The following is a 57,671-nucleotide window of genomic DNA, read 5'->3' as shown; positions in this document are numbered from 1 at the left end:
CTCAGCAGCACGTTGTCGTTGAGTTCGTTCAGGCGCAGCCACCCGGAGGGGCAGCGGGAGAGCGTAAACAGGACGTCGTACTCATTGAGCGCCAGGGCTTTGAATGCCGGCGCCGCCTGCAGTTTGCGCATCACCGCCACCTGGGCCCGGAACAGGGACTCCCAGGTTTCCGCGGCCAGGCGTACCGGCGATTCGGTAGTCTTGGCGGGCATCATGAGCCCTGAACGGTGGTCTCTGCCGCGGCGGCGTCGGCGGTGCCCGCTGCCAGTGCGGCCGCCACCCGGCCGGCGTGCGTCGGCGGTTCGGGAACGTGTGCCGGCTTGAGCGCGGCATATTCCTTGCGCAGCACCGGCAGCACTTCCTCGCCGAACAGGTCCAGCTGTTCCAGGACGGTCTTCAGCGGCAGGCCGGCGTGGTCGATCAGGAAGAGCTGGCGCTGGTAGTCGCCGAAGTACTCCCTGAACGTCAGGGTCTTTTCGATCACTTCCTGCGGGCTGCCGACGGTCAACGGGGTCTGGGACGTGAAGTCCTCCAGCGAGGGGCCGTGGCCGTAGACCGGGGCGTTGTCGAAGTAGGGGCGGAACTCCTTGACGGCGTCCTGGGAGTTCTTCCGCATGAAGAACTGGCCGCCGAGGCCCACAATCGCCTGGTCCGCCTTGCCGTGGCCGTAGTGCTCATAGCGTTCGCGGTAGAGGCCGATCAGCTGCTGGTAGTGCTCCTTGGGCCAGAAGATGTTGTTGGCGAAGAAGCCGTCACCGTAGTACGCCGCCACTTCGGCGATCTGCGGCGTGCGGATCGAGCCGTGCCACACGAAGGGGGCGACGCCGTCGAGCGGGCGGGGGGTGGAGGTGAAGTTCTGCAACGGGGTGCGGTGCTTGCCGGACCAGTTGACGGTGTCCTCGTCCCAGAGGCGGCGCAGCAGGGAGTAGTTCTCGATCGCGAGTTCGATCCCGTCCTGGATGTTCTTGCCGAACCAGGGGTAGACGGGGGCGGTGTTGCCGCGGCCCAGGACCAGGTCCACGCGTCCGTCCGCGAGGTGCTGGAGCATCGCGAAGTCCTCTGCGATCTTCACGGGGTCGTTCGTGGTGATCAGGGTCGTGGCCGTGGACAGGATGATGCGCTCGGTCTGGGCCGCGATGTACGCCAGCGTGGTGGTGGGGGAGGACGAGAAGAACGGCCGGTTATGGTGCTCGCCGATGGCATAGACATCCATGCCGATCTCTTCGACCTTCTTGGCGATCGCCACGGACGCCTTGATGCGCTCGTGCTCAGTCGGGGTGCGGCCCGTGGTGGGGTCGGTAGTGATGTCGCTGACGCTGAATACGCCGATCTGCATGGTGTGCCTTTCCGTGGCCGGGGTGGATCCGGGATCTGCTTCTACTATAGCCGATTTAGATGCGTTTGCATCTATCGACCGGTATAACGCCCGGCGTGGACGAATATTCCCGCGCCGTTCCGGCCGGGTTTCCCGCCCCGTCTTCCCGGCCGCGTTGCCGGCCGCGTTCCCGCCTTCGGCGACGGCGCGGGCCTAGGATGCAATCAATCGGCTGGCCGCGAGGTGCCCGCCCTCCCGGAAGGCCGCCATGCGCCGTGTTGTAGCTTTTCTGTGTCTGGTGGAGCTCACCAGTGGAATCCTGCAGGGCTATTACACGCCCATCCTCACCGATATCGCCCGGCACCTGGGGATCCACGACGCCGACGTCAACTGGTTCGAGGCCGCGCAACTCATGGTCAGCGCCCTCGCCGTGCCGGTGCTGGCCAAGCTGGGGGACATGTACGGGCACAAGAGGATCCTGCTGGTTTCCACGCTGGTCACCGCCACGGCATCCTGGGGCGTCGCGCTTGCCCCGGACTTCTGGACCTTCCTGGCCGCGTGGTCGTTCCAGGGTTTCTACGTGGTCTGGCTGCCCCTGGAAATTGCCCTGATCTTCAGCCGCGTCCATCAGCTGCCCGACGGCGCCGCCCGCACGCGGCGCGCGGCCGGCGTCCTCGTCGGGGCGCTGGAAGCCGGTGTCCTCGTCGGGGCGCTCGCCGCCGGTGCGCTCGTGGAAGTGTTCGCGGGCCAGCTGCAGCTGGTGCTCCTGGTCCCCGCGGTGGCCGTCTCCGCATGCTGGTTCGCCGTCAGGTTTGGCGTGCCGGAGTCGCGGGAGCGCAGCGGCGGACGCGTGGACACCCGCGGCTTCACGCTCCTCGCCCTCGGGCTGCTGCTTATCACGTCCGGGCTGACCTTCATGCGCCTCAACGGGGCCGGCGCGTGGTGGCCGTGGGCGCTGGTGGGAGCCGGAATTCTGGTGTTCGTTCCGTTTGCGCGGTTCGAGCTGCGCGCGGCCGATCCGCTCGTCGACATCCGAATGCTGCGGGGTAAGTCCATGTGGCCCGTCCAGCTGACCGCCGGGCTCTTTGGCGTCTCGGTGCTCGGCGCGCAGGCCCCGCTGTCCACCTTCGCCCGGACGGATCCCGCGCTGCACGGCTACGGCCTCGGGCTGCGCGCCGGGCAGGTCTCCATCATCATCGGGGTCTACGTGCTGGCGCTGCTGGTGGGCGCGCTGCTGTACCCGGTGGTGACCCGCCGGCTCACCCCGCGCTGGACCCTCGTGGGCGCCGCCACGCTCGTGGGCCTGGGCTACCTGCTGTTCCTGCCGTTCCACGGCAGTCTCGCCCAAGCGCTGGCCAACATGGCGATCGCCGGTGTCGGCTCCGGGGCCCTCGTGGCGGCTCTGCCTTCGGCGGCCGCCGCGGCCGCGCTCCTCAACCGGACCGCGATGGCCACGGGTTTGACCAACACCACCAAGACCATCGGCGGAGCCTTCGCGTCCGCGGTGTTCGGCATCGCCCTGGTCAGCCACGTCCTGGCCGAGGCCGGGGCCGGCGCGGGGGACGCCGGTCAGACCGCGGCGCCGCTCGCCGGCTACCTCACGGTATGGACCATCTGCGGACTCACCGGGCTTGCCGCCGCTGCCGCGCTGGTGGTGGTGCCCCGTCTGGCCTTCTCCGACCCGGCGGCCGTGGCCGCCGCACCGCTTAGGGCCGGCTCGCACTAGGGGTGGCCTTCCTCCCCGGCGACTGAGGCAGTATGTTCTTAGCGTGACGGGTACGCGGAGGTACGAGCGGGGGCGCGCGGCGGCCGCGGCTGTCCTGGTGGCAATCAGCCTTTTGGTTTCGGGATGTTCGGCACCCACCGTGCTGGCCCCGGCGAGCACGGTGGACGCGCGCGCGGTGCTGGCGGCGTTCGAGTCCCGGGACGTGGTGGGGCACCTGCAGGCGCTGCAGCGGGTTGCCGATGCCAACGGCGGGAACCGGGCCTCGGGCACCTCGGGGTATGAGGAGTCGGCCCGATACGTCGAGGAACAGCTGCGCGCGGCCGGGTACTCGCCGGTGCGGCAGAGCTTCACGTTCAAAGAGGACGGCCGGCGCGGCAAGACGGTGGAGTCCTTCAACATCCTCGCCGACACGGGTGGCGATGCCGGGCACACCGTGGTGGTGGGTGCGCATCTGGACTCCGTGCAGGAGGGCCCGGGCATCAACGACAACGCCAGCGGGGTCGCGGCCGTCCTGGAGACCGCGCGGTGGATGAAGGAGGCCGGGATCACCCCGGCCAACCGGGTCCGGTTCGCGTTCTGGGGCGGCGAGGAGGACGGGCTGTACGGGTCCCAGCACTACGTCGACGAACTCAGTGCGGCCGAGATCGGCCAGACCGCGGCGAACCTGAACGTGGACATGGCGGCCTCGCCCAACGGTGTGCGGTCCGTGCATGACGGGGACGGATCGGATTTCGGCGACGGCGGCCCGGCCGGGTCCAAGGCGATCGAGGACATCCTGTTCCGGTACTTCCAGGAGAACGCGCTGCCGGCAGAGACCACGCCCTTTGACGGCGGCTCGGACTACGACGCCTTCCTCTCGGCCGGCATTCCCGGCGGCGGGCTGTTCACCGGCGATGTCGAGAAGAAGACCCAGGCCCAGGCGCAGGCCTATGGCGGGGTGGCCGGCAAGGACCTGGATCCCTGCTACCACGAGGCCTGCGACACCATCGCCAACACCAACCCGCAACTGCTCACCGAAATGTCCGGCGCCCTGGCCTACGGCACCGTGGCCTACGCGATGGCCAAGACCGGCTAAACACCAGCTTCGCCTTTCAAACGACTCTCAAAACGGTGTCCCATCCCTCGCCGCGTTCGCCGTCCCCGTTGGCAGAGGAAGTCGAATGTCCATGGCGCCGGCGCCCATGTCCGCCGGATGCCCGGCGGCCGGCATTTTTCCGAGTAGCCCGGGGCCGCAAGAGGTGAGAAACCCCGCCGAATCGGGTAGTTAATCAGCCGTTTGAGGGGAAAAGACAGGTACCCGCTACTCAGGTGCTGTGAGTTTCCTGAGATTACGATAAGAAACGGAAAAGCATTTGGGCAGGCGTCTAGGGTCTGCCCAGTTCCCGCCTAGAGCACCTCTCTGCGGGAGTAAATACGGGCCCCGTGAAAGCAACGGTCAGTGCGCCGCAGGCGCTGCGCTGTCCCCTTCCCGCGCCCGTCATCCGGAAAACCCGGGTTGTGTTTGCGCTCGGGCAACGTCGCTAGTCGGAAGTACGGGGGACATCGACAGATGGATATCTTCGAAAGCTTGGAGTCTGAGGTCCGCAGCTACTGCCGCAGTTGGGACACCGTGTTTGAACGTGCGTCCGGCAGCAGCCTCTACAGTGAAGACGGCAGAGAATATTTGGACTTCTTTTCCGGTGCCGGAGCACTGAACTACGGGCACAACAACCCGGTGCTGCTGCAGCCGCTGGTGGACTATCTTCTCTCCGGCGCAATCGTTCATTCACTCGACATGAAAACACCGGCCAAGCGGCGCTTCCTGGAAACCTTCCGGGAGTTGATCCTTGAGCCCAGGAATTTGGACTACAAAGTCATGTTCCCCGGACCGACGGGAACAAACTCAGTGGAGGCAGCCCTGAAGCTTGCCCGGAAGGTTACCGGCAGGCAGCATGTCCTGAGCTTCACCAACGCGTTTCACGGGATGACCCTGGGATCGTTGTCGGTCACGGGAAATTCAATGAAACGGCAGGGAGCCGGCGTCCCGCTGACGAACACATCGAGCATGCCCTATGACGGGTTCTTCAATGGTCAGATGCCGGACTTTCTGTGGCTCCGGCAAGCCCTGGAGGACAGGGGATCGGGCATCGATAAGCCCGCAGCGGTGATCGTGGAAACCGTCCAGGGCGAGGGTGGGCTCAGGGCCGCCCGGGTGTCCTGGCTGCGAGGCCTTGCCGAGCTGTGCCGGCAACACGACATCCTGCTCATCGTGGATGATGTCCAGGCCGGCTGCGGACGGACCGGGACCTTCTTCAGCTTCGAGGAGGCGGGGATCACTCCGGATATCGTCTGCCTGTCGAAGTCCATCTCGGGCTTTGGGCTGCCTTTGGCGCTGACGCTGTTCAAACCCGGACTGGATATTTGGAAGCCTGGCGAGCACAACGGAACGTTCCGGGGGCACAACCCGGCATTCGTCACCGGCGCCGCCGCCCTGGAGCACTACTGGCGGGACGGCAGCTTCCAGTCAAGCGTCGCGGGGCTCATTTCCCAGCTCCACGAGGGGCTTACCCAGATCGCAGCGGGCGTCGAAGGCGCCACGGTCCGTGGCCGGGGACTGCTCGCGGGTGTTTACTACCCCAACCCCGAGACTGCGGAGAAGATTGCGGCCGAATCCTTTGCCCGGGGTCTGCTCGTGGAAACGTCCGGACCCGAAGGTGAAGTGGTCAAGACGATGCCCGCGCTGACTATCAGCCCCGAGGATCTTCAGAAGGGACTCGATATTCTCGCTGCAGCCGCAGTGACTGTGACCGGGGAGCCGGTGGCCTTGGGATCAACCATTTGAGCATCCGATCAGGGCGAAACGGCTCGAAGGGGCCAGTGCCCCTTGCAAGAATCGAAGTAGATTTCGGGGAGCAAAATGGGTACCCGCAAGGCAACAGCTTTCAACGACAGTGATCTAGCGGAAACCGACCGGGCGATTCCCCCGGGTAGTGTCATTGTTCAAAAGTTTGGCGGTTCGTCCCTGGCGGATGCCGCGGGTATTCTCCGGGCAGCCGAGCGGATCGCCAAAACACGGACCAACGGCTATCGGGTCGTTGCGGTGGTGTCCGCCATGGGGGACACCACCGATGAACTCTGCGATCTTGCCGCGGAAGTTTCCGCCCGGCCCCTGCCTGTGGACCTTGACGCCCTGCTGAGCATCGGCGAGCTTGTGTCCTCGGCCCTTTTGGCGATTGCCCTGGCGGATCTCGGCCAGCTGCCCCGCACATTTACCGGCAGTGCGGCCGGCCTCATTACCGACAACATCCACGGCAAGGCACACATCACTGATGTCAGGCCGGACCGCGTCCGCAGTAGTCTGGCCCGTGGCGAGGTCCCCATCGTCGCAGGATTCCAGGGCAGGACGCAGAAACGGAACAGGGTGACCACGCTCGGCCGTGGCGGCTCGGATCTCACCGCGGTCGCCCTGGCCGCTGCGCTCGAAGCCGATATTTGCGAGATATACACGGACGTCGACGGCGTCTACACCGCGGACCCCCGGGTTGTCCCGACGGCGCGGAAGATCGAGATCCTCTCGAGCGAGGAAATGCTTGAGTTCGCCGCCTCCGGCTGCAAGGTACTGCACCTGCGGTGTGTCGAATACGCCCGCCGGTTCGGTATTCCGATCCATGTGAGGTCCTCCTTCGTGCCGGAGTCCGGGACGTTGATCCTGCCTGGCCTTGACCGTCATCCACTGCTCCAGCCCGCCAGGGAACAACCCGAGGTGACCGCAGTTGCCGGGGTCAACTCGGCGTCGAAAATCACTGTGCTGGGAATTCCGGACCAGCCGGAGAGCATGGCGCGCATCTTGCATGTCCTCTCCCGGTCCGGGGCGCATGTCCAGGCAATTGTCCAAAATACGGCCGGCCCCGGCCCGAGGCGTTCCGACGTTGCCCTGATCGTGCCTGCTGCCCATGCAGGTAACGCCCTTGCTGTGCTGGATGCCGAAAAGGGAAGCATTGGATTTGAAGGTTTGCAGCACGACGACCGGGTGGGCCGGGTGTCCATTACTGGACTGGGCATGCGGTCGTCCCCGGAAATCTTCTGCACCTTCCTCAAGGCTCTGTCCGACGCCGACGTGGAGCTCGATCTCGTCGACATCTCCGAGACCTCCGTGGGGGCTGTCACGCACGCCGACCGGCTCGCGGATGCCGAGCGCGCTGTCCGGCGGGCCTTCGGCATGACCCCGGCGGACGAGGCAACGGCGGCGGGTCATGAAGGCCGTCTCACACCCGCTGTTGGCCCCCCGCTCCAGACGTGGGTCCCGATTTCCGACCAGGATATGACCCCTGTTCCGGCGGGCGACAGAACTGTGGCACGTCACTTCTAGCGAAGGAGCTAAAGGATGGGCAAGACCGCGAGGACCGGAAACGGCCTCACCAGACCTCCCGAGTTGCGGGGAATCATGTCGATGATCGGCGGCTCGGAAGGCGGAACTGTCCTGACGTCGGCTGCGCCCGATCAGGCCGCCCGCTGGCGGCGGGGCGAGCGGTTGGACCGGCTGTTTGAGGATAGTTGCGACCGCTTGCGGGAACAGGGGCGCGGCGACCAGGTTGCCGTCGATGCGGGGGACGTTGTCCTGACGTACACGGAGCTGGATGAACGGGCGAACCAGCTGGCGCGGCATCTCTTGGTGTGCGGTGCCCGGCCGGGTGACCGCATCGCCCTGCTGTTTGACCAGCCATGGCGGGCCTACGTGGCGATGCTGGCCGTTCTGAAGATCCACGCGGCCTATGTTCCCCTGGACCCGGGTTTCCCCCCTGACCGTCTTCAGTACATTGTCGAGGACGCCAACGTGGCCATGGTCCTGTCTCTGTCCCATCTGAGGGATCTGCTGCCTGAGGTGGCCGCTGTCACGGTGTGCGTCGATGATGTGCAGGCCCAGATCGACGCCAAGGATTCCTCCCGTTTGGGAAGCGCGGACCATGGCGGAACCAAGGATGAGCTGGCCTACATTATCTACACCTCCGGCTCGACCGGCCGGCCCAAGGGCGTGGCAGTGGAGCAGGCCAGCATCTGCAATTTTGTCCGGGTGGCCTCTGACATCTACGGGATTGAGTCCACGGACCGCGTGTACCAAGGTATGACGATCGCCTTCGATTTCTCGGTGGAGGAAATCTGGGTTGCCTGGATGGTCGGAGCCACGCTGGTGCCCAAGCCGGGCCGGTCCAGCATGCTGGGTGCCGAACTCGCGGAGTACCTGCAGGAAAAACGGATCACCGCCCTTTGCTGCGTTCCAACGCTGCTGGCGACGCTTGACGAGGACCTGCCCGATTTGCGGTTCCTGCTGGTCTCCGGAGAGGCGTGCCCGAAGGATCTCGTGATGCGCTGGCACCGCCCCGGCCGGCGCTTCCTGAACGTCTACGGCCCCACCGAAGCGACCGTGACTGCCACCTGGTCGGTCCTGGACCCGGACCTGCCCGTGTCCCTCGGAGTGCCCTTGCCCACCTACACCGCGGTCATTGTGGATCCCGCCGAGCTTCGGGCCCTGCCGCGCGGTGAAATGGGAGAAATCGGCCTCGCAGGGGTGGGGCTGGCGCGCGGGTACGTGAACCGTCAGGACCTGACGGAGCGGGCCTTTGTCCCGGATTTCCTCGGAATCGAGAACAACCCGTCCGGCCGGATTTATCGCACAGGGGACCTCGGACGGGTGAACGACGACGGGCAGCTCGAATATTTCGGCCGGATCGATACCCAAGTCAAAATACGTGGCTACCGCATCGAACTGAGCGAAATAGAATCCGTCCTCCTGCAGCTCCCCGGCATTGCACAGGCAGTCGTACAGACGTATGAGCCGGAACAAGGAACCGTGGAGCTGGCCGCCTACTACACCCTGCGCCAGGACGTGGAGGGCGTGGATGCTCATGACCTCCACCGGATGCTGCGCACCAGGCTCCCCGGATACATGGTTCCTGCCTATTTTGAACAGCTGGACTCCATTCCCATGATGGCCAGTGACAAAGTGGACAGGAAGCGGCTACCCCGTCCCGAGCACAGGATCAGCCGGGCGGCCGCGGGGTCCTTTACCGCCCCCACAACTGCCGCCGAAGAGGCCCTGGCCGCGCAGCTTGGCACCGTCCTGAGCCTTGAGAAGGTTTCCACCGATGCCCACTTCTTCAACGACCTTGGCGCCGACTCGCTGTTGATGGCCCGCTATTGCGCCCGCATCAGGAAAGAAACCGCCCTGCCCGCAGCCGCGATGCAGGATATCTATGAGAACCCGACGGTCCGGCAGCTCGCCGCCTGCCTCGAAGCCCGGCACAGTGAATCCGTCCTCAGCGCGGCCGTAGCAGAGACCGACGCTGTACCCCCGGTTCCGATGCCACCACCCAGCACCTTCCAGTTCGTCATGTGCGGGGCAATTCAGTTGCTGATTTTCCTGGGTTACACTTCGTACGCTGCTTCCCTGCTGATTATCGGCTTCCAGTGGACATCCGGGGGCAGCAATCCATTTGACATGTGGCTGCGGTCCATTGGTTTCGGCGCCGCCATGTTCCTGATCCTTTCCGCGACCCCGATCCTCGCCAAGTGGATTCTGGTTGGGCGGTGGAAGCCGGGCAACATCCGAATATGGAGTCTGGCTTATCTCCGTTTTTGGGCAGTCAAGACACTTACCAGGGCAAATCCACTGGTCTTGTTCGCCGGCTCTCCGCTGTATGTGGTGTACCTGCGGCTCCTGGGCGCAAAGATCGGCAAGGGGGTGGTGATCTTCTCCCGGAAGGTGCCCGCGTGCCCGGACCTGCTCACCGTCGGTGACAACACAGTCATCCACAAGAACTCCTCGTTCCAATGCTATCGGGCACGCTCGGGCATGATTGAAACCGGTCCCGTGATGCTGGGCAGAAATGTCCTTGTGTCGGAGAAAACCACGTTGGACATCGCTACGTCGATGGGAGACGACACTCAGCTGGGACATGCTTCATCGTTGCAGACCGGGCAGGTTGTACCTGGTGGACAAATCTGGCACGGTTCGCCTGCTGCGCGCACCAACACCAATTACCTGCGTGTCCCGCCCACTAATTGCGGCACGCGACGCAGGGTCATTTTCAGCCTTCTCCAGTTGTTCAACCGTTTGGTCCTGGTGGTTCCGGCGGGCCTTCTCGGGCTGGCCGTGCTCCTGCCCCCCTACCTGAGCACGGGACACCTGCAGCCGGGCTCCCCAAACTTTTTCATAGACGTACTCGCCGTAACACTGGTTCTGTTCGTTGTCGGGCTGATCACCGGCCTGATCATCATCTTCAGCATCCCGCGTTTGCTCAATCGCTTCATCAAGCCGGAAAAGGTCTATCCGCTGTACGGCGTGCACTTCACCATCCAGCGCATGATCGCCCGCGTGTCCAACGTCAAACTGTACAAAGACGTCTTCGGCGACAGTTCGTACATAGTGCACTATCTGAAGGCCTTGGGTTATAACCTCGGCAGGGTGGAGCAAACCGGGTCAAACTTCGGCCCCACACTGGCCCACGAGTCGCCGTTCCTGAGCTCAGTGGGAACAGGAACTATGGTCGCGGACGGCCTCAACATGATGAACGCCGACTTCTCAAGCACGTCGTTCCGTCTCTCGCGGGTCCACCTGGCTGGCCACAACTTTCTCGGTAATGCCATCAGTGTTCCGATCGGATCCAGGGTCGGGGAGAACTGTCTCTTGGCCACGAAGGTGATGATTCCGATCGACGGTCCGATCCGTGCGGATGTGGGCCTGCTGGGGTCACCGCCGTTCGAGATTCCCCGGTCTGTTCAGCGTGACGCCCAGTTTGACGAACAGACGATTGCAGAGGCGCGGAACAGCGCTCTCCCGGCAAAGAACCGGCACAACATCCTGAGCATGGTGCTGTTCCTGGCCGTGCGCTGGTTCCTGTTGTTTGTTGCCACGTTTAGCGCCGCCGTTGCCGTGTCGGCATTCAGCTTCCTCGGTGTGCTGGCGATCGCAGCCATGATGCTCACCTTGCTGCTGTTCCGCGTACTGATTGCCGTGCTTGTTGAGCGCTCGGTCATGGGCTTCCGCCACCTGAAGCCGCAATACTGCTCCATCTACGACCCCTACTTCTGGCGGCACGAACGTCTATGGAAGCTGCTGGCCATGCCGGGCTTCAACGGAACCCCGTTCAAGCCCGTGATCTGGCGAATGCTGGGCGTCAAGGTCGGCAAGCGGCTCTACGATGCCGGCGCCAACATACCGGAGAAAACTCTTGTGGCTATCGGTGATGATTGTGCGTTCAATGAAGGAGCCACCATTCAGGGCCACTCCATGGAAGACGGGGCCTTCAAGTCCGACTACATCGTTCTCGGCAACCGCTGCTCCCTTGGCGTGGATTCGTGGGTCAACTACGGGGTGACGATGCAGGATGGTTCGTCACTCGGTGCCGACGCCCTCTTGATGAAGGGCGAAGACGTCCCGGAAGATGCAACCTATACCGGCAACCCGGCGCGGGAGGTGACAAGCCCCGTCGCCCCTAAACCGCTCGCGGCCGTGGTTTCTGGGAGCCCTCGCTACGGCGTTCCGCGCCACGGTGGCCCCCGCCACCGGGAAGCCGTCGCAGTACCCGCTGGACTCGTCAGACTCTCGAAGGGAACCTACGCAACTCACGGAACGCACAGGGCGCCCAAGGCAGCGCGGACCCTCGTCAAGCCTAACGTCGAGGCCGAGGACAAGGCAGGGACGCCGGGTTCTGGTTCCTAGTGCGAACTGGTTGGCAGGGGAGCGTCTTCGGGGAAGTCGTCGGGGAAGTCCTCGGTCACGGCCGGCCCGGAATGGCGTCCGCGGCGCAGCGACTTCTGTAGTGCCCTGCGCTCGCGCCGCCCTTCCACGAGCCGGTACAGCACCGGGACCAGGATGAGTGTGAGGGCGGTGGAGGAGATCAGGCCGCCGATCACCACGATCGCCAGGGGCTGGGAGATGAATCCGCCGCCGCCGGTCAGTCCCAGCGCCATCGGTGTCAGGGCGAACACCGTGGCGAGCGCCGTCATGAGGATGGGGCGGAGGCGCTGGCGGGCGCCGTGCATGATCGCGTCCGCCACGTTCATCCCGGGTTCGCCATTGCGGGGCTGGCGGTACTGGTTGATGAGGTCGATCAGCACAATCGCGTTGGTCACCACGATGCCCACGAGCATCAACATGCCGATCAGCGACGGCAGGCCCAACGGCACACCGGTCACCACGAGCAGGGCGATTGCGCCTGTCGCGGCGAACGGGACGGAGACCAGCAGGATCAGCGGCTGCACGAGCGATTTGAACGCAGCCACCATGATCACGTAGACGATCGCGATGGCAGCGAGCAGGGCGAGCCCGAGCTGGCGGAACGAATCGGCCTGCTGCGTCGTGGCACCGCCGATCGTGGCGGTCACCCCGGGCGGCAGCTGGACTGACTTGAGCCGGTTCTGCACCTCGGTGCTGACCGCGCCGAGGTTGGAGCCCGACGGCGTCACCGAGACCCGCGCGGTGTGCTGGCCGTTGCTGGCGGTGATGGAGACGGGGACGTCCACCTGCTCTACCGAGGCGATGCTGCCCAGCGCAACGGCGCCGGCCGCCGTCGGGAGCGGCATGTCCCGGACGGCCTCGATGCTCGTGAAGCGGGTGCCCTCGCCAATCCGGACCGGGAAGTCGTTGGTGTCGATGCGGATCGTCCCGGCCGGAATCGGGCTGATCGTGGCGGCCAGGACCCCGGCCACGCGCTCCTCGTTCAGGCCGGCCGCGACGGCCTTGGCGCGGTCCACCTTGACCTGGACCACCGGCTGGCTGGCGGCCAGGTTGGTGGCCACTTCGCTGCTGCCCGGGACACCGTCCATGGCCTTGACCATCGCGTCACTGGCCGTCTGGAGATCGGCGGTGGTGGCGGCCTTGAGGGTGATGTCCACGGTTGACGAAGTGCCGAAGCCGCCCTGCTGGGAACCAACCGTGATCTTTCCGGCGTCGCCGAGCTTGGAGAGTTCGCTGCGGACAGTCTCCTGGAGCTTGCCCTGGTTGGCTTTCTCGTCCGTCACCACGGTGAACGTCGAATTGGACGCGCCGGAGGAGAGCAGGGCCGAGAAGCCGGTCTGGGCGTTGCCGGTGGTGGCCTGGACGTCCTTGATTCCGTCGATGCCCCGCAGGGTGTCCTCGACGCGGATCGCCGAAGCGCTGGCCTCGTCAAGGCTGGTCCCTGCCGGCAGGGCCTGCTTGACGGTCATGCTGTTCTCGCCGGAGCGGCCCAGGAGGTCGGTGGCGAGCAGCGGGGACATCGCCACGGTGCCGGCAAGCACCAGGGCCGCGGCGACCAGGGTGAGGACCGGGTGCCGCTGCGTGCCGGACAGGACAGGCAGGTAGCCGCGCTGCAGGAGCGTGCTCTGCTCGGCCTCGTGCGCCTTGGCGGCAATGCCAGCCGCAGAAGCCGGAGAGCCGGTGACGGCGGGCGTGCGCAGGAACCAGTAGGCCAGCACCGGCACGATGGTCAGCGAGACCAGCAGCGAGGAGAGCAGGGCGATGGTCACTGTCAGGGCGAACGGACGGAACAGCGCACCGGCCAGGTCGCCGACGAAGGCGATGGGCAAGAAGACGGCCACGGTGGTCAGGGTGGACGCCGTGATGGCGCCGGCAACTTCGCGGATGGCGGTTCCGATCGCGGTGATCTTGTCCTCGCCGTAGCTCAGGTGCCGTTTGATGTTTTCGATGACCACGATCGAGTCGTCCACGACGCGGCCGATCGCGATGGTGAGCGCGCCAAGGGTGAGGATGTTGAGTGAGTAGCCGGTGCCAGCGAGGCCGATGAACGTGATCAGCAGGGACAGCGGGATGGACACGGCCGTCACCAGGGTGGCGCGCACTGACATCAGGAACACCAGGATCACCAGGACGGCGAAGCCCAGTCCCAGCAGGCCCTCGGTGGTGAGGTCCTTGATGGACTTCTCGATGAACGGCGCCTGGTCGAAGACCGGGGTGAATTTGGCGTTGGAGCCAAGCTCGGCCTCAAGTTGCGGGATGGCGTCCTTGACCGCGTGGGAGATCGCGACGGTGTCGCCCTCGGGCTTCTTGGTCACGGACAGGGCGAGGGTTTCCTTGCCGTTGGTCCGCGTGATTGACGTGCGGGCGTCCTCGACCAGGCTGACATCCGCCACGCTGCCGATCGTCGCCGCATCACGGGCCGCGCCCAGCGGGAGGGCCTTGATGGCGTCGAGGGAGTCGACCGGGCTGCCGATCTGCAGCGAGAGGGTTTTGCCCTGTTCCTCGATGGTGCCGGCCGGGACCAATGCACCGTTGTTCTTCAGCGCGTCGCTGATGGCCTGGAGGCTCGTGCCCGATGCCGCCAGGTCCCGGGGCCGCGGCAGGATCTGGATGTGCTGCGTGGCGCCGCCGGTCACGTCGGCGCCGCGCACGCCGTCGAGCTTCTGCAGCACAGGGACGCTGAGCCGGGCGAGATCGGCGTTGAGTTCACTGAGCGGTTTGTCGGAGGACACGGCCAGGAAGACGATCGGGAAGTCGCTGATGCTCCCGGCGATCGCCTGCGGCTGGACGTCCTTCGGCAGGGCCTGCTTGGCGTTGGAGATGGCGCGGTCGATCTGGTTCCGGGCCCGGTCCAGGTTGGAGCCGTAGGTGAACGCCAGGGAAATCTGCGAGACGCCGTTCCGGGACGTTGACGACGTCGATTCCAGCCCCTCGACGCTGTTCAGCGCCTTTTCCAACGGGGCACTGATCTGCTTGTCCACGACTTCCGGCGACGCACCGGGCATCGAGGAGATCACGGTGATCTGCGGGAACTCGATGGAGGGGATGAGCTCCTGTTTCAGCGAGGACATCGTGATCACGCCGAAAACGCAAGCGAACACCGTGATCAGCGCGATCAGGGCCCGGTTGGCGAGAGACAGCTTTGCGAGCCGGAACATCTCATGGTCTCCTGGTGGGTCGGGGGCGTCCTGCACAACGGGACATCAAAAAACGGGGACGTCACGGGTTGCAGCGGTCCCAAACCAGCAGTGTAAACCAGCCGCGGCCGGGCACCGGCTTAGTTGCTGGCGGTGACCTGTTCGAGTTGCAGCGCCTTGGCCGTCTCGGCCTCCAGCGTGGCGGCGAGCTCAGGGTTGTCGTTGAGCTTGACGCCGTAGCCGGGCATCATGTCCTTGAGCTTGGACTGCCAGCCCTTGAAGTTCTTCGGGAAGGACTTCTGGAGCAGCTCGATCATGATCGGCACGGCGGTGGACGCGCCCGGGGATGCGCCAAGCAGGGCGCCGATGGTGCCGTCGCGTCCGGCGATGACCTCGGTGCCGAACTGCAGCACGCCGCCCTTCTTCGGGTCCTTCTTGATGATCTGGACCCGCTGGCCGGCGGTGATGAGCTCCCAGTCGCCGTCCTTGGCCTCGGGGTAGTACTCCCGCAGGGCCTCGACCTTGTCGCCGTGACGCTTGGCGACTTCCTTGATCAGGTAGGCGGTGAGGTCCATGTTGTCCTTGGCCACGGCCAGCATCGGGATGATGTTGGAGGGGCGGATGGACAGCGGCAGGTCCAGGTAAGAGCCGCTCTTGAGGAAGTTCGTGGAGAAGCCGGCGTACGGGCCGAACAGCAGGGAGCGCTTGCCGTTGACGTAGCGGGTGTCCAGGTGCGGCACGGACATGGGCGGGGCGCCGACAGACGCCTGGCCGTAGACCTTCGCGCTGTGCCGGGCGGCGATGCCCTCGTCGGTGCAGCGGAAGAACTGGCCGGAGACCGGGAAACCGCCAAACCCCTTGCCTTCCGGGATACCGGAGGCCTGCAGCAGGTGCAGGGCCCCGCCGCCGGCTCCGACAAACACGAACTTCGCGTGGATGGAGCCGTGCTCGCCGCTCCTGGCGTGCTTCAGCGACAGGTCCCAGCCGCCGCCGGACGCGCGCTTGATGTCGCTGACGTTGTGGCCGTAGTTGATCTCCACGCCGTTGTTGCCCAGGTAGGTGGTCAGCTCGCGGGTCAGGGCGCCGAAGTCGACGTCGGTGCCCTCGGCGGCGCGGGTTGCCGCGACGCGCTGCTTGGGGTCGCGGCCCTTGACGATCAGCGGGGCCCACTTGGCGATCTGCGCGTGGTCCTCGGAATACTCCATCGAACGGAACAGCGGGTTCGGCTTGAGTGCCTCGTAGCGGGTGCGGAGGAACTTGGTGTGGTCCTCGCCGATCACGAAGCTCATGTGCGGAACGGTGTTGATGAAGCCCTTGGGGGAGCCGATCAGCGAGTTCGAGACGAGGTGGGACCAGAACTGGCGGGACAACTGGAACTGCTCGTTGATGTTCAGGGCCTTGCCGGGGTCCACCGAGCCGTCTTTGGCTGCGGGGGAGTAATTAAGCTCACACAGGGCAGCGTGTCCGGTGCCGGCGTTGTTCCACGGGTCGGAGCTTTCCAGTCCGGGCTCGTCCAGACGCTCAAAGAGCGAGATGGTCCAGTTCGGCTCAAGCTGCTTGATGAAGGCGCCGAGCGTGGCGCTCATGATGCCGCCGCCAATCAGGACGACGTCGGCGTGTTGGGTCTTGGAAATGAAAGTCACAATCAGTCTCCGATAGCAGCGGCTCTGGCTGTCACAGAATATCCCGCACCGCCCACTAACTGAAATTGGCCCCGGGCGTCAAGGCCTTAGCTCGACCTTTGTGAAAACTTCGTTCAGCACCGGCGACGCCGGGTACTTCAGCACCCGGTCCGAGAGCGCCAGGGCCGAGATCGGGAAGGCAATGGGAACCGCAGGCACCGTGGCCGCGATCTGCCCGTTGATGGTCTGGTACTCCTCGGTGCGGTCCTTGCCGTCCGGCAGGCCCCGGGCCCGGGCGATCTTGGAGAAGACCTGGGGATCCTGGTAACCGAATTCGCCGGTGTTCTCGCCGAAGAGCGGGCCCACGAAATTGTCGGGGTCCGAATACGAGCCGTTCCAGCCCAGCAGGTGCAGGGCGTGGTCGCCCGGGGACGTGACCTTCTGCAGGTAGCCGTCAGCCCAGTCCACCGGTACGGGCTTGACGTTGAGCCCGACGGCGGTCAGTTGCCGGCTGATCTCGGCGTACACCTTTTCCGGCGTCGGCAGGTAGGGCCGGGTGACGTTGAGCGGATAGTAGAACTTCAGCTCCTCGCCCTTGTAGCCGGCCTCGGCCAGGAGTTCCTTGGCCTTGCCCGGGTTGTAGCCGAGCGCCGCGGCATTGTTGTTGAAGCCGCTGAGCTTGGGCGGAACAAACTGGGATGCCTGGGCCGTGTTGTCGATGAAGAACCGGCGGATCAGAGTGTCCTTGTCCAGCGCCATTTCGATCGCCTGGCGGACCTTGAGGTTCTGCAGGATGGGGACCTGCTGGTTCATGCCCAGGTACATCACGGAGAACGGGTCCCGCTGGATGATCTGCTTTCCGCTCTTGACCAGTTGGTCAAAGTTTCCCACGGTGACGGCGTCGTAGGCGTCGATCTTGCCGTCCAGGAGCGCCTGCATCCGGGTCTGCGGGTGATCGTAGGTCACGAACTTGATGGTGCCGATCTGCCCTTTGTCACCCCAGTAGTCCTTGTTGCTGGCCAGGGAGACGCTGCCCGAGTCCCAGGAGCCGAAAACGTACGGCCCTGTGCCTACCGGGTGGAGGCCGTAGGCGGATACCGGCTGCCCGCCCCGGCGCTGGTTCAGGACGTCAGCGTTCTCCGCGGCGAGGGCCTTGGGCGAAGAGATCGCGAAGGCCGGCAGGGTGAGGGCCTGGAGAAAACCCGTGAAGGGCTGGGTGAGGCCGATCCGCACATTGTCCGGCGCGACGGCGGTGCAGTTCTTGTATATGGACAGCGACGCCTGGTCCGCATGGGCCTTGAAGACGCCCTTGAAGGTGGTACCGGTGGCCTGTTCGCGGAGGGCCGGTGAGAAGTTGAACCAGCGGTTGAAGTTGGTGCATACCGCGGCGGCGTCGAACGGTGTCCCGTCCTGGAATTTAACGTTCCCGCGCAGCTTGAACTCGTAAGTCCGGCCTTCATCGCTCTGGGACCATTCGGTGGCCAGCAGCGGCGTGGGCTGGCCGGTGGTCTGGTCTACGCCCACGAGGCCTTCCAGTACCTGCCGGGAGACGCGGTATGACTCGACGTCGGAGACCAGGGCAGGATCGAGCCCGAGCGGCTCCGAGCCGGTGCCGAAGGTGAAAAGCGCGGTAGGTGCCGCGCTGGCGGTGGCAGAGGCGGTGGGGGAGCTGGGTGCCGGGCCGAGGCTGCCCGTGCAGGACGCGAGCGGCAGGACAAGGAGGGCGGCCCCGATGCTTGCGGCAATCCGCCGCACTGTCCTGCTGGGCACTGTACTGCTGGGCACTCGAGAATCACCTCTGGGAACTGGATGGTCCGCCGGCTGCGGACCAGCCCCAGTCTAGTTGACGGCCGGGTCCGCCAGCTCTTGTGGCACACCGCCGCAAGGCGCACGGCAACGCAAAAAGCGGAGGCCCGCACCTGGTGGTGCGGGCCTCCGCTTCTCCTAGTGGTCCAGGGAGTCAGGCTGGAGCCGGGCAGGAGTGCAAAGGGCTGACTACTTGGGCATCAGGACTGAGTCGACCATGTAGACAGTGGCGTTGGCGGTCTGGACGCCGCCGCAGACAACGTTGGCGCCGTCAACCTTGAGGGCATCCTTGGTGCCGGTGACCGTCACCGAACCGCCTTCAACCGTCTTGTGGGTGCCGACGATCTGGTCCGGGGTGATCTTGCCGGGGACAACGTGGTAGGTCAGGATCTTGCTCAGCGTGGCGTCGTCCGTCTTTAGGGCCTCGATCGTGGCCGGATCGATCTTCTTGAAGGCGTCATCCGTCGGGGCGAAGACGGTGAATTCGCTGCCGTTGAGCGTGTCCACCAGGTTGACCTTGGGGTTGAGCTTGCCGGACACGGCGGCGGTCAGGGTGGTGAGGATCGGGTTGTTGGACGCCGCGGTGGCTACCGGGTCAAGCGCCATGCCGGAGACGGAGCCGGCACCGCTGGGAACCTGGGCGGCGTAGGCGGCGCAGCCGGACCCGACGAGGTTGGCGGCCGGATCCATGGCCGCGGCGGAGGCGCTCGTGGAGGGGGAGGCCATGCTGGATTCCGCCGGTGCGGAGGACGGGGCCGAGGAGGCGGGGGCCGACGAGGCGCTGGATCCGCCACAGGCAGTGAGGCTGAGCATGGCGGCAGCTGCGATACCTGCAACGGCGAACGTGGTGCGCTTGATGTTCTGCATTTCGGTTTCTCCTTTGTTGTGCCGATGTTTGCCGGCGGCGAATTTTTGCCGCTGCGGCCCTTTCCCGACTGTTGGGCACCGACCCTTGGTTGGTGTCTCAATGGGTATTCGGCTGCTCGGAGGAAACGGATGGGTGCGGATGTGAAATTCTTTTTGGCGGGGTCAAAACTCCTGAAAAATCCCGGAACAGCGCCGGAAACCACAAGAACCCCGGTCCGAAGACCGGGGTTCTCTCTGTGCGCAAGGGGGGACTTGAACCCCCACGCCCGAAGGCACAGGAACCTAAATCCTGCGTGTCTGCCAATTTCACCACTCGCGCGCGGCGCCGTCGTCGTCCCGGGAAAGAACCCCGGCGGCGGACGCCAGGCTCCATTGTACCTATTGCCGGTTTGCTGGTTGCAACGGCTGCCGCGGGCGGACGGACCGGAGACCGGGGACTAGGCGTCGAGTTTCAGGTCCCGGCGAAGTTTGGCGACATGCCCGGTGGCCCGGACGTTGTACTGTGCGACGGCAACCCGGCCGTCGGCGTCGACGACGATGGTCGAGCGGATCAGGCCCTGGTAGGTCTTGCCGTAGTTTTTCTTTTCGCCCCAGGCCGCGTAGGCCTCGGCGACGGAGTGGTCCTCGTCGGAGAGCAGCGGGAAGTTCAGCCCTTCGGCGGCCGCGAACGCGGCAAGCTTCCCGACGGGGTCGGGGGAGATGCCCACGACGTCATAACCTGCGGCCTGAAGCGCGCCGAGGGAATCCCGGAAATCGCAGGCCTCCTTGGTGCATCCCGGCGTGGCGGCTGCCGGGTAGAAGTAGAGCACGGTCTTCCGGCCCCGGAAATCACGCAGGCTGACGTCCTGTCCTTCGGCGTTCTTGAGGGTGAAATCCGGTGCTGTGGCACCGGCGGTGAGTCGCTCGGACACGGGTGTCTCCTTGGTGAGGTTGGTCATGAAGCGGGGTGATAATCCAGCGTAGTGACGCGATCGGCGCCGGACGAATCCGCTGCTCGCTATACTCTTGGGTATGCCTGATATGGATCGCTGGCCCACGGGCCGCCTATTGTCCACGGCAGCACGTCTTGTAGAACACTCCTGGAACGAAAAATTGGGGGCCATTGGCCTGACCCATGCCGGGGTGATCGCCATGGAGGTGCTCTCGGCGAATGGGCCGATGACGCAAGCCCAATTGGCCCAGCTCGTCCGGGTCCAGGCCCAGACGATGGGCAAGACACTGAGCCGGCTGGAAGCGCACGGCCACATTTCGCGGCACCGCAGCACCTCCGACCGGCGCAGCCATGTGGTGTCGCTGACTGACCAGGGGCGCGAGGCGGTTGCCGCGGCCGCCGACATGGAACGTTCCGTGCTCGCCGCCACGCCCATTGACCCCGACGTGCTGCGGCAGGAGCTCCAGGCCGTGGTCAGGGTGCTGGCAACCAAGTCTTCCTCGCCGGAGGCCAATGCCATCGTCACGGCTGCCGAGCCGGGCGCCATTGCCGGGGCCACCCCGCTGAATTAGCCACGCTGCTGAGGGGGAACGGGAACGGGACGGCAGGGTTTCCCGCCGTCCCAATCAGTTCCGTTCTCGAGGCCTTCAGTGGTGACCGGTCACCAGGTGTTCCTGTGGTGGTTGTGTTTCTTATTGTCGTGCCGGTTTCCGTGATGGTCCCAGAACCCGTCCTTGTCATGCCGGCAGCCGTCCCGGCCCGTCCATGAGCCGCGGTGGTCGTTGTCGTCACGCCAGTTGCCATGATCGTCGCGCCAACCCCATCCGTCGTCCTTGTCATGCCACCGGTTCTCCCCGTCCCACCAGCCATTGCGCGTGTCGTGCCGGTTGTTGTCCCGCATGTGGTGCCGGTTCACAAATGAGGACTGACTCCAGGAGCTGGCGGAGGCGGTCGAAGTGGTAACGGCGGCGCTGGCAGGCACGGCGCTGGCGCCCAGGCCCAGTGCGGCGGTCACCGCGGTTGTTCCAATGATGCGAATAGCCTTGTTCATGAAACTTGGTCCTTACGGAGATCGATTTCCCTGGCCCCGGGGGCGGGCCGTGCAGGCATGCTGCCGGGGGCCCATGATTTCCGTGTCTGCTGACGCGATCCTCAGTGTGGGCACCGGGAGATCTGAATATCATTTTTGGTGGTCGCGTCGGGCCCTCTGGCCGGCGTTGTTGTCGGTCCGGGTCTGCAGGACCGGTCGCTCCAGAACTGTTGCCCGGAGCACCTTTCCAGTCAACGCCCCAGCATTGACTCTCAAAAGGGACTAAAGACCCTGTTTCTGCCGCAATCGGACGGATCGTTTCAGGAGCCAGGAAGCTGGCGGTCGGAGCAGCCCCGGCACGTTGGCCGCTGCCTGGGCTGACGCTGCCTACACCGTTACAGCCTGGTTCGCCAGGGTGGCGACGATGGCTGACATTTTGAGGCCGGTGAGCACCGCCGTGAGCAAGACGACGCTGATCGTGACCCACACCGGGGCGAGCCCACGCCGCGGGGCGACCTCGTGGACGATCACGGAGCGGCCAATCACGTAGACCTCCCTGCTGAGGAACACCCACGCCCAGTGGAACGGCCGGACAACGCCGTCCTTGCGCAGCCGGTCCCAGTCCAGGTACGCCAGGAGGGCGGACACACCGTAGGCCACGAAACTGATTGCTATGAAGAGGAAGTAAGGCGCCGTGAAAATCGACGCCGGATCAATTGTCTGGATCTGCCGCGGGCCCACGGTGCGCAGCCGGAGCACAGGGTTCCAGAACATCAGCAGGATGAGCGGCACGAGCGGCAGGGCCACAATTGTCCAGATGTACGCGTTGTAGACCGGTGTCCGGTCGCTGATGCGCCTGCGCTGCGCCACCGGGTGGCGGGGCGGCGTCGCCTGGAACTGGGGTGCGTTGAACTGGCCGGTCCAGGCCGAACCGTTCCACCACTGAAGCCGGCCCGAGCCCGCCGGGTCCGGATACCAGCCAGGGCCAGGGGCGGAGGCGTTGGGCGGGACGGTCATGGCTGTTCATCCTTTGCGGGGCGTGGCGCGCGTTGGTTTCTTCTGTTCCGTGACAGAGCGTACAGGGGGATGGGCAACTCCATGATTCCCCCATTGGTCGCAGTGGTGCACTGGATGGAGTCTAACCGCGGCCCGTGCCGGCGGGAAGGCCGGCCGACGGCGCAGACCCGTCCGCTGGAACCCTTGGGCCAGCCTGCCGCCCAGGCGCAAAAGGGCAGTCCGGAAGTATCGACGCGCCAGCCGATCGGGAGGACGATTAATAGGCAACCACCACGAAGGAGGTCAGTGATGTGCTATTCGTACAACAGGGATTCCTGGCGGGAAACCAGGAAGGATGCCGCAAAGGAATCTGAGGATCGCCCGGAGACGCGGTCGCAGGCGCCGGAATTCAGGTTCTGGGCCTTCCCCCGCCGCAGCAAGGAGTTCACGGTCGAAGAACCGGAGAAGGTGCGCGACCGTTCCCGCGAGAAGGTCTGATAAATCGATGTGCATGAGGCGGCCGCTGAACCACACAGATCACTGTGACGGTTCGGCGGCCGTTTCATGGCCGGGCGGGCCGGCGGAGGCCAATGGCCGCGGAGACGCCTATGAGCAGGCCGCTGAGCGCCAGCAGGAATCCGCCGGCGAGACTGCCTTGCCCGTCCGGTCCGGGACCGACCCTGCCGGCCGCCGCTGCGGAAGGATTCGCCGTTGCGGACTCCGGGCCCTGGCCAGCGTCCGGCGACTGAGGGGCGGACGTTCCCGCCGTGGCCGGGACCGGAACGGAACCCGCCGCCGGTGGGGTGGGGGCTCCCTGGCTGACGGAGGGGGCGGGGCCCGGCGTCGGCGGAGCCGCGTCCTGTCCGGGGACCTGGCTTTGAGACGGCGACTGTGACGGTGGTTGGGGCGGCGCGGGGTCCGACGGCGGCGCTGTGCTGCCCGGGGGAGTCACACTGGGCGCCGGGGAAGCGGACGGTGGGCCCGGCGTCGGCGAGGCGGGGCAGATCTTTACGGGAAGAAGGCCGGCCGGCTTGCAGGGCCCGGCCGTGGCTGGCAGCGCAAGGACCAACGGCGAGACCGCGAGCAGCAGGGCCACGGCGGATGCGGACGAGACCTTCCGGGTGGAGTTCATCCTCACCATCGTAGGGTTCCACCGCCGGCAGCCACGGAATCCCGGCCTTTGCGTGTCTCCATTGCCCGGGCAAGGTCTTCGCTCAGCAAGCCATCGTCACTGTGGACCAAGAATCGGTAGGGTGAGCCATCAGCACTGGGCAGCGACAGCGAACCCCGCTTCAGCAAAAGGCCCCAAGCATCCGGAGATCTGACTCATGCCGACCACTGAGGGCCGCAAGCGAATGGAACCCCGGATGACTCGCGGCTCCTGGAAGTTCAGCGCCTGGTCGGCCGCCGGGCTGGCCTTGATCGGTGCTCTGCTCGCCTTCAACAAGCTCTGGCCGGAAAGAGGCTTCGACGCCGTCTCCTTCTGGATCTACACGGCCATGTTTGCGATGGGCGTGATCCAACTCTTGCATCTGCTCCGGGTCCGGAGAAACGATGCACCATTCTGGGACGCGGAAGAGGCCCGCCGAGCCGACTGGGACCAACGGGGCCGGCAGCTGTAGGACCGGCTCCGGCCGCACAGCAGACCTGGCACTCAACGCGGCAAGGATCTCCAGCTGCGGCCCTGGAAGGCCAGCACAATGGTCCAGACGATCGGCACCAGCGGGGAGGCGGACTCACCCAGGAGACCAGCCGGCGGCGCTTCGGCGGCATTCCCTCCAGTGAGTCGGACGGCCACGATTGCCACTCGTACGTTCTACCGCCATCACCGCTTCCCGAGGTCATGGCGACAGACTACGCGCACCCGTCCCGGCCGTAGTCGATGTCCTGGAACAGCCACGCCTCGCAACGCGAAAGGGATCGAGAGCAGCATTTACGGTCGGCATCAGTAGTCCCTCCACCGCGCGAGTCCCTCCACCACATGTTGGGCTGGGTCCGATGCGCTGAGTTGAGTCCATACAGGCTCGTTAGCCTCACTGGCCCGTGACTTTGATTCCGGCGACCGCCCCGGTCCAGGCGCCGGTCGGGTCCGGGCGGGTCAACTGGGCACTGACGTAGCCCTTCTGCAGTTGGACGACCTGCGATTGGGTTCGCGAGCAATCGACCTCGAACACCGTGTGCTCTGTTCCGGCCAGCGAGTTCTGGGAGAGGAAGATCTGGGCATGGGGGATGCCCACGCACGCCGCGGTGACTGTGTGCGGACCGGCGGTCGTCACCGTTGCGGCTTTGGTGAAGCCAACCCCTGGCCCGTCCGCCGGACCGGCGTCAGAGAGGAGGACGGACCCTGGCGCCTCGGCCAGACGCTTGTGCAGCTCGGCGTAGTTGCTCGCTTCCACGCCCAGCACCCCCGGATCTTTGGTCGGGGCGGCGGGCGCCGGCCGGTGGCTTTGCCCGGCCGCCGTCGGCCGGGGATCGCCCTCGTCCTCGTAGGCGCAGGAGGCCAAACTACCGGCGAGCAGCAGGCCAACAACGTATGCCGCAGCGCAGCGGACTGTTTTCGTTCCCCCAGGACCAGACATGGGCCGAGTCTACGGTCAGTGCCCTAAATGGCGAGTCATCCCGGGCCGGCCGGTCGGGAGGACTTAGCCAACCTCATTACGAGTCTGGTCTGCGGCACCAGCCCGGATCCGGCTTGTCGCGGCGTCGCGCCGGCCTTTCGCCAACAAAAAAGAAACCCCGCCTCGCAGGCCGCTAAGCCTGTAAGACGGGGTTTCTCGCTTGTGCACCCCCCGGGACTCGAACCCGGAACCCATTGATTAAGAGTCAATTGCTCTGCCAGTTGAGCTAGAGGTGCATCTGTTGTTTTCGTTCACCGGGGCTTTTTATTTCCCGCGTTGTTCTCCGCAACGACATGAAACTCTACACGAGATTGGCTGTCGTGTGAAATCGAGGGGCGCGGGATGGTCCGGGTCAGCCGGGGAGGTTCAAAATCAGCGCGAAATCAGGGTTTTGCCCGTTGCTGAGGAGCCACAGGCGCCCGTCAGGAGCGAGTGAAACGTTGCGCACCCGGCCGTACTTTCCTGTGAAATAGCTCACAGGATCTCCGGCGAATTCGCCGTTGAGGGGAACGACCCAGAGCCTTTGGCCGCGCAGGGCGCCCAGGTAGGCGGTGCCGCCGACAATTTCGAGTCCGCTGGGGGAAGACTCCGCCGTCGACGGCCACACCACCTTGGCGTCCAGGAAGCCGGGGCGGTGCGGGGCGCCCGTCACCTCGGGCCAGCCGTAGTTGCCGCCCGGCACGATCAGGTTGAGCTCGTCGTTGACGTCCGGGCCGAATTCGCTGGCCCAGAGCCGGCCCGCGCTGTCCCAGGCCAGTCCCTGGACGTTCCTGTGGCCAAAGCTGTAGACCGGGTTATCACCAAACGGGTTTCCTGGTGCCGGCCTGCCATCCGGAGTGAGGCGGAGGATCTTCCCGCCCAGCGCCGCGCGGTCCTGCGGCTGCTCCCGGCGCTGGGAGTCGCCCGTCCCCACATACAGGAAACCGTCGGGCCCAAAGCGGATCCGGCCGCCGTTGTGCGTGCCGGCCTTGGAAATGCCGGTGAAAACCGGTTCCAAGGCGCCGAGCTCCAGCCTGCCGCCACGTTCCTCCAGCCGCATGCGGGCGATTCTGTTGTCCGCCGCCGCGGTGAAGTAGGCGTAGAGGTAACGGTCCGACGCGAAGTTGGGGGAAAGGGCAAGGCCCAGGAGGCCGCCTTCGCCGCCGGGCACGACGCCGGGCACTTTGCCGACCGTACCGAGCTGTCCGTCTTTGATGGTCCTGAGCAGTGCTGTGTCGCGCTCGGAGATGACCGCGGTGCCGCCGGGTAGATGGACCGTGGACCACGGCAGCTGCAGCCCATTAACCCGGCCCGCAACCGTGGGCTCACCCGCTGCCCCGGCCGTACCCGCTGCTCCGGTGGCAGTGCGGTCTCCCGGCTGAACCACGGGCGAGGTTGAGCCGCCGGTGCAGGCGCTCAAGAAAAACAGGACAACGGCAAGCGCCACGGCCCGGGCCGCTGCCCTGCCAGCGAAGCGCCTGCCGGTAAAACGCGGGAGTATCAAGGGACGCGTTGAGGGGGGGATGGGTCGGCCGCCCGGACCGCCGGCTACTGCCGTGTCCGGCGCGGCGGCCGAAACCCGGCTGCTTCGGCGTGGGCCGGGGAGGCAAACCACACCTCAGCCCGGGTTTCTTCATACGCCGGGCTGGTCTCGTCGTGGTAGATCATTGACGAGGCATTGCCCTTGACTGTGAAACCCTCAGGGCCGCTTCCGTCAGCCGCCGGAGCCGCTGAGCCCTCGCCGTAGGGCTGCTCGGTGGCCAAGTGGCCGGTGGGCTCGGCCGTTTGGCTGGCGGAGGCCTCGGCCCCTGCCGGCGAGGCCGCCATCTGCGTCGTTTCCGTGTCAGGGGGACCTGCGGGCTGTGTCCCGGCGTCGGGCACTCCGGGCATCGCCGTGCCGATGCCGGTACCAGCGCCAGTGCTGGTTGAAGTGGCCGTGCCGGTAACGGTGTCCTCGTCGTCGGCCGGTTCCGCGGCTGCCGATTCCGCCCCGGGCAGAGTCGGCGCGTGGGGCTCAGTGTATTCGGGGTGGTGGACGGGCAGGCCCGCCGCCCCAGTCTCCGCAGCAGCGCCAAGCTCGGCGGCCGTCACAGCGTGCGCACCGCGGGCCGGCTCAGCGTGGGCCGCGGCGGTGTGTGTCTCCGCCGGCGGGGCGGTCTCGGACCACTGGGTCTCCCACTCGGCATTGCCCGGGGCGCCCGTTGCTTCCGGGGCGGCCTCGGCGCCCGGCTCGATGGTCGGGGCCACTGCGGGCTCGGTCGCCTCGGGGGCAGCCGTGGCCTCCCCGGCCGCTGCGTCCGGCTCAGGCGCAGGCGCTGCCTCGGGCGCGGCCATCGCGGCACCGGCGGCACCCGCCGTCGGACCCGCGGCCCCGGCCGCTGCCGGGCCAACCGGACTGGCCGCCGCCGTCGAACTGGCCGCCGAACCGCTCGCCGCGCCAGACACCGGCGTCGAACCGGCGGGGCTGCCAGAAGAAATGCCGGCAGAAGTGCCGGTGCTGGTGCCTGCGGCGGATGAGGAATCTGCGCCCGGGCGGCTCTTGTTGCGGTTCAGCAGCCGCCAGACCACAGCGACCACCACGATGATGACAACGAGCCAGACGATCCAGTCCATAGCAGAGCCTTTCAGTCCGTATTCAGCCCATGAGGCATGGTTGCCGATGCTTGACGTTACGTCCGGGCAAAGCCGGCTGTCCACCCTCCCGGCGGCCAAATGCCGGGCATTCCTGGAGCGGATCCCCGGCCCGGTGAGCCACCCGGAACCGGAATCAAACCCGGCCCGGCGTGTAGCCTCGCCTCATGGATTTCAAGCGACTGCAGATACTGCGTGAACTCGCCGGCCGCGGAACCGTAGGCGCCACGGCCGAGGCCATGAAGGTCACGCCATCTGCAGTGTCGCAGCAACTGAAGACCCTGCAGGAGGAACTGGGCGTCGTCCTGGTGGAGAAGTCCGGCAGGGGAGTGCGCCTTACCGAGGCAGGGCTGGCCATGGCCGGCGCCGCCGCGGACGTGTCGACGGCCATGGCGCGGGCGGAAGCAACCATCGACACGTACCGGCGCGGCTGGCAGACGCGGGTGGTGGCAGCCTTCTTTCCCAGCGCCGCGGAGATGTTCCTGCCGGGCATGCTGCACCGGGTCAAGGCCGTCGAGGGGCTGCGGTTCGAGGCGCATTTCGAGGACCCGGGCGTTGCAGGGTTCGCCGGGCTGACCGCGGACTACGACATCGTCCTGGCGCACAGTGTCGACGGTCCGGAAGTCTTCGGCGGCCAGGGCCTGACGGTCGTGCCGCTGCTGGACGAACCCCTGGACGTGGCCTTGCCGGCCGGGCACGCTCTGGCCGGCAAAGCCACACTGTGCGCCGAGGACGTCGTCGGCTTTCCGTGGATGGGAGTCCCGGAGGGTTTTCCCTTCGACTCCGTGCTGCGCCAGATCGAGGTGCGGGCCGACTCGACGGCGGTCCGGGCCCAGCAGTTCCCGGACCTGCGGGTCCTGGAAGCACTGGTCAGCGCCGGGCACGGGCTGAGCCTGCTGCCGCGGTACACGGCGGTCAGCAACCAGGGCCGGGGGTTCGTCCTGCGCCCGCTCGAGGGTGTGCAGGCCAGCCGGAGCATCGTGGCGCTGGCCCGTCCGGACGTCGCGGCCCGGACCACCATCCAGCAGGTCCTGGCGATGCACAAGGCCGAGGCCCAAGGTGTCGCCGAGGCCCCGGAACTGCGTGACGCGGCTCACCGGGCCTAGGTCAAATCGGGTCCCGGTTTCATGATGTGAGACGAGAGTCCACTATTTGATCGAAATATTCCCAGTTTTCCGCTTAACGCTCCGTTCTTGGGTCGTTGGCGCCTGTAGCAGAGCCCTAGACTTTGAGCCATGAGTCAGGACACCCACACAGCAGCAGACACCAAGCCGGACATCAAGCCCCGCAGCCGGGTCGTTACCGATGGAATCCACGCCGCCCCCGCGCGCGGCATGTTCCGGGCGGTCGGCATGGGCGACGACGACTTCGCCAAGCCGCAGATCGGCGTGGCGAGCTCGTGGAACGAGATCACCCCCTGCAACCTTTCGTTGAACCGGCTCGCCCAGGGCGCCAAGGAAGGCGTCCACGCCGGCGGCGGGTTCCCCATGCAGTTCGGCACCATCTCCGTCTCGGACGGCATCTCCATGGGCCACGAGGGCATGCACTTCTCCCTGGTGTCCCGCGAAGTCATCGCCGACTCCGTCGAGACGGTCATGCAGGCCGAACGGATCGACGGCTCTGTGCTCCTGGCCGGCTGCGACAAGTCGCTGCCCGGCATGCTCATGGCCGCGGCCCGCCTGGACCTGGCCGCCGTGTTCCTCTACGCCGGCTCCATCATGCCCGGCTGGGTCAAGCTCGAGGACGGCTCCGAAAAGGAAGTCACCCTCATCGACGCGTTCGAGGCCGTCGGCGCGTGCGCCGCCGGCAAGATGAGCCGCGAAGACCTGGACCGCATCGAAAAGGCCATCTGCCCGGGCGAGGGCGCCTGCGGCGGCATGTACACCGCCAACACCATGGCCTGCATCGGCGAGGCCCTGGGCATGTCCCTGCCCGGCTCCGCCGCACCGCCCTCCGCGGACCGCCGCCGCGACGCCTTTGCGCACAAGTCCGGCGAAGCCGTGGTCAACCTCCTGCGCCTGGGCATCACCGCCCGCGACATCATGACGCGCAAGGCGTTCGAGAACGCCATCGCCGTCACGATGGCCTTTGGCGGTTCCACCAACGCCGTGCTGCACCTGCTCGCGATCGCCCGCGAAGCCGAGGTGGAGCTGACGCTGGAGGACTTCAACCGGATTGGCGACAAGATCCCGCACCTGGGCGACCTCAAGCCGTTCGGCCGCTACGTCATGACCGACGTCGACAAGATCGGCGGCGTGCCGGTGATCATGAAGGCACTGCTCGACGCCGGCCTGCTGCACGGTGACTGCCTCACCGTCACCGGCAAGACCGTGGCCGAGAACCTCGCCGCGATCAACCCGCCGGACCTGGACGGTAAGATCCTGCGCGCACTGGACAACCCGATCCACAAGACCGGCGGCATCACCATCCTGCACGGCTCGATGGCCCCGGAAGGCGCCGTCGTCAAGAGCGCCGGCTTCGACGCCGACGTCTTCGAGGGCACGGCTCGCGTGTTCGAACGCGAACAGGGCGCGCTCGATGCCCTGGACAAGGGTGAGATCCACAAGGGCGACGTCGTTGTGATCCGCTACGAAGGCCCCAAGGGCGGCCCCGGCATGCGCGAGATGCTCGCCATCACCGGCGCCATCAAGGGCGCGGGCCTGGGCAAGGACGTCCTGCTGCTGACCGACGGACGGTTCTCCGGCGGAACCACCGGCCTGTGCATCGGCCACGTCGCGCCGGAAGCCGTCGACGGCGGCCCCATCGCGTTCGTCAAGGACGGTGACCGGATCCGCGTGGACATCGCGGCCCGCACCTTCGACCTCCTGGTCGACGGCGCCGAGCTCGAGGCCCGCAAGGTCGGCTGGGAGCCGCTCCCGGCCAAGTTCACGAAGGGTGTGCTCGCCAAGTACGCCAAGCTCGTCCACAGCGCCTCCACGGGCGCGTATTGCGGCTGATCCTCCGGGCCTGGGTGACCAGGCTTAATAAGGGAAGCTCCGAGGGGCCCCGAACGCACGGCGTCCGCGCCGGGTGTTCGGGGTAGGAGATTCCCGCCCGCCGCCAAAGTGGGCGGCTCGCCGTTCGGTGTCGGGGGCAAGGGGAGACCAGGAGGACCAGCTAGTGGACACCGTTGTCCAAATAGTGAGACACAGGCCGGGCTCGTTGACACCCGTCTCACTCAGAGGGAAAACTGAACGCATGATCGAGATCGTTACAGCCGGAGTCACTGAATTTGAGTGCACTGCAGTCGAGAGCGCTGCCGGTGTTTCCGTCGTACTTACCAAGCGCGTGGCTCATTAGCCTTCACTGGTAACGAACCGACACGCGCAACCCCTCGAAGAGCCCGCCGGCTGAGGGGTTTTTTTATTTCCCGCAGCACCAGAACAATCCAGTAGTTCCACGATCACCGAAGATCCACAAAGGAAGAGTCCGATGAGCAAAGGATCGCCGATCAGCCCCTCGCTGATGGCCACCAAGTCCACTGGAGCCCACAAGGCTCCGGAACGCGTCGAACGTCCGGCTGACGCCGGCGTCGACTCTGCTGCCGTCTCTCCTGTCCTCGGACCGAACAACGTCGTACCCCCGACGGTCATGACCGGTTCGCAAGCAATTGTCCGTTCGCTCGAAGAACTCGGCGTCCAGGACATTTTCGGTTTGCCCGGTGGCGCGATCCTGCCCACCTACGACCCCTTGATGGCTTCCAAAATGAACCACGTTCTGGTCCGTCACGAACAGGGAGCCGGCCACGCCGCGCAAGGCTACGCCATGGTTACCGGACGGGTTGGCGTCTGCATCGCCACCTCGGGCCCGGGTGCCACCAACCTCGTTACCGCCATCATGGACGCCCACATGGACTCCGTGCCGATAGTGGCCATTACCGGCCAGGTCTCCAGCGGGGTGATCGGCACCGACGCCTTCCAGGAAGCGGACATCGTCGGGATCACCATGCCGATCACGAAGCACTCCTTCCTGGTCACGGACCCCAACGACATTCCGCATGTGATGGCCGAGGCGTTCCACCTGGCGTCCACCGGACGCCCGGGCCCGGTCCTCGTGGACGTCGCCAAGGACGCCCAGCAGGGCCAGATGACGTTCTCCTGGCCGCCCAAGATCGATCTCCCGGGATACCGGCCGGTGGTGCGCGGCCACAGCAAGCAGGTCCGCGAGGCCGCCCGGCTCATTTCCGGTGCCAGCAAGCCCGTGCTCTACGTCGGCGGCGGAGTGGTCAAGGCCCACGCCTCGGCCGAGCTGCGTGAACTGACCGAGCTGACCGGCGCCCCCGTGGTCACCACCCTGATGGCCCGGGGCGTGTTCCCGGACTCGCACCCGCAGCACGTGGGCATGCCGGGCATGCACGGCACGGTTTCCGCCGTGACAGCCCTGCAGCAGTCGGACCTGCTGATCACCCTGGGCGCGCGGTTCGATGACCGCGTGACCGGCATCCTGAAGTCCTTCGCCCCGAACGCCAAGGTCATCCACGCCGACATCGATCCGGCGGAAATCTCCAAGAACCGCACGGCCGACGTCCCGATTGTCGGCTCGGTCAAGGAGATCATCCCGGAGCTGACCGAGGCCCTGCGCCTGCAGTTCGAAGCCTTCGGCACCCCGGACCTGACCACCTGGTGGGCCTTCCTTAACAACCTCAAGGAAACCTACCCGCTCGGCTGGACCGAACCCGAGGACGGCCTCAGCGCCCCGCAGCGCGTCATCGAACGCATCGGCGCCCTGACCGGTCCCGAGGGCGTCTATGTCGCCGGCGTCGGACAGCACCAGATGTGGGCCTCACAGTTCATCAAGTACGAACGCCCGCACGCCTGGCTCAACTCCGGCGGCGCCGGCACCATGGGCTACGCCGTGCCGGCGGCCATGGGCGCCAAGGTGGGCGAACCGGACCGCGTGGTCTGGGCGATCGACGGCGACGGCTGCTTCCAGATGACCAACCAGGAACTGGCCACCTGCGCGATCAACAAGATCCCCATCAAGGTCGCCATCATCAACAACTCCTCCCTGGGCATGGTCCGGCAGTGGCAGACCCTCTTCTACGAGGGCCGCTACTCCAACACCGACCTCAACACCGGACATGACACGGTCCGCATCCCGGACTTCGTCAAGCTGGCGGACGCCTACGGCTGCGCTGCCTTCCGGTGCGAACGCGACGAGGACATCGACGCGACCATCCAGAAGGCACTGGAGATCAATGACCGCCCGGTGGTCATCGACTTCGTCGTGAGCCCCAACTCGATGGTGTGGCCGATGGTCCCCGCGGGGGTCAGCAACGACCAGATCCAGGTTGCCCGCAACATGACCCCGGAATGGGAAGAGGAGGACTGAACATGACCCGCCACACATTGTCCGTTCTGGTCGAAGACAAGCCCGGTGTGCTGACCCGCGTCGCCAGCCTCTTCGCCCGCCGGGCCTTCAACATCAATTCCCTGGCCGTCGGCCCCACCGAGGTCCCGGGCATGTCCCGGATGACCGTGGTGGTCGACGCCGATGGCGAGCTGATCGAACAGGTCACGAAGCAGCTGAACAAGCTGGTCAACGTGATCAAGATCGTCGAGCTCACCTCCGAATCTTCCGTACAGCGTGACCACATCCTGGTCAAGGTACGTGCGGATGCCGCAACACGCCTGCAGGTCACCCAGGCTGCAGACCTGTTCCGCGCTTCAGTGGTCGACGTCTCCACAGAGTCGGTGGTCATTGAGGCAACGGGCCACCCCGAGAAGCTCACGGCACTCTTGTCAGTGCTGGAGCCTTTCGGCATCCGCGAAATCGTGCAGTCCGGCACCCTGGCCGTTGGGCGGGGATCCCGCTCCATGAGTGACAGGGCCCTCCGCAGCGCGTAACACCGCCGGAGCCGCCCCGTTGTACCGCAGCACCACAGACAATATCTACGAAGAATCCACTCAAAAGGAGACACCCCAGTGACTGAAATGTTTTACGACGACGACGCCGACCTGTCGATCATCCAGGGCCGCACCGTCGCCGTCATCGGTTACGGCTCCCAGGGCCACGCCCACGCCCTCAGCCTCCGCGATTCCGGCGTTGACGTCCGCGTCGGCCTGAAGGAAGGCTCGAAGTCCCGCGCCAAGGCCGAGGCCGAGGGCCTGCGGGTCCTGAACGTTGCCGACGCCGTCGCCGAGGCCGACCTCATCATGGTCCTGACCCCGGACCAGGTCCAGCGCCACGTGTACGCCGAGGACATCGCCCCGAACCTGCAGCCGGGCGACGCCCTGTTCTTCGGCCACGGCTTCAACATCCGCTACGGCTACATCCAGCCCCCGGCCGACGTCGACGTCGCCCTCGTCGCCCCCAAGGGCCCGGGCCACATCGTGCGCCGCGAGTTCGAAGCCGGCCGCGGCGTGCCGGACCTGATCGCCGTCGAACAGAACCCGTCCGGCAAGGCTAAGGAACTGGCCCTGTCCTACGCCAAGGCGATCGGCGGCACCCGTGCGGGCGTCATCGAGACCACCTTCACCGAAGAGACCGAAACCGACCTCTTCGGCGAGCAGGCTGTCCTCTGCGGCGGCGCCTCGCAGCTGATCCAGTACGGCTTCGAAACCCTCACCGAGGCTGGCTACAAGCCCGAGGTCGCCTACTTCGAGGTGCTGCACGAGCTCAAGCTGATCGTCGATCTCATGGTCGAGGGCGGCATCGCCAAGCAGCGCTGGAGCGTCTCGGACACCGCGGAATACGGCGACTACGTCTCCGGCCCCCGCGTCATCACCCCGCAGGTGAAGGAAAACATGAAGGCTGTCCTCGCGGACATCCAGGACGGCACCTTCGCCAAGCGCTTCATCGACGACCAGGACGCCGGCGCGCCGGAGTTCAAGGCGCTGCGCAAGAAGGGTGAGGACCACCCGATCGAGGCCACCGGCCGCGAACTGCGCAAGCTGTTCTCCTGGATCAAGAACGAAGACGACTACACCGAAGGAACAGTGGCCCGCTAGGCATTGCCCGGCAGGGGAGCCGGACACCACATCCTGGGGTCCGGCTTCCCTGCTGTCCAGCACCACCCGCACCACCCGATTCACCAAAATCCCCACCAGATACACAAGAGAGCTAAAGAGGTCACCGGTGACAAGCACCAAACCTGTCGTACTCCTCGCTGAGGAACTTTCGCCCGCCACAGTCGAGGCCCTCGGCCCGGACTTTGAAATCCGCCAGACTGACGGCTCCGACCGTTCCCAGCTGCTCTCCGCGATCGCCGACGTCGACGCGATCCTGGTCCGCTCCGCCACCCAGCTGGACGCCGAGGCCATCGCCGCCGCCAAGAACCTCAAGGTCATCGCCCGCGCCGGCGTCGGCCTGGACAACGTGGACATCAAGGCGGCCACCCAGGCCGGGGTCATGGTGGTCAACGCGCCGACCTCCAACATCGTCTCCGCCGCCGAACTGACCGTCGGGCACATCCTGAGCCTCGCCCGCCACATCCCTCAGGCCAGCTCCGCCCTCAAGGACGGGGAGTGGAAGCGCTCCAAGTACACCGGCATCGAGCTCTTCGAGAAGAAGATCGGCATCATCGGCCTGGGCCGGATCGGCGCCCTGGTCGCGGCCCGCCTGAAGGGCTTCGACACCAAGATCCTCGCGTACGACCCCTACATCACCTCCGCCCGGGCCGCCCAGCTCGGCGTGCAGCTGGTGACGCTCGACGAGCTCCTGGCCCAGTCGGACTTCATCACCATCCACATGCCCAAGACCCCGGAAACCGTCGGCATGCTCGGCGCCGAGGCGTTCAAGAAGATGAAGAGCACGGCGTACGTCGTCAACGTCGCCCGCGGCGGCCTGGTGGACGAGGAAGCCCTCTACACCGCGCTGCAGGCCGGTGACATCGCCGGCGCCGGCGTCGACGTCTTCTCCAAGGAACCCAGCACCGACCTGCCGTTCTTCAAACTCGACAACGTCGTGGTGACCCCGCACCTGGGCGCCTCCACCGACGAGGCCCAGGAGAAGGCCGGCGTCTCCGTCGCCAAGTCCGTCCGCCTGGCCCTGGCCGGCGAACTGGTCCCCGACGCCGTCAACGTCGCCGGCGGTGTCATCGCACCGGACGTCCGCCCCGGCATCCCGCTGATGGAAAAGCTGGGCCGCATCTTCACCGCGCTGACCCATGCCTCCCTCACCCAGTTCGACGTCGAGGTGGCCGGCGAGATCTCCTCGCTCGATGTCAAGGTCCTGGAACTCGCGGCGCTCAAGGGCATCTTCGCCGACGTCGTGACCGAGCAGGTCTCCTACGTCAACGCACCCGTCATCGCCGAGCAGCGCGGCATCAACGTCCGCCTCATCACGACGCCGGACACCGAGTCGTACCGCAACGTTCTGACCCTGCGCGGCGCCCTCAGCGACGGCAGCCAGATCTCTGTCGCCGGAACCCTGACGGGCCCGAAGCAGATCCAGAAACTGGTCGGCGTCAACGGCTACGAGGTGGAAATCCCGATCAGCGAACACCTCGTGGTGGTTGCCTACTCGGACCGCCCCGGCGTGATCGGCACGATCGGCCACATCCTGGGCATGAACAACATCAACATCGCCGGCATGCAGGTGGCACGCCAGACGGAAGGCGGCCAGGTGCTGGCCCTGCTGACCATCGACAGCTCCGTTCCCCAGCAGGTCCTTGACGCGATCAAGGCCGGGATCGGCGCTGACATGGTCCGCGAGGTTGACCTCGAGGACTGAAATCCTCCCCGCGTGGCCCCGGCGGCGGCATGACCGCCGCCGGCGGCCACGAGAGGCCGGCCGGTCTGCGTACAATGGCTAGGACCGAATTTCGGGTCTTGGCCGGCAGACCGGCCTTTACTTTTGCACGCCCGGCACGGGACGCCTTCACTTCCTCAGGAAATGAACTGCGGCGTGCGCACGCAATCCAGCTTTCAGGAGCCCAATGAACGCCGTCCAGAGGTTCATCAGAAGCAGAGTGCTTTTGCTGACCGCGTCCATTTTGATCGTGGCCATGTGCCTGTCCGTGCTCGTCCAGGGTCAGTCCCAGGCGGCGCTGAGCAGGACCGTGGACCAAAACTCCCGGGGGCTCTATGACGTCCTGGTGCAGGCCAAGGCGAAGGATAACGGCGGCCTGATGCAGCCGGACATCGCCACCGGGCAGGGCGGCATCAGCTTCGAGCAGCTGGATTCGATCCGCAAGCTCTCCGGCACCTCTGTGGCCGCCCCCATCAGCCTGGTCTCGCGTGTGACGCAGAACCTGGAGTCGCCGCGGCTGGACGCCACCGACTACCTGGGCTTCAACGCGGGCCTCGCGGGCACCTCCGGCGACCCGACCGCCACGGATCCGAGCAAGTGGCCGGCCGCGGAATCGGTACTGAGCGACACGCCAAAGAAATACCGCCTCACGGCCAGCGCCGTCAGCTCCGACGGCCACTCCGACCAGACCCTGTTCAAGACCACGGCCGAGGGCTCCCTCGGCAAGGCGAAGCTGGTCGAGGAACAGGTCGACGGCGGCAAGAACGTCCGCATCCAGGGCCCGGAGGGCGAGACCGGCATCAAGTTCCCCACCCCGGCCGGCGGCTCCGAGCACAACCTCTTCAACCTCTCCGTTTCCCTGCCGATGGCCCCGCAGGTGACCGAGTCCGTCGTCGCCGTCGACCCCGTCTCCGAACGCGCGCTGCTCGGCACGGCCGGTGACTTCCTGTCCCCGCTGGAGAAGGCCCCGCCCGCGGACGCCCGCAACGCCGGCGCGATCGGCCGGCACTTCGAGAGCCTCTTCACCAACGGCATCAGCATGGACGAACTCAAGGAAGGCCCGGACTTCCTCGGCGTCAAGCTCAAGTACTGGGCACCGCTGATGACCCAGTACCAGCAGGCCAAGCGCGACGGCCAGCTCACCGACGATTCCCAGGCCATCCCGCTGATCGTGCGCTCGGGCACCGCCCTGGACCTGAAGTACTCGGTCAAAATCGAGGAAATCGACGACTCCGGCAACGTCACCAAGGACGTCGGCACCGTGACCCGCTCGCTGGACAAGGACTACCTGCCGTTCGTTTCCAAGTCCCCGTTCGCCCTCGCCTGGCCCGGGTCCAAGGACCTCTCCCAGCTCATGGGCGACACCGGATCCTTCAGCCAGGGCCTCTACAACCCGGCCACCTGGACCACCAACTTTGCCGCCGCCCCGACATACAAGGACGGCGAAACCGCCGCCAACGGCGCCGTTGACAAGAGCGCCACGCCCGGTGACTGGGTCACCGTGAACCGGCTGCCGGACAAGGCCGCCAACGGCGAAGCCGTCGACCAGACCCAGCGCGAGCCTGTAGACGAGCGCTCGTACCGCCAGAACCTCGAAACCGGCAAGAAGCTGGCCACGCCGCTGGCCATGGTCTACGGCACCTTCGACGCCGCGAACGTCAAGGAAGCTGCCGGCGACGTCAACCGGCTGCCCCTGGGCGGCTATGACCCCGCGCCGTTCACCCTGACCAAAGACGCGTCCGGCAAGGACGTCAACACCGAACTCAAGCCGTCGCTGAGCGCCACGGGCCTGGTCAGCCAGTCCGCCGGAGCCATCACCGACTACTACGGCCTCGCCACCGCCCGCGGCTACGATGCGAACGCCAACGTGATCGACGCCGTCCGGGTCCGCGCCAAGGTCCCGGGCAGCTGGAAGCAGGCGCAGCCCGAGGTGGAGAAGCTCGCCAACGAGATCCGGGACATGGGCCTGCAGGCCACCGTGGTGGCCGGTTCGGCCCGCGAAGACGCCAGCATCGCCGTTCCCGGCTACTCCAAGGACGACGCCGGCAAGGAATCGCCGCTGGGCACCGTGCAGCAGTCGTGGGTCCGCCAGGACGCCGCGGACGCCGTGTCCGGCTCGCTGACCGCCACGAACCTGACCCTGCTGTTCCTGACCCTCTGCGGTGCTGCCCTCCTGACCGGCGCCTCCACCGTCAGCTACATCCGCAAACGGCGCAGCGAGGCCGGTACCTTGCGCGCCATGGGCTGGACCCAGCGCAAGATCCGTTCCTGGGTGCTGGCCGAATTCGGCGTCGGCGCCGCGCTGCTGGCCGTCGTCGGAATCGTCCTGAGCCTGATCAGCTGGAGCACCGCCACCGCGGTGGTCTCGGCGTCGGTCCTGGTGCTGTACGCCGGTGCCGCGTTCGTCGCGGCGCAGCAGCTGCGCCACCGCGACGTCGTGGACCAGGAGCCGCAACACGATGAACGGCTCATCGCGGTCGATTCCCCGCTGACCTTCGCGAACCGGCAGCTGAGCACCAACAAGTTCAACACCATCTCCCTGGCCGTTGCTGTCGGTGTCTTCGCCGCGGCCGTCGGCGGACTCGTCGCCCTGCTGATCGACATTCCGCGGGCCGCCGGCGCCAGCGCCCTCAGCGGGCTGGCCGCGGCCAGCATCGCCCTGCCCAGCATCATCCTGGGCGTGTCCGGTGTTGCCGTCGGGCTGCTGCTGACCATGGTCACCGGCCGCTTCGAGCTGCAGGCCAAGCGCCAGTACCTCGGCACGCTGCGGGCCATGGGCTGGAACCCGGACATGCTGGGCCAGGTCCGCTTCTTTGAAAACGCCATGGTGGGAACCGTCGCGCTGCCGCTGGGTGTTGTGGGCGCCCTCGGCATCGGCCTCCTCCTGGCCCCCTACGCCGCGCTGTGGGCCGCAATTGCCGGTCTCGTAGCTGTACTTTGCTGGATTCCGATTGCAACGAAAGTGGTCCAATGACTAACGAGCTGAACCTTGACCGGGAGGCACACGACCGGATGACCGCCAGCACCCGTCGCGGTGCGCACAAGACCCGCGCCAACACAATCGTGAAGGCCACGGACCACGCCACCCCGCTGGAACTGAGCAACATCACCATCCACTACGGCGGCGGCAAAGGCGGTGCCGAGGCCGTCAACGTCGTGGACGACTTCAACATGACCTTGCACGCCGGCGAAATGCACTGCGTCGCGGGCCGCTCCGGCTCGGGCAAGACCAGCATCCTCACCGTCGGCGCGGGACTGACCCTGCCGACGTCGGGCCGGGTGTTCTGGGAAGGCGACTCGCTCGAGACCATGGGCGACGACGAGATCGCCGACCGCCGCCGGGCCCTGATCGGCTACGTCGACCAGGGCGGTGCGCTGATCGACGGGATGAGCGCGCTCGAGAACGTCCTGCTGCCGGCCGTGCCGGACGGCGAGGTCGAGAAGCGCCGCGACATGGCCAAGGACCTCCTGGACCTCGTGGGCCTGGGCCGGCGCATGCGCCACCGCCCGGCGCAGCTGTCCGGCGGTGAACGCCAGCGCGTCGCGATCGCCCGGGCGCTCATCCTCGGCACCCGCGTCCTGGTGGTCGACGAGCCCACGGCCAGCCTGGACCGGGCCGCGGCCAACCGCATCATCAGCATCCTCAAGGACACCACCTCGGACGGCATTGCCGTGCTGGTGGCTTCACATGACCACGAACTGGTCCGCCAGAGCGATACCCTCACAGAACTGATCTAGATTTAGACCGTGACTTCAACTGACAAGACCCCGTTCTACATCACCACGGCCATCACGTACCCCAACGGGGTGCCGCACATCGGCCATGCGTACGAGTACATCGCCACCGATGCGATGGCCCGGTTCAAGCGCCTGGACGGGTACGACGTCTTCTTCCTGACCGGCACTGACGAGCACGGCATGAAGATCGCCCAGACCGCCGAGAAGGAAGGGCTGGCGCCCAAGGATCTGGTGGACCGGAACGCCGAGATCTACAAGGCGGCGCACGCGGCCCTGGGGGTCTCCTACGACCGTTTCATCCGCACCACGGACGCCGACCACTACGCGGCGTCGCAGGCCATCTGGAAGAAGATGGAAGCCAACGGGGACATCTACCTGTCCAAGTACGAGGGCTGGTACTCGGTCCGCGACGAGGCGTTCTACGTCGAGGACGAGACCGTGGTCAAGGACGACGGGATCCGCTACTCACGCGAATCCGACACCGAGGTCACCTGGACGGCCGAGGAGAGCTACTTCTTCCGGCTCTCCGCCTATCAGGACAAACTGCTGGCGCTCTACGAGGCCCACCCGGAGTTCGGTGCCCCGCAGTCCCGGTTCAACGAGGTCATCAGCTTCGTCCGGCGCGGTCTGGAGGATCTGTCCATCAGCCGCACCACGTTCGACTGGGGCGTTCCCGTGCCCGGCAACGACAAGCACGTCATGTACGTGTGGGTCGATGCGCTGACCAACTACCTGACCGGCGTCGGCTACCCGGACGTCGACTCGGACTCCTTCAAGAAGTTCTGGCCGGCCGACGTCCACGTGATCGGCAAGGACATCTCCCGCTTCCACGCCATCTACTGGCCGGCGTTCCTCATGAGCGCCGGACTGGAGCTGCCGAAGCGGATCATGATCCACGGCTTTCTGCAGAACAACGGCGTCAAGATGTCCAAGTCGCTCGGCAACGTGGTGGCCCCCGCGGACTTCGTGGCCCAGTACGGCCTGGACCAGGTGCGCTACTTCTTCCTGCGCGAGGTCCCCTTCGGCGCCGACGGCAACTACAACCACGAGGCAATCGTGGGCCGGATGAACTCCGACCTCGCCAACAACTTCGGCAACCTGGCCCAGCGGTCGCTGTCCATGGTGGCCAAGAACTGCGAGGGCCGCGTGCCCGCGCCCGGCGCATTTTCCGCCGAGGACACCGCGATTCTGGCCCAGGCCAACGGACTGCTTGACGCCGCCCGGGCCGCGTTCGAGAAGCAGGAGTTCAGCCGCGCACTGGAGGCCATCTGGGCTGTCCTGGGGGACACCAACGCCTACTTCGCCGAGCAAGCCCCGTGGGTGCTGCGCAAGACCGACGTCGAACGCATGAACACTGTGCTCTACGTGACGCTCGAGGTGCTGCGGATCGTCGCGATCCTGGCCCAGCCGGTCATGCCGGTGGCGACGGCGGCGATCCTGCACACGCTCGGCCAGCCCGAGGGCGCGGCGCGCCAGTTCTCGGCCCTGGGCACGCCGATCGCCGCCGGCACGGAACTGCCCGCCCCGGCCCCGGTGTTCCCGAAGTACGAGGAACCCGCCGACGCCTGAGCCCCTGCGGCCCTGACGCCCCCGCAGATCCGGCGGCGTTTCGAGTGACGCTCCCGCACTTCCGTTTCGGAAGTGCGGGAGCGTTTCGCTTTTTGCCGCAGGAAGTGCGGGAGCGTTTCGTCTTTTCCTGCCGAAAGTGAGGGAGCGTCCGTAGGGGTGATCGAATAGTGAGACAACTTGACCAGAATGTGGATCACTTGGCTACGCTGAAAATATGAGCGCATCCACGATTGATCTGGCAGTCATCCCGGGCGACGGCATCGGCCCGGAGGTCACCGCCGAAGCCCTGAAGGTCCTTGAAAAGGCCGCGGCCGCAGAAGGGATCGTGCTCCAGCAGACCCACTACAAGCTGGGTGCGGAGCACTGGCTCGCGACGGGGGAGACCCTCCCCGCGGCCACCCTCGCCGACCTCCGCACCCGCGACGCCATCTTGTTCGGCGCCGTCGGCGCGGCCCCCGGCGACACCCGGATCCCCTCCGGCATCATCGAGCGCGAGCTCCTGCTGAAGCTGCGCTTCAGCCTGGACCACTTCGTCAACCTGCGGCCCTCCCGCCTGTACGCCGGCGTCGGCAGCCCGCTCGCGAACCCCGGCGAGATCGACTTCATCGTGGTCCGCGAAGGCACCGAGGGCCCCTACGTGGGCAACGGCGGCACACTGCGCGCCGGCACCCCCCACGAGGTGGCCACCGAGGTGTCCCTGAACACCGCCCACGGCGTGGAGCGCGTGGTCCGCGACGCGTTCCGCCGGGCCAACGACCGCCCCCGCAAGAAGCTCACCCTCGTGCACAAGCACAACGTCCTGGTCTTCGCCGGCCAGCTCTGGAAGCGCACGGTCGAGGCCGTGGCCCAGGAGTTCCCCGACGTCACGCACGACTACCTCCACGTCGACGCCGCCACGATTTTCATGGTCACCGATCCGGCCCGCTTCGACGTGATCGTCACCGACAACCTGTTCGGCGACATCATCACCGACCTCGCGGCGGCCGTGACCGGCGGGATCGGCCTCGCCGCCTCCGGCAACCTCAACATGGACCGCACCGCGCCGTCCATGTTCGAACCGGTCCACGGGTCCGCCCCGGACATTGCCGGCCAGCAGAAGGCCGACCCCACCGCCGCCATCCTCTCCGCGGCGCTCCTGCTCGACCACCTCGGCTTCGCCGCCGCCGCCCGGAAGATCGAGGCGGCCGTCACGGCCGACGTCGAAGCCCGCGACGGCGCCGTCCGCACCACCAGCGCGATCGGCGACGCCATCGCGGCGGCGCTGTAGGCCCCGCCTGCATTTCCTGCACGGCAGGCGACTGCAGACACCGCAAAACCGTGCTGCCAACGGGCGTAAGCTTGTTTCGAATCACCAATATGCTGCCGTGGTCCGAGGGTGAACCACGTTCCCACACCAGGCAGCCGATCGTGGAGGAACCATGACTCAGACTGCCCATGGCGTCGAATTCACCCAGCACCTGTCGGAGACCCCGAAGTCTGCTGAAGAGCGTGCCGCCATCCTGGCAAACCCGGGATTCGGCGACTATTTCACCGACCACACCGCGATTGTGGACTACAGCGTCGACGCCGCCGGCAACGGCGGCTGGCACGACGCGCGCGTTGAGCCCTACGGCCCGATTTCCCTCGACCCGTCCGCCGCCGTGCTGCACTACGGCCAGGAGATCTTCGAGGGCCTCAAGGCCTACCGCCACGCCGACGGCTCGGTCTGGACGTTCCGGCCCGAGGCCAACGCCGCCCGGCTGAACAAGTCCGCCCGGCGCCTGGCCCTGCCCGAACTCCCGGAAGAGTACTTCCTCGGCGCCATCCGCGAGCTCGTCGCGGCAGACAAGGACTGGGTCCCCGCCGGCGACGGCGAAGCCCTGTACCTGCGGCCCTTCATGATCGCCACCGAGGCGTTCCTGGGCGTGCGGGCAGCGCGCGAGGTCTCCTTCCGCGTGATCGCCTCCCCGGCCGGCAACTACTTCGGCGGCGAACTCAAGCCCGTCTCCATCTGGATCTCGCGCGAATACGCCCGCGCCGGCCGCGGCGGAACAGGCGCCGCCAAGTGCGGCGGCAACTACGCTGCCTCGCTGATCGCCCAGCAGGAGGCCGAGGCCAACGGCTGCAAGCAGGTCCTCTTCCTGGACCAGTTCAACGACAACGCTGTCGAGGAACTCGGCGGCATGAACGTTTTCTTCGTCATGAAGGACGGCTCGCTCGTCACCCCGGCGCTCTCCGGCACCATCCTGGAGGGGATCACCCGGATGTCCGTGATCCAGGTGGCCCGGGACATGGGCCGGGAAGTCACCGAACGCAAGATCACCCTGGATGAGTGGCGCGACGGTGTTGCCTCGGGAGACATTGCCGAGGTCTTCGCCTGCGGCACCGCCGCAGTCATCACCCCCATCGGCGTGCTCAAGGACGCCACCGAGTTCATCGGTTCCGAGGACGCCACGGCGGGGGAGACCACCCTGGCCATCCGCGCCCAGCTGCTCGGGATCCAGACCGGCACCGTGGAGGACACCCACGGCTGGCTGACCCGGCTGGCCTAGCCACAGAACGTCTTAGTGCACGACGGCGGTCCCCACCTTCGGGTGAGGGCCGCCGTCGGCGTCTGTGGTCCCGGGCTGGGGCCAACGGCGCCCGATTCAATGCAAGGATGGGTCCGTGACCTCCGAGACATCCCGCGGCATTGTCCGCAGCAGTGAGCTGACCCGGTTCCGCCTCGCCCCGAATCCGGGCCCCATGAGCCTGGATGGAACCAACTCCTATCTCATTGCCGCCCCGGGGGCGGCGGCAAGGGTCGCCGTCGACCCCGGGCCCCTCGACGGGCCGCACCTTCAGGCGCTGGCCGGCGAGGGACCGGTCGAACTCATCCTGATCACGCACCGGCACGCAGACCACACCGCGGCCGCCGAGAGGTTTTCGGCCTTGACGGGCGCACCGGTCCGGGCCGCGGACCCCGCCCACTGCCACGGCGCGCCCCCGCTGCAGGACGGCGAAACCATCCGGGCGGCCGGAACTGACATCCGGGTTCTGGCGACGCCGGGCCACACCTCGGATTCGCTGTGCTTCCACCTGCCGCAGGACGGCCCGCACGGCTCGGTGCTGACCGGGGACACGATTCTGGGCTCCGGAACCACGGTGCTGGACTACCCCGACGGCACCCTCCGGGACTACCTCGACTCGCTGGACCGGCTCGAATGCCTCGGGCCCGCCACGGTGCTGCCGGCCCACGGCCCGGTGCTGCCGGCCCTGGACGCCGTCGCCCGCGCCTACCGGGACCACCGGCGGGGCCGGCTCGGACAGGTCCGGGCAGCCCTCGCGGCACTGGGCGCCGACGCCGATGTCCGAGCCGTCACGGACGCCGTGTACGCCGACGTCGACCCCTCCGTCCGCCGCGCCGCGGAGCTCTCCGTCGCAGCGCAGCTGGACTACCTGCGCACCGAGGGGACGGTAGGCTAGGAACCATGCGTATCGCCCGGTTTGTAGTCGATTCTGATCCCCTCTACGGCATCGTGGAAGGTGAGCCCGGCAGTGAGGAAGTCACTGTCATCAAGGGCGACCCCTTCTTCCACGGCGTGGAACGAACCCCCATGAAGCACAAGCTGGAGGACGTCCGCCTGCTGGCGCCGATCATCCCGCGCAGCAAGGTGATCGGGGTTGGCCGCAACTTCGCGGAGCACGCCCGGGAACTCGGCAACGAGGTCCCGGCACAGCCCCTGCTGTTCCTCAAGCCCAACACGTCCGTGATCGGGCCCAACGATCCCATTGTCCTGCCGGAGTTCTCCGAGGACGTCTCCTTCGAGGCCGAGCTGTGCGTCGTCATTGGCCGGATCTGCAAGGACGTGCCCGAGGACCGGGTCGATGATGTGATCTTCGGCTACACCTGCGGCAACGACCTCACCGCCCGCGACGTCCAGAAGACGGACCTGCAGTGGGCCCGGGCCAAGGGCTTCGACACCTCGGCCCCGCTCGGGCCGTGGATCGAGACCGAGCTCGACACCGAGGACCTGCAGATCCAGGGCCGGCTCAATGGCGAACTGCGCCAGGACGGCAGCACCAACCAGATGATCCGCGGCGTCCGGGAGCTCGTCTCCATCGTCTCGCAGGCCTTCACCCTGCTGCCCGGCGACGTCATCATGACCGGTACCCCGGCCGGCGTCGGCTCCGTGCAGGCAGGCGACCGCTACGAGGTCGAGATCGAGGGCATCGGAAGGCTCTCCAACCCGGTGGTCCGCCGCTAACGGTTCTTCGCGCCGATTTCAGACAGCCGCCCCGTGGATCCACGGGGCGGCTGTCCGTTTCCGCAGCGGAAATCCGGACAAGTGGCGGTTGTAGAGATTGGTAATGTTGGTACCACTATGACTACTGTTCCCAGCTCCGCCCTTGCTGCCTCCACCGGTGAAGTCACCGCTGACACCCCGGTCCGTGTCCGGTTCTGCCCGTCACCCACGGGGACCCCGCACGTCGGCCTGATCCGCACCGCCCTGTTCAACTGGGCCCACGCCCGGCACACGAAGGGCACCTTTGTGTTCCGGATCGAGGACACGGACGCGGCCCGCGACTCGGAGGAGAGCTACCAGCAGCTGCTCGAGGCCCTCAAATGGCTCGGCATCACCTGGGAAGAGGGCGTGGAAGTCGGCGGCCCGCACGAGCCCTACCGCCAGTCGCAGCGCCTGGACCTCTACAAGGACGTCGTGGCCAAGCTGATCGACGCCGGTTACGCCTACGAGTGCTACTCCTCGCCGGAAGAAGTTGAAGCCCGCCACCGCGCCGCCGGCCGCGACCCGAAGCTCGGCTACGACAACTTCGACCGCGAACTCTCCGAGGACCAGCTCGCCGCGTTCAAGGCCGAGGGCCGCCAGCCTGTGCTGCGCGTCCGGATGCCCGACGAGGACGTCACGTTCACGGACATGGTCCGCGGCGAGATCACCTTCAAGGCCGGCAGCATCCCGGACTACGTCATTGTCCGCGCCGACGGCTCCCCGCTCTACACCCTGGTCAACCCCGTGGACGACGCCCTCATGGGCATCACCCACGTGCTCCGCGGCGAGGACCTGCTCTCCTCCACGCCCCGTCAGGTGGTGCTGATCCAGGCGCTGATGGACATCGGCGTCGCCAGCTACATGCCGGCCTTCGGCCACCTGCCGTACGTCATGGGCGAGGGCAACAAGAAGCTCTCCAAGCGCGACCCCCAGTCCAACCTGTTCCTGCTCCGGGACCGCGGCTTCATCCCCGAGGGCCTGCTGAACTACCTGTCCCTGCTCGGCTGGAGCCTCTCCGCCGACGAGGACATCTTCACCGTGGACCAGCTGATCGAGCACTTCGACGTCAACGACGTGCTGGCCAACCCGGCACGCTTCGACATCAAGAAGGCCGAAGCCATCAACGGCACCCACATCCGCATGCTCGGCGCCGAGGACTTCCGCGGCCGCCTGGTGCCCTACCTGCAGGCCGCCGGCTTCGTGGGGGAGAGCCTCACGGACCGCGATGAGGAGATCCTGGCCGAGGCCGCACCGCTGATCCAGGAGCGCATCTCGCTGCTGGGCGAGGCCCCCGAAATGGTCGCGTTCCTGTTCAAAGCCGACGACGCCATCGACGTCGCCGATGACGCCCGCAAGGGCCTGCCGGAGAACCTCACCGAGGTGCTCGACGCCGCCCTGGCCGCCCTGGAGCCCGTTGCCGACTGGACGGCCGAGAACATCCAGACCGCCCTGAAGGAAGCCCTCGTGGAAGGCCTCGGCGTCAAGCCGCGCCTGGCGTTCGGCCCGGTCCGCACGGCTGTCTCGGGCCGGCGGATCTCCCCGCCGCTGTTCGAGTCCATGGTCATCCTGGGCAAGGATTCCTCCCTGGCCCGCCTGCGCGCTTTCCGCGGCTGACATGCTGGCAGCGGGCCTGGGCGGCGGCGCTGTCCAGGGGGTTCTGTTCGACATCGATGACACCCTCGTGGACCTCGAATTCGCCATGACGGCGGCCCTCCGCGACGTCAGCGAGCACCTCCTGCCCGGCCTGGACGAGGCCGGGTGGGAGAGGTTCGGGCGGATCTTCACCCGCGAGACCACCCATTTCTACGACCGCTACCTGGCCGGCGAGATCACGTTCAATGAACAGCGCCTGCTCCGCGGCCGGGCGGCGCTGGGGTACTTCGGCGTCGAACTTGCCGACGGCGAACAGGCCCACCACTGGGTGAGTTCCTACGCGAGCCGCCAGCACGGCTACATCCGGGCGTTCGACGACGTCGGGCCCCTGCTGGACGCCCTGGACGCGGCCGGCATTCCCTACGGCGCCGTGAGCAACAACGTCCACGACTATCAGCGCGTGAAGCTGGACGCGGCCGGGCTGGACCGGATTACCGTTCTGGTTGGCACCGACACCGTTGGCGCCGCAAAGCCGGACCCGGCGATCTACCTCGAGGGTGTCCGGCGGATCGGTACGGGTCCCGGCCAAACGCTGTACGTCGGTGACAACCGGCTGCTCGATGCGGAAGGTTCGACGGCGGCCGGCCTCCTCGGCGTCTGGCTGAACCGCGGCGGGGAACCGGCCCCGGGCTTCCTGGGCCGCGAGGTCGGCTCCCTGCTGGACCTGCTGGCGGAACCCCCGCTGTAACGGGCGCCGCAACCGGCGCTGCAACCGGCACCGGAAGTTACCGTGGTCCGGCCTGCCTCTTCCGCAGCGCCAGGAAGGCGCCAACGGCGCCAAGGGCCAGCACCGCGACGAGTCCCAGTGCCGTGGCGGCGTCGGACTGCCGGAGCAAGCTGGTGGGCGACACCGCGGCAGCTCCGGAATACAGCGTGCCGGTGCCATCGGCAATCCGGGCGTTGCCGTCCGCGAGCTTATCCGCCCCCGTGGCCAGCTTCGAGGAGCCGGACGCCAGCTTGGTGCTGCCGGCCGAGAGTTCTGAGGCCCCGGAAGCCAGGGCCTGGGAGCCGCCCAGCAGGCCGGGGTTGGCAGGATCGGCCGGATTGCCCTTGATCCCGGCGTTCAGGGCCACGGTTCCGTCGGCCAGGCGAGAGCTGCCCTCGGTCATCCGGGCGGCGGCCTTGAGCAGGCCCGGGTGCTCGGGGTCGCCGGGGACCCCGTCCATCCCGACCCGGATCTTGGACGTGCCGTCGGCCAGAAGCCGGGTGCCAAGCACCACGCCCGGGCTGCCGGGGTCCTGGCTGTTGAGCTTCCCGGCCAGCGTCGCGAATCCGGCCTTGAGCTTGCCCGTTCCTGCGTTCAGCTGGCCCGCGCCGTCCTGCAGCCGCTGAGCGCCGGCCTGCAGCTGGCTGGCACCGGCGTCGAGCTTGTGCGCGCCCGCGGTGATCTTGGCGATCTTGTCTTTCACCACCGAAAGCGGAACGAGCCCCTTGACCGGGTCATCCGCCGCCTCCTCCAGCAGTTCCAGCGCCTGAGCCAGGGCCGCGGTCCCGGTTCCGGCCTCCGGATTGCCGTTGGCGCCGCGGTAGCCCTTGAGCTGGTCCGTGCCGCCTGCCAGCGCTGCGGTGCCGCCGGCCAGCCGGGCAGCGCCGCCGTCGAGCCGGGTGGCCCCGTCGGCGAGGTTGTTCTCTGCGTTGCCCGCCGGCGTCGGCGTCAGCGCGGCCGAAAGCTGCACGGCCCCCGCCGCGAGCTTCTGCGCACCGTCGTCGACTTTGTAGACGCCGGGGGCCAGCTTGCTGGTGACGTCGGCTTCGATCTTGACGGCACCTTCGGCCATCTGGCCGGCACCGGCCTGGAGCTTGTCCGCCCCTGGTGCCAGCTGGGTGCTGATGCCCGAGGAGATCTTTTCCGCCCCCGCGGAAAGTTTTCCGGCCCCGGTATCGGCCAGGCTGGCGCCGTTGGCGAGTTTCCCGGCGCCGTCGTCCAGCTGGCCGGCTCCGGCGGACGCCTGGGCGGCCCCGTCCTTGAGCGTGGCCGAACCGTCCGTGATGCGGCCCGTGACGAGGGTATAGAACCCCAGCAGGGCCATGAGCAGCAACGCCAGGGTGGCGATGGCGATTTGCTGCGCACGGGTCCGGGTCTTGCTGATAGCGGCACGACTCTGTGGCACATGATTCCTCTCGACGTTCCCGCCGGCAGCGGCTCTGCTGTCGGCCACCCCAGCAGCTGTGACGCAGCTAACACCGGAAAATGAGCGCAAAGCTGCCCGCAACGGAGTGGGGGAGGGGTGGTTACTCGTTGGTAACTTACCGAGCGTAAACGTGTTTCCGCCGGATTGGCAAGGGCTGGCGCGGGTATTGCGGCCATCGACGCCGCGCGCGGCCCGCCCCGGCGGCCCGATCCCGCCGCCGTACGCCCGATTTGTGGAAGTGAAAACTCTCGGGTAAAGTAATTACTCGTGCTGAGGCGCCGGGAGCGAGGGTTTAGGCCCAAACATCCGGAGCGAAAGTGCCTTTGGGATATGGTGTAATTGGCAACACTACGGTTTCTGGTACCGTCATTCTAGGTTCGAGTCCTGGTATCCCAGCTCTGAAGTTCCGCGGGTTTCCGCTGAAATTCGGAAGTTTTGAATCGGCTGGTCCGATTTGAAACGGCGGCCAAATGTATGAAACAATCATTTGGCTTGAATGGCAGAAATGCTGTTCAGGAAGTACGCGGCCCCATCGTATAGCGGCCTAGTACGCTGCCCTCTCACGGCGGTAACGCGGGTTCGAATCCCGCTGGGGTCACAATGAAAACGGTCCCGGGCATCAGCCCGGGGCCGTTTTTCGTTTCCCCCGATGGCTGGGCTTCCAGGCGAGACTCGTCCGCCGGCGTATTGCCGGCGCTCCGAGTCCCGCTAGGCGCTGCGCATGGCGCTTTGGTTCCGCGCAGCGGCGCCCCCGCAGGAACCACGTTCTGAACTGGCATGATGATGCAGTGAGCTCCCATGAAACCGGCCCCGGGGCCGCAACCGGCGTGGCCCTCCTGGAGGCAGTGCGGCAGGACCTCGCGGCCCTCCGGCTGCCGCTCGCCCTGCCCGGGACGGACCAAACGCGCCTGGACCTTCGAAGGGCCGTGGCTCAACTCGATGACTACATCCTGCCCCGGTACCGCAGCCTCGACGCGCCCCTGCTGGCCGTGGTGGGCGGTTCCACCGGGGCCGGAAAATCCACCCTGGTCAACGCCCTGGTGGGCCACCCCGTCACGCGGGCCGGTGCGATCCGCCCCACCACCCGCCAGCCCATCCTGCTGCACCATCCCGCCGACGCCGCCTGGTTTGAGGGCCAGCGGGTGCTGCCGGCCCTGGGCCGCATCCGGGGTGCCCTCGTGGACGGCCGGGCGCCGGCCCCGGCTGATGCGGCGTTGGATCCCGGCCCGGTGACCTCCCTGGTCCTTGTCTCCGACTCCGCGGTCCCGCCCGGAATCGCCCTGGTCGACGCGCCCGACGTCGACTCCATTTCCGAGAACAACCGGCAGCTGGCCGGGCAGTTGCTTGCCGCCGCAGACCTCTGGGTGTTTGTCACCACAGCCAACCGGTATGCCGACGCCGTGCCCTGGCGCCTGCTCCTGGATGCGGCCTCCCGCGACATCATGGTGGCCGTGGTCCTGGACCGGGTGCCGCCAGCGGCGGAAGCGGAGGTTAGCGCGGATCTGCAGGCCATGCTCAGCCGGGAAGGGCTGGGGGCCGCCAAACTGTTTGTGGTGCCGGAGCTGCCGCTGGGTGCCGCGGGGATGCTTCCTGCAGGGGCCGTCGAGCCGCTGCGCGTTTGGCTCGGGAAGCTGGCCGGGGACGCCGCGGGACGGGCCGGAATCGCCCGGCGCACCCTCAACGGCACCCTCCTCGCGCTCGCCCACCGCGCCGACGCGGGGGAGCGGGCGCTGTCCGAACAGCAGCACGCAGCCGATGTTCTCGCAGCCGACGCCCGCAACGCCTATGACGACGCCGTAGCCAGGATCCTCGAGGCCACCCGCGACGGCGCACTGCTGCGCGGCGAAGTGCTGGCGCGCTGGCAGGACTTCGTCGGGACCGGGGAATTCTTCCGCGCCATGGAACAGAACATCGGACGCTTCCGTGACCGCGTGGGCGCGTTCGTCCGGGGTGAACCGGCGCCTGCGGTCAGGGTGGAAACCGCGATCGAAACGGGACTGCAGGCGGTCATTGTCGATCAAGCCGCCAAGGCCGCCGAGCACACCGACCAGCGGTGGCGTTCAGACCCCGCCGGAAGGCAGGTGCTGGGCACCGACGATCTTTCCGGTGCCTCCGAGGGCTTCGCGGATGCTGTGGCGGCCGAAATCCGCGCTTGGCAGGGGAGCCTGATGGAACTCATCCGCACCGAAGGCCAGGGCAAGCGCACCCAGGCCCGCTGGTTGTCCTTCGGAATCAACGGCCTCGGCGCTGCCTTGATGATTGTGGTGTTCTCCATGACCGCGGGCCTGACCGGGCTTGAGATCGGAGTTGCCGGCGGCACCGCCGTCGTGGGTCAGCGCCTCCTGGAGGCAGTATTCGGGGAGGACGCCGTCCGCCGGCTGGCCCGGACCGCGCGCGAAGACCTGCATCTGCGGTGCCAGGGCCTGCTGGCTGCGGAGTGTCGGCGGTTCTTGACCCGGCTGGAGGTCGACGGCGGCGTGCCGCCCTCAGCCATTGCCGGGCATGCGGCGGCACTGCGCCGGCTGGCGGCCACGTCATGAGCCGTCATGCGGCCGCCCGCGAGACGTCCCAGCTCGATCGCAGGCTGGAAGCGCTCAACAGCGCCACGGAGCTCTCATCCGGAGTCCTCCCGGAGGAGATCCTGGCCGGTGTCCTGCAGGTGCTCGACCGCGCGAGTTCGCGGCGGTCGCTGTCCGGAGACCACACGGTGGTCGGGTTTTTTGGAGCCACCGGCAGCGGCAAGTCATCGCTTTTCAATGCCGTAAGCGGCGAGGAGATCGCGACGGCGGCCGTGCGCAGGCCGACCACCACCGAGCCGCTGGCGGGCATTTGGGGCGTCCAGGGCAGCGATGCGCTGCTGGATTGGCTGGAGGTCCGAAAGCGCCACGCTGCGGCACCGATCAAAGGGTTCGCCGACGACGACACCGGGCTGATCCTTCTGGACCTGCCGGACTTTGACTCGACCAGGGCCGCCAACCGTGAGATTGTGCAGCGGATGGTGGGCCTGGTGGACGTCCTCGTCTGGGTCGTCGATCCGCAGAAATATGCCGACGCCGCCGTGCACAACGATTTCCTGGCACCGCTGTCCTCGCACGGGGCCGTGACGATCGTGGTGCTCAACCAAATCGACAGGCTCCCGGAGCACGAGGTCCGGCCGGTCCTGGAATCCCTCACAGCTATCCTGGCGCGGGACGGGCTGGACAAAGTTCAGGTCCTCGGGGCTTCCGCCGTGCTGGGGACGGGGGTGGACAAGGTGCGGGCCGCGATCCGGCAGGTGGCGATGCAGCGTAAAGCGATGTCACAGCGACTTGCGGCAGATGTCACGCTGGCCGCCGCCCGGCTTGCCGAGGCGTCCGGCCTGCCCACGGGTGGCACGACGGCCGCCGGTGGCGGGACGGCCGCCGGTGCGACGGCGGCGGCCAAGGCCCGGCTGGCGGGGGAGTTGGCTGTGGCCGCCAATGTGCCGTTGGTGGTCGACGCCGTCGCCCGGTCCTACCGGCTGGAGGCAACCCGGCGCACGGGCTGGCCCGTGACCCGCTGGCTGGCCAGATTCCGGCCGGATCCGTTGCGGCGTCTGAACCTGCGCCGCGAGGGAGCCAAGCCTGAGCTGAACCGGACCTCGCTGCCGCCTGCCGGGGCGCCGGAACAGGCGCGGACCGATGCCGCCGTCCGGGAATTCGCTGAGGCGGCGTCCGCCGGTGCCCCTGGCCCGTGGCGGGCGGCCATCCGCGGCGCCGCCCGGGAAGGAAACGACCGGCTGCCGGATGCACTGGACCAGGCAATTGCCTCCACAGAGTTGTCCGCTGGCAGGAAGTCCTGGTGGTGGGGTGGGTTCAACACGGTTCAGTGGCTCGCCTTGGTGACGGCCCTGGCCGGGTTCGCGTGGCTGGGAGTCCTGGCTGCGATCGGCTACCTGCAACTGCCGGTGCCAGAGGTCCCACGGGTCCAGGGCTGGCCGGTTCCTACGGTGATGATCGCCGGGGGAGTGCTGCTGGGCATCGTCCTGGCGATTGGGGCGCGGTTCATCTCCGGAGCCGCGGCAGCGTCACGCAGTGCCGTGGCACGGAAGCGACTGACAGCCGCCGTCGCCGTCGTCGCGGGGGAACTCGTCGTGGCGCCCGTGGAACGTGAGCTCAGCCGCCTGGCGAAGTTCATGGCCGCGCTGAAGGCCGCCGCGGGTCGGCAGTGAGCCGTCCGTGCGGGTCCGGCCGGATGCGGCCTGCCTAAATCCCGGCCGCGGCGTCGCGGACCTTGATCATGGTGCGGAGGTTGCGTGTGGTGGTGGCAGCCTTGTACTTCGCCTTCGAGGAGAGCTTGCTGAAAGGGCTGTCCAGAGTGCCGCCGGCGGGGGCGAGCCAGGCCAGGGCTTCCGGGCCCAGCCGGGTGAGCTCGGCCCCGTCCAAGGCCCTGCCTGCCTCGAGCAGCTCCGAGAGGACCTCTTCATCAGAGGCGAGCGTCAGGTACGTATGGGTGGACGCGTCGTCGGCCGGGTAGGGGCAGGCCTCCACCAGTGCTGCCACACGGCCCGCGGTGAGCACCACCACCCAGGCGTCGTAGCCGAAGGTTTCCCGCAGGCACGCCTCGAATTCCTTTTTGACGCCGGCCGGATCCAGCTCGCTGGCCAGCACGACGTTGCCGCTGGCCAACAGGGTCACGACACCCGAAAATGGCCGGGACTTCAGGGCGTTCTTGAGATCGGCCATCTTGATATTGATGCCGCCCACGTTGATGCCCCGCAGGAAGACCACATAGCTGTTCATGGGCACAGCATACTTAGTCGTTGGTCTTGCGCAGCGCTTCCGTCAGGACACGGCCGGCGTTGCAGACCACTTCGGCGTGCAGGCGCCCCGGTTGGCGGGTCAGGCGCTCGATCGGGCCGGAGATGGACACCGCGGCAATCACGCGGCCGGACGGCCCGCGGACGGGGGCCGAAACGGAGGCGACACCGGGCTCGCGTTCGCCGAGGCTCTGGCCCCAGCCCCGGCGTCGTACTCCGGCCAGGACGGTGGGGGTGAAGCGGGCGGACTGGAGGCCTTCCAGGAGGCGGTCGTGGTCCTCCCACGCCAGCAGCACCTGGGCGGCGGAGCCGGCCTTCATGGACAGCTGGGTGCCGACGGGGATGGTGTCGCGCAGCCCGATCGGGCGTTCGGCGGAGGCCACGCAGACGCGCCAGTCACCCTGGCGGCGGAAGATTTGGGCGCTTTCGCCGGTGGCGTCGCGCAGCTGCATGAGCACGGGGCCGGCGGAGGCGATGAGGCGGTCCTCGCCGGCGGCGGAGGCCAGTTCCACCAGACGGCTCCCGAGCACGAAGCGGCCCTGGATATCGCGGCTCACGAGCCTGTGGTGCACCAGCGCGAGAGCCAGCCGGTGCACGGTGGGCCGGGCCAGTCCCGTGGCCGCCACCAGCTGCGCCAAGGTGGTGGGGCCGGCCTCAAGTGCGTCAAGCACATGGGCCGCTTTATCGATGACACCGACTCCACTAGAATTGTCCATGTAATGATATTGACGTCTCATTATCTGAGATGCAAGTCAACGCGCTGGCGTATTACTTGGCTGTGCTGGTTCAGTGGAGGAGATAGTCCGTCGGAACGCACAATACTTACCGCAGTGAAGGGAGCAGGCCGTGGCAAAGACACTGGCCGAGAAGGTCTGGGACGCGCACGTAGTGCGCAAGGGGGACGGCGAAGGAGCCAACGCCCAGCCGGATCTCCTCTTCATTGACCTCCACCTGGTGCACGAGGTGACGTCGCCGCAGGCCTTTGAAGGTCTGCGGCTCGCCGGCCGCAAGCTGCGCCGTCCGGACCTCACCATCGCCACCGAGGACCACAACACTCCCACGCTGGATATCGACAAGCCAATTGCCGATCTCACCAGCCGGACCCAGATCCAGACCCTGCGCAACAACTGCCAGGAGTTTGGCGTCCGCCTGCACTCCCTCGGCGACGCCGAACAGGGAATCGTGCACGTGGTGGGCCCCCAGCTGGGCCTCACACAGCCCGGCATGACCGTGGTCTGCGGTGACTCGCACACCTCAACCCACGGCGCCTTCGGAGCGCTCGCCATGGGCATCGGCACCTCCGAGGTGGAGCACGTCATGGCCACCCAGACGCTGTCCCTGAAGCCGTTCAAGACCATGGCGATCAATGTTGAGGGCACGCTGCGCCCCGGCGTGAGCGCCAAGGACATCATCCTGGCCGTCATCGCCAAGATCGGCACCGGCGGCGGGCAGGGCTACGTGCTGGAATACCGCGGCTCCGCCATCCGTGCGCTGTCCATGGAAGCCCGGATGACCATCTGCAACATGTCCATCGAGGCCGGCGCCCGCGCCGGGCTGGTGGCTCCGGACCAGACCACTTACGACTACATGCACGGCCGCCCGCATGCGCCCGAGGGCGCCGACTGGGATGCCGCCGTCGAATACTGGAACACGCTGCACACCGACGACGACGCAGCGTTCGACGTCGAGGTGGACCTCGACGCCGACACCCTGGAACCGTTCGTGACGTGGGGAACCAACCCGGGCCAGGGCGTGTCGCTGTCCGCAAAGGTGCCGTCGCCCGATGACTTCGGCGATGAAAACGCCAAGGCCGCCGCCGAACGCGCCCTGCAGTACATGGGGCTCGAGGCCGGCACCCCGATGAAGGACATCCGGGTGGACACGGTGTTCCTGGGCTCCTGCACGAACTCCCGGATGGAGGACCTCCGGGCCGCCGCCGACATCATCCGGGGCCGGACCAAGGACCCGGCCGTGCGCATGCTGGTGGTGCCCGGCTCCGCCCGCGTCCGGCTCGAGGCTGAAGCCGAGGGCCTGGACAAGGTCTTCAAGGACTTCGGGGCCGAGTGGCGCTTCGCCGGCTGCTCCATGTGCCTGGGCATGAACCCGGACCAGCTGGAGGTGGGGGAGCGCTGCGCCTCCACGTCCAACCGCAACTTCGAGGGGCGCCAGGGCAAGGGCGGCCGCACCCACCTCGTCTCGCCCGTGGTCGCTGCGGCGACGGCAGTCCGAGGCACCCTGAGTTCGCCGTCGGATCTGGACCCTGCTCCGGAGTCCGCGGCGGTCCGAGTCGGCGCCGCGTAGTCTCCGCCTTTCCCGCCCAGATCCGAAGCCTCGCTCCACACAGCCTCGATCCATACAGTTTCGATCCACATAGTCCCGAAGGATCCGCCATGGAAAAGTTCACCACTCACACCGGAATCGGTGTCCCGCTGCGCCAGAGCAACGTCGACACGGACCAGATCATCCCCGCCGTGTACCTCAAGCGCATCACGCGCACCGGCTTTGAGGACGCGCTCTTCGCCGCGTGGCGCAAGGACCCGTCCTTCATCCTGAACCAGGCGCCGTTCAATGCAGGATCCGTTCTGGTGGCCGGTCCCGACTTCGGCACCGGCTCCTCACGCGAGCACGCCGTCTGGGCGCTGAAGGACTTCGGCTTCAAGACGGTCCTGTCCTCCCGCTTTGCCGACATCTTCCGCGGCAACTCCGGCAAGCAGGGCCTGCTTGCCGCCGAAGTCGCCCAGGATGACATCGAGCTCATTTGGAAAGAACTTGAAAACGCCCCGGGTACCGAGGTGACGGTGGACCTCGTGTCCAAGACCGTGCAGTGCGGCAACATTGTGGCTCCGTTCGAGATTGATGACTACACGCGGTGGCGCCTCCTCGAGGGCCTGGACGACATCGGGCTGACCCTGAAGCACGAACCCGACATCACCGCGTACGAGGCCACCCGGCCTTCCTTCAAGCCCAAGACGCTGCCCGCCCGGTTGTCGTAGAGTTCCAGACCTGAGGCTCCTGGTTGTCCTAATGTTCCGGACCTGAGGCTCCCGGGCCTAGGGCCAGAGCCCAGTGATGTGCCTGGCACTGCGCCTGGTGATGTGCCGCCGTCGAGTTGTAAGACTCGACGGCGGCACACGTGTTTGTGCGGTGCTCGCGTTTTGTCCGGCCCTCATCGCGCTTTGTACGGCCCTCATAGCACTTAGGCCGCCGCGACGGCAACGCGTTTGCGGCTCTTGAGGGCCTTCGCCCGTACCCGGATCAGGTGAAGCTGGCGGGAACCGGGCTCGGAGCCTGGCTGGTCTGCGGCTGATGGCCGGAGCGGTGTTCCCGGCAGGGGTGGCGAGGTGGAACGGTACGTGTGGCCGGTGGGGGTGGTGAGTTCGATGGTGTGCCTCGCGCCGATGCTCGAGGCGGATCCGGGTGCGGCTTCGGGGCTGGGGCGTGCTTTCCAGCCGGGGGTTTCTTTGGTGTGGTTGCAGGCTTCGCAAAGTCC

42 protein-coding genes, 4 tRNA genes and 1 pseudogene (1 of these 47 running past the window's edge) are annotated in these 57,671 nt (G+C 66.9%); 29 read left to right on the top strand and 18 right to left on the bottom strand.

From position 1 onward, the window contains the following. Together AC1DGD_RS18820 and AC1DGD_RS18815 are read right to left on the bottom strand one after the other, a co-directional pair. Positions 1 to 212, bottom strand: the 5' portion of a protein-coding gene (locus AC1DGD_RS18820; RefSeq protein WP_223916163.1) for a MarR family winged helix-turn-helix transcriptional regulator. Its footprint begins 250 nt before the window's first position; 212 of the gene's 462 nt are visible here — the first part of the coding sequence; the start codon lies at positions 210 to 212; its stop codon lies beyond the left edge, outside the window. Next, a complete protein-coding gene (locus AC1DGD_RS18815; protein WP_476857818.1) occupies positions 212 to 1,336 on the bottom strand; it encodes an LLM class flavin-dependent oxidoreductase in 1,125 nt (374 codons plus the stop codon). The genes AC1DGD_RS18820 and AC1DGD_RS18815 overlap by 1 nt, the downstream gene beginning before the upstream one ends. 277 nt (positions 1,337 to 1,613) lie before the next feature. On the opposite strand from AC1DGD_RS18815, the gene AC1DGD_RS18810 reads away from it, so the two are divergent. The 5 genes from AC1DGD_RS18810 (at position 1,614) to AC1DGD_RS18790 (ending at position 11,739) form a co-directional block, all read left to right on the top strand. Continuing rightward, positions 1,614 to 3,041: an MFS transporter gene (locus AC1DGD_RS18810; RefSeq protein WP_476857817.1), complete on the top strand. Its 1,428-nt coding sequence runs from the start codon at positions 1,614 to 1,616 to the stop codon at positions 3,039 to 3,041. A gap of 43 nt (positions 3,042 to 3,084) precedes the next feature. Then, complete coding sequence (locus AC1DGD_RS18805) at positions 3,085 to 4,116, top strand: M20/M25/M40 family metallo-hydrolase (RefSeq protein ID WP_476857816.1); 1,032 nt, start codon at positions 3,085 to 3,087, stop codon at positions 4,114 to 4,116. A 474-nt stretch (positions 4,117 to 4,590) separates the two neighbouring features. After that, positions 4,591 to 5,862 (top strand): diaminobutyrate--2-oxoglutarate transaminase, encoded by a 1,272-nt coding sequence (gene ectB, locus AC1DGD_RS18800; RefSeq protein WP_476857815.1) that lies wholly within the window; start codon positions 4,591 to 4,593, stop codon positions 5,860 to 5,862. Between the two features lie 75 nt (positions 5,863 to 5,937). Continuing rightward, on the top strand, positions 5,938 to 7,389 hold the full coding sequence (locus AC1DGD_RS18795) for an aspartate kinase (protein WP_476857814.1): 1,452 nt from the start codon (positions 5,938 to 5,940) through the stop codon (positions 7,387 to 7,389). A 15-nt stretch (positions 7,390 to 7,404) separates the two neighbouring features. Next, the gene (locus tag AC1DGD_RS18790; RefSeq protein ID WP_476857813.1) at positions 7,405 to 11,739 is read left to right on the top strand and encodes a Pls/PosA family non-ribosomal peptide synthetase; all 4,335 of its coding nucleotides are present in this window, start codon (positions 7,405 to 7,407) and stop codon (positions 11,737 to 11,739) included. Here AC1DGD_RS18790 and AC1DGD_RS18785 read toward each other — a convergent pair. The 6 genes from AC1DGD_RS18785 to bcp all read right to left on the bottom strand — a co-directional run bounded on the left by AC1DGD_RS18785 (position 11,736) and on the right by bcp (position 20,100). Then, positions 11,736 to 14,915 carry an efflux RND transporter permease subunit gene (locus AC1DGD_RS18785; RefSeq protein ID WP_476857812.1) on the bottom strand — a complete coding sequence of 1,060 codons (3,180 nt, stop codon included), beginning with the start codon at positions 14,913 to 14,915 and terminating at the stop codon, positions 11,736 to 11,738. The two genes, AC1DGD_RS18790 and AC1DGD_RS18785, sit on opposite strands and share 4 nt — an antisense overlap. Before the next feature lie 119 nt (positions 14,916 to 15,034). Then, entirely contained in the window at positions 15,035 to 16,537 is a 1,503-nt protein-coding gene (locus AC1DGD_RS18780) for a malate:quinone oxidoreductase (RefSeq protein ID WP_476857811.1), read from the bottom strand. Positions 16,538 to 16,615: 78 nt separating this feature from the next. Beyond that, entirely contained in the window at positions 16,616 to 18,271 is a 1,656-nt protein-coding gene (locus AC1DGD_RS18775) for an ABC transporter substrate-binding protein (RefSeq protein WP_476857825.1), read from the bottom strand. Between the two features lie 240 nt (positions 18,272 to 18,511). Next, a complete protein-coding gene (locus AC1DGD_RS18770; protein WP_476857810.1) occupies positions 18,512 to 19,189 on the bottom strand; it encodes a fasciclin domain-containing protein in 678 nt (225 codons plus the stop codon). A 237-nt stretch (positions 19,190 to 19,426) separates the two neighbouring features. Beyond that, a tRNA-Leu gene (locus AC1DGD_RS18765) sits at positions 19,427 to 19,508 on the bottom strand. A 118-nt stretch (positions 19,509 to 19,626) separates the two neighbouring features. After that, positions 19,627 to 20,100, bottom strand: coding sequence for a thioredoxin-dependent thiol peroxidase (gene bcp / locus AC1DGD_RS18760; protein WP_476857809.1), 474 nt, complete (start codon positions 20,098 to 20,100; stop codon positions 19,627 to 19,629). A 109-nt stretch (positions 20,101 to 20,209) separates the two neighbouring features. Here bcp and AC1DGD_RS18755 point away from each other — a divergent pair, with 109 nt between their 5' ends. Beyond that, a complete protein-coding gene (locus AC1DGD_RS18755) occupies positions 20,210 to 20,692 on the top strand; it encodes a MarR family winged helix-turn-helix transcriptional regulator (RefSeq protein ID WP_043433894.1) in 483 nt (160 codons plus the stop codon). An 89-nt stretch (positions 20,693 to 20,781) separates the two neighbouring features. On the opposite strand, the gene AC1DGD_RS18750 is transcribed toward AC1DGD_RS18755, so the two are convergent. Both AC1DGD_RS18750 and AC1DGD_RS18745 read right to left on the bottom strand, forming a co-directional pair. Further along, positions 20,782 to 21,171, bottom strand: a complete 390-nt coding sequence (locus AC1DGD_RS18750) for a hypothetical protein (protein ID WP_476848897.1) — start codon at positions 21,169 to 21,171, stop codon at positions 20,782 to 20,784. A gap of 366 nt (positions 21,172 to 21,537) precedes the next feature. Beyond that, positions 21,538 to 22,167 (bottom strand): DUF2510 domain-containing protein, encoded by a 630-nt coding sequence (locus AC1DGD_RS18745; protein ID WP_476857808.1) that lies wholly within the window; start codon positions 22,165 to 22,167, stop codon positions 21,538 to 21,540. Between the two features lie 288 nt (positions 22,168 to 22,455). On the opposite strand from AC1DGD_RS18745, the gene AC1DGD_RS18740 reads away from it, so the two are divergent. After that, positions 22,456 to 22,644 (top strand): hypothetical protein, encoded by a 189-nt coding sequence (locus AC1DGD_RS18740; protein WP_476848899.1) that lies wholly within the window; start codon positions 22,456 to 22,458, stop codon positions 22,642 to 22,644. A gap of 869 nt (positions 22,645 to 23,513) precedes the next feature. Then, positions 23,514 to 23,768, top strand: coding sequence for a hypothetical protein (locus AC1DGD_RS18735; RefSeq protein WP_476857807.1), 255 nt, complete (start codon positions 23,514 to 23,516; stop codon positions 23,766 to 23,768). A 411-nt stretch (positions 23,769 to 24,179) separates the two neighbouring features. Here AC1DGD_RS18735 and AC1DGD_RS18730 read toward each other — a convergent pair whose 3' ends face one another. From AC1DGD_RS18730 to AC1DGD_RS18715, 4 genes are all read right to left on the bottom strand, one after another. Continuing rightward, on the bottom strand, positions 24,180 to 24,725 hold the full coding sequence (locus AC1DGD_RS18730) for a hypothetical protein (protein ID WP_476857806.1): 546 nt from the start codon (positions 24,723 to 24,725) through the stop codon (positions 24,180 to 24,182). Between the two features lie 202 nt (positions 24,726 to 24,927). Then, positions 24,928 to 25,000 (bottom strand) — tRNA-Lys (locus AC1DGD_RS18725). A 116-nt stretch (positions 25,001 to 25,116) separates the two neighbouring features. Continuing rightward, on the bottom strand, positions 25,117 to 26,244 hold the full coding sequence (locus AC1DGD_RS18720; protein ID WP_476857824.1) for a PQQ-dependent sugar dehydrogenase: 1,128 nt from the start codon (positions 26,242 to 26,244) through the stop codon (positions 25,117 to 25,119). Positions 26,245 to 26,291: 47 nt separating this feature from the next. Continuing rightward, complete coding sequence (locus AC1DGD_RS18715; RefSeq protein ID WP_476857805.1) at positions 26,292 to 27,356, bottom strand: sunset domain-containing protein; 1,065 nt, start codon at positions 27,354 to 27,356, stop codon at positions 26,292 to 26,294. A 185-nt stretch (positions 27,357 to 27,541) separates the two neighbouring features. Here AC1DGD_RS18715 and AC1DGD_RS18710 point away from each other — a divergent pair, with 185 nt between their 5' ends. The 15 genes from AC1DGD_RS18710 (at position 27,542) to AC1DGD_RS18640 (ending at position 47,960) form a co-directional block, all read left to right on the top strand. Next, positions 27,542 to 28,480, top strand: a complete 939-nt coding sequence (locus AC1DGD_RS18710) for a LysR family transcriptional regulator (protein WP_476857804.1) — start codon at positions 27,542 to 27,544, stop codon at positions 28,478 to 28,480. A 129-nt stretch (positions 28,481 to 28,609) separates the two neighbouring features. Beyond that, on the top strand, positions 28,610 to 30,331 hold the full coding sequence (gene ilvD / locus AC1DGD_RS18705; RefSeq protein WP_476857803.1) for a dihydroxy-acid dehydratase: 1,722 nt from the start codon (positions 28,610 to 28,612) through the stop codon (positions 30,329 to 30,331). Between the two features lie 475 nt (positions 30,332 to 30,806). Beyond that, positions 30,807 to 32,705, top strand: coding sequence for an acetolactate synthase large subunit (locus AC1DGD_RS18700; RefSeq protein ID WP_476857802.1), 1,899 nt, complete (start codon positions 30,807 to 30,809; stop codon positions 32,703 to 32,705). A gap of 2 nt (positions 32,706 to 32,707) precedes the next feature. Beyond that, positions 32,708 to 33,220: an acetolactate synthase small subunit gene (ilvN, locus tag AC1DGD_RS18695; RefSeq protein WP_018773531.1), complete on the top strand. Its 513-nt coding sequence runs from the start codon at positions 32,708 to 32,710 to the stop codon at positions 33,218 to 33,220. Positions 33,221 to 33,298: 78 nt separating this feature from the next. Further along, a complete protein-coding gene (gene ilvC, locus AC1DGD_RS18690; RefSeq protein WP_026266449.1) occupies positions 33,299 to 34,324 on the top strand; it encodes a ketol-acid reductoisomerase in 1,026 nt (341 codons plus the stop codon). Between the two features lie 127 nt (positions 34,325 to 34,451). Continuing rightward, positions 34,452 to 36,047 carry a phosphoglycerate dehydrogenase gene (gene serA, locus AC1DGD_RS18685; RefSeq protein WP_028277927.1) on the top strand — a complete coding sequence of 532 codons (1,596 nt, stop codon included), beginning with the start codon at positions 34,452 to 34,454 and terminating at the stop codon, positions 36,045 to 36,047. Positions 36,048 to 36,252: 205 nt separating this feature from the next. Beyond that, positions 36,253 to 39,039 carry an ABC transporter permease gene (locus AC1DGD_RS18680; RefSeq protein ID WP_476857801.1) on the top strand — a complete coding sequence of 929 codons (2,787 nt, stop codon included), beginning with the start codon at positions 36,253 to 36,255 and terminating at the stop codon, positions 39,037 to 39,039. Next, positions 39,036 to 39,803 carry an ABC transporter ATP-binding protein gene (locus AC1DGD_RS18675; protein WP_018773527.1) on the top strand — a complete coding sequence of 256 codons (768 nt, stop codon included), beginning with the start codon at positions 39,036 to 39,038 and terminating at the stop codon, positions 39,801 to 39,803. The genes AC1DGD_RS18680 and AC1DGD_RS18675 overlap by 4 nt, the downstream gene beginning before the upstream one ends. Positions 39,804 to 39,812: 9 nt before the next feature. Next, the gene (gene metG, locus AC1DGD_RS18670; RefSeq protein WP_476857800.1) at positions 39,813 to 41,372 is read left to right on the top strand and encodes a methionine--tRNA ligase; all 1,560 of its coding nucleotides are present in this window, start codon (positions 39,813 to 39,815) and stop codon (positions 41,370 to 41,372) included. Between the two features lie 214 nt (positions 41,373 to 41,586). Then, positions 41,587 to 42,639, top strand: coding sequence for a 3-isopropylmalate dehydrogenase (locus AC1DGD_RS18665; RefSeq protein WP_476848907.1), 1,053 nt, complete (start codon positions 41,587 to 41,589; stop codon positions 42,637 to 42,639). 151 nt (positions 42,640 to 42,790) lie between these two features. After that, positions 42,791 to 43,903, top strand: a complete 1,113-nt coding sequence (locus AC1DGD_RS18660) for a branched-chain amino acid aminotransferase (RefSeq protein WP_230009430.1) — start codon at positions 42,791 to 42,793, stop codon at positions 43,901 to 43,903. A 115-nt stretch (positions 43,904 to 44,018) separates the two neighbouring features. Beyond that, positions 44,019 to 44,816 carry an MBL fold metallo-hydrolase gene (locus AC1DGD_RS18655; RefSeq protein WP_476857799.1) on the top strand — a complete coding sequence of 266 codons (798 nt, stop codon included), beginning with the start codon at positions 44,019 to 44,021 and terminating at the stop codon, positions 44,814 to 44,816. 5 nt (positions 44,817 to 44,821) lie between these two features. Next, positions 44,822 to 45,598: a fumarylacetoacetate hydrolase family protein gene (locus tag AC1DGD_RS18650; RefSeq protein WP_476857798.1), complete on the top strand. Its 777-nt coding sequence runs from the start codon at positions 44,822 to 44,824 to the stop codon at positions 45,596 to 45,598. Between the two features lie 117 nt (positions 45,599 to 45,715). Then, positions 45,716 to 47,233 (top strand): glutamate--tRNA ligase, encoded by a 1,518-nt coding sequence (gltX, locus tag AC1DGD_RS18645; RefSeq protein ID WP_476857797.1) that lies wholly within the window; start codon positions 45,716 to 45,718, stop codon positions 47,231 to 47,233. Position 47,234: 1 nt separating this feature from the next. After that, positions 47,235 to 47,960 carry an HAD family hydrolase gene (locus AC1DGD_RS18640; protein ID WP_476857796.1) on the top strand — a complete coding sequence of 242 codons (726 nt, stop codon included), beginning with the start codon at positions 47,235 to 47,237 and terminating at the stop codon, positions 47,958 to 47,960. A gap of 37 nt (positions 47,961 to 47,997) precedes the next feature. On the opposite strand, the gene AC1DGD_RS18635 is transcribed toward AC1DGD_RS18640, so the two are convergent. Continuing rightward, complete coding sequence (locus tag AC1DGD_RS18635; RefSeq protein WP_476857795.1) at positions 47,998 to 49,383, bottom strand: hypothetical protein; 1,386 nt, start codon at positions 49,381 to 49,383, stop codon at positions 47,998 to 48,000. A gap of 345 nt (positions 49,384 to 49,728) precedes the next feature. Between AC1DGD_RS18635 and AC1DGD_RS18630 the strand changes: the two genes are divergently transcribed. The 4 genes from AC1DGD_RS18630 (at position 49,729) to AC1DGD_RS18615 (ending at position 53,593) form a co-directional block, all read left to right on the top strand. Then, a tRNA-Gln gene (locus AC1DGD_RS18630) sits at positions 49,729 to 49,800 on the top strand. A gap of 129 nt (positions 49,801 to 49,929) precedes the next feature. After that, a tRNA-Glu gene (locus AC1DGD_RS18625) sits at positions 49,930 to 50,002 on the top strand. A 169-nt stretch (positions 50,003 to 50,171) separates the two neighbouring features. Then, a complete protein-coding gene (locus tag AC1DGD_RS18620; RefSeq protein ID WP_476857823.1) occupies positions 50,172 to 51,944 on the top strand; it encodes a dynamin family protein in 1,773 nt (590 codons plus the stop codon). Continuing rightward, a complete protein-coding gene (locus AC1DGD_RS18615) occupies positions 51,941 to 53,593 on the top strand; it encodes a GTPase (RefSeq protein ID WP_476857794.1) in 1,653 nt (550 codons plus the stop codon). The genes AC1DGD_RS18620 and AC1DGD_RS18615 overlap by 4 nt, the downstream gene beginning before the upstream one ends. 34 nt (positions 53,594 to 53,627) lie before the next feature. Here the strand turns inward: AC1DGD_RS18615 and AC1DGD_RS18610 are convergent, their stop codons facing one another. Continuing rightward, positions 53,628 to 54,164 (bottom strand): DUF1697 domain-containing protein, encoded by a 537-nt coding sequence (locus AC1DGD_RS18610; protein ID WP_476857793.1) that lies wholly within the window; start codon positions 54,162 to 54,164, stop codon positions 53,628 to 53,630. 13 nt (positions 54,165 to 54,177) lie between these two features. Further along, positions 54,178 to 54,897: an IclR family transcriptional regulator gene (locus AC1DGD_RS18605; protein WP_026266447.1), complete on the bottom strand. Its 720-nt coding sequence runs from the start codon at positions 54,895 to 54,897 to the stop codon at positions 54,178 to 54,180. 130 nt (positions 54,898 to 55,027) lie between these two features. Here AC1DGD_RS18605 and leuC point away from each other — a divergent pair, with 130 nt between their 5' ends. After that, positions 55,028 to 56,482 carry a 3-isopropylmalate dehydratase large subunit gene (gene leuC, locus AC1DGD_RS18600; protein ID WP_223916419.1) on the top strand — a complete coding sequence of 485 codons (1,455 nt, stop codon included), beginning with the start codon at positions 55,028 to 55,030 and terminating at the stop codon, positions 56,480 to 56,482. A gap of 89 nt (positions 56,483 to 56,571) precedes the next feature. Further along, positions 56,572 to 57,174: a 3-isopropylmalate dehydratase small subunit gene (gene leuD, locus AC1DGD_RS18595; protein WP_018773513.1), complete on the top strand. Its 603-nt coding sequence runs from the start codon at positions 56,572 to 56,574 to the stop codon at positions 57,172 to 57,174. Positions 57,175 to 57,377: 203 nt separating this feature from the next. Here leuD and AC1DGD_RS18590 read toward each other — a convergent pair. Continuing rightward, a pseudogene (locus AC1DGD_RS18590) lies at positions 57,378 to 57,671 on the bottom strand (hypothetical protein); the annotation flags it as partial.

It is taken from the genome of Arthrobacter sp. 05T45, from assembly GCF_056395875.1.
This window is presented reverse-complemented; position numbering and strand designations above follow the sequence as displayed.

Excerpts from the sequence above, each read along its gene's own strand:
- AC1DGD_RS18785 (WP_476857812.1), bottom strand. The coding sequence starts at position 14,915 with ATGTTCCGGCTCGCAAAGCTGTCTCTCGCCAACCGGGCCCTGATCGCG.
- ilvD (WP_476857803.1), top strand. The coding sequence starts at position 28,610 with ATGAGTCAGGACACCCACACAGCAGCAGACACCAAGCCGGACATCAAG.
- AC1DGD_RS18815 (WP_476857818.1), bottom strand. The coding sequence starts at position 1,336 with ATGCAGATCGGCGTATTCAGCGTCAGCGACATCACTACCGACCCCACC.
- AC1DGD_RS18790 (WP_476857813.1), top strand. The coding sequence starts at position 7,405 with ATGGGCAAGACCGCGAGGACCGGAAACGGCCTCACCAGACCTCCCGAG.
- AC1DGD_RS18700 (WP_476857802.1), top strand. The coding sequence starts at position 30,807 with ATGAGCAAAGGATCGCCGATCAGCCCCTCGCTGATGGCCACCAAGTCC.
- AC1DGD_RS18735 (WP_476857807.1), top strand. The coding sequence starts at position 23,514 with ATGACTCGCGGCTCCTGGAAGTTCAGCGCCTGGTCGGCCGCCGGGCTG.
- AC1DGD_RS18740 (WP_476848899.1), top strand. The coding sequence starts at position 22,456 with ATGTGCTATTCGTACAACAGGGATTCCTGGCGGGAAACCAGGAAGGAT.
- AC1DGD_RS18750 (WP_476848897.1), bottom strand. The coding sequence starts at position 21,171 with ATGAACAAGGCTATTCGCATCATTGGAACAACCGCGGTGACCGCCGCA.
- AC1DGD_RS18745 (WP_476857808.1), bottom strand. The coding sequence starts at position 22,167 with ATGACCGTCCCGCCCAACGCCTCCGCCCCTGGCCCTGGCTGGTATCCG.
- AC1DGD_RS18715 (WP_476857805.1), bottom strand. The coding sequence starts at position 27,356 with ATGGACTGGATCGTCTGGCTCGTTGTCATCATCGTGGTGGTCGCTGTG.
- AC1DGD_RS18665 (WP_476848907.1), top strand. The coding sequence starts at position 41,587 with ATGAGCGCATCCACGATTGATCTGGCAGTCATCCCGGGCGACGGCATC.
- AC1DGD_RS18710 (WP_476857804.1), top strand. The coding sequence starts at position 27,542 with ATGGATTTCAAGCGACTGCAGATACTGCGTGAACTCGCCGGCCGCGGA.
- AC1DGD_RS18730 (WP_476857806.1), bottom strand. The coding sequence starts at position 24,725 with ATGTCTGGTCCTGGGGGAACGAAAACAGTCCGCTGCGCTGCGGCATAC.
- AC1DGD_RS18795 (WP_476857814.1), top strand. The coding sequence starts at position 5,938 with ATGGGTACCCGCAAGGCAACAGCTTTCAACGACAGTGATCTAGCGGAA.
- AC1DGD_RS18615 (WP_476857794.1), top strand. The coding sequence starts at position 51,941 with ATGAGCCGTCATGCGGCCGCCCGCGAGACGTCCCAGCTCGATCGCAGG.
- AC1DGD_RS18610 (WP_476857793.1), bottom strand. The coding sequence starts at position 54,164 with ATGAACAGCTATGTGGTCTTCCTGCGGGGCATCAACGTGGGCGGCATC.
- AC1DGD_RS18660 (WP_230009430.1), top strand. The coding sequence starts at position 42,791 with ATGACTCAGACTGCCCATGGCGTCGAATTCACCCAGCACCTGTCGGAG.
- AC1DGD_RS18770 (WP_476857810.1), bottom strand. The coding sequence starts at position 19,189 with ATGCAGAACATCAAGCGCACCACGTTCGCCGTTGCAGGTATCGCAGCT.
- AC1DGD_RS18675 (WP_018773527.1), top strand. The coding sequence starts at position 39,036 with ATGACTAACGAGCTGAACCTTGACCGGGAGGCACACGACCGGATGACC.
- AC1DGD_RS18650 (WP_476857798.1), top strand. The coding sequence starts at position 44,822 with ATGCGTATCGCCCGGTTTGTAGTCGATTCTGATCCCCTCTACGGCATC.
- AC1DGD_RS18755 (WP_043433894.1), top strand. The coding sequence starts at position 20,210 with ATGGATCGCTGGCCCACGGGCCGCCTATTGTCCACGGCAGCACGTCTT.
- ilvN (WP_018773531.1), top strand. The coding sequence starts at position 32,708 with ATGACCCGCCACACATTGTCCGTTCTGGTCGAAGACAAGCCCGGTGTG.
- gltX (WP_476857797.1), top strand. The coding sequence starts at position 45,716 with ATGACTACTGTTCCCAGCTCCGCCCTTGCTGCCTCCACCGGTGAAGTC.
- ectB (WP_476857815.1), top strand. The coding sequence starts at position 4,591 with ATGGATATCTTCGAAAGCTTGGAGTCTGAGGTCCGCAGCTACTGCCGC.
- AC1DGD_RS18605 (WP_026266447.1), bottom strand. The coding sequence starts at position 54,897 with ATGGACAATTCTAGTGGAGTCGGTGTCATCGATAAAGCGGCCCATGTG.
- AC1DGD_RS18680 (WP_476857801.1), top strand. The coding sequence starts at position 36,253 with ATGAACGCCGTCCAGAGGTTCATCAGAAGCAGAGTGCTTTTGCTGACC.
- leuD (WP_018773513.1), top strand. The coding sequence starts at position 56,572 with ATGGAAAAGTTCACCACTCACACCGGAATCGGTGTCCCGCTGCGCCAG.
- AC1DGD_RS18640 (WP_476857796.1), top strand. The coding sequence starts at position 47,235 with ATGCTGGCAGCGGGCCTGGGCGGCGGCGCTGTCCAGGGGGTTCTGTTC.